Source organism: Streptomyces sp. NPDC001157 (assembly GCF_053598255.1).
In genome coordinates, this window is sequence record NZ_JBSFJW010000032.1 from 1 (window position 1) to 57,010 (window position 57,010).

48 protein-coding genes and 2 pseudogenes (1 of these 50 cut by a window edge) are annotated in these 57,010 nt (G+C 70.7%); 29 read left to right on the forward strand and 21 right to left on the reverse strand.

The genetic code is table 11. The annotated features are described in order from the left end of the window. Positions 1-292 precede the first annotated feature (292 nt). The gene (locus ACWDAG_RS37100) at positions 293-658 is read left to right on the forward strand and encodes a signal peptidase I (RefSeq protein ID WP_450699960.1); all 366 of its coding nucleotides are present in this window, start codon (positions 293-295) and stop codon (positions 656-658) included. 8 nt (positions 659-666) lie between these two features. Here the strand turns inward: ACWDAG_RS37100 and ACWDAG_RS37105 are convergent, their stop codons facing one another. From ACWDAG_RS37105 to ACWDAG_RS37120, 4 genes are all read right to left on the reverse strand, one after another. Next, complete coding sequence (locus ACWDAG_RS37105) at positions 667-1,629, reverse strand: hypothetical protein (RefSeq protein ID WP_450699961.1); 963 nt, start codon at positions 1,627-1,629, stop codon at positions 667-669. A gap of 32 nt (positions 1,630-1,661) precedes the next feature. Continuing rightward, positions 1,662-3,320, reverse strand: coding sequence for a DNA/RNA non-specific endonuclease (locus tag ACWDAG_RS37110; RefSeq protein WP_450699962.1), 1,659 nt, complete (start codon positions 3,318-3,320; stop codon positions 1,662-1,664). Positions 3,321-3,730: 410 nt separating this feature from the next. Beyond that, positions 3,731-5,944, reverse strand: a complete 2,214-nt coding sequence (locus tag ACWDAG_RS37115) for a trypsin-like serine protease (protein WP_450699963.1) — start codon at positions 5,942-5,944, stop codon at positions 3,731-3,733. A gap of 56 nt (positions 5,945-6,000) precedes the next feature. Beyond that, complete coding sequence (locus ACWDAG_RS37120) at positions 6,001-6,543, reverse strand: hypothetical protein (protein WP_450699964.1); 543 nt, start codon at positions 6,541-6,543, stop codon at positions 6,001-6,003. Positions 6,544-6,935: 392 nt separating this feature from the next. Between ACWDAG_RS37120 and ACWDAG_RS37125 the strand changes: the two genes are divergently transcribed. Then, positions 6,936-10,307 (forward strand): hypothetical protein, encoded by a 3,372-nt coding sequence (locus ACWDAG_RS37125; protein ID WP_450699965.1) that lies wholly within the window; start codon positions 6,936-6,938, stop codon positions 10,305-10,307. Positions 10,308-10,423: 116 nt separating this feature from the next. Here the strand turns inward: ACWDAG_RS37125 and ACWDAG_RS37130 are convergent, their stop codons facing one another. Genes ACWDAG_RS37130 through ACWDAG_RS37140 form a run of 3 tightly spaced genes read right to left on the reverse strand, consistent with a single transcriptional unit; the run spans position 10,424 to position 11,992 of the window. Next, the gene (locus ACWDAG_RS37130) at positions 10,424-11,143 is read right to left on the reverse strand and encodes a hypothetical protein (protein ID WP_450699966.1); all 720 of its coding nucleotides are present in this window, start codon (positions 11,141-11,143) and stop codon (positions 10,424-10,426) included. A gap of 7 nt (positions 11,144-11,150) precedes the next feature. Then, on the reverse strand, positions 11,151-11,798 hold the full coding sequence (locus ACWDAG_RS37135) for a sigma-70 family RNA polymerase sigma factor (RefSeq protein WP_450699967.1): 648 nt from the start codon (positions 11,796-11,798) through the stop codon (positions 11,151-11,153). After that, positions 11,795-11,992 carry a hypothetical protein gene (locus ACWDAG_RS37140; RefSeq protein ID WP_450699968.1) on the reverse strand — a complete coding sequence of 66 codons (198 nt, stop codon included), beginning with the start codon at positions 11,990-11,992 and terminating at the stop codon, positions 11,795-11,797. The genes ACWDAG_RS37135 and ACWDAG_RS37140 overlap by 4 nt, the downstream gene beginning before the upstream one ends. A 381-nt stretch (positions 11,993-12,373) precedes the next feature. Between ACWDAG_RS37140 and ACWDAG_RS37145 the strand changes: the two genes are divergently transcribed. Continuing rightward, complete coding sequence (locus ACWDAG_RS37145) at positions 12,374-12,838, forward strand: hypothetical protein (RefSeq protein ID WP_450699969.1); 465 nt, start codon at positions 12,374-12,376, stop codon at positions 12,836-12,838. On the opposite strand, the gene ACWDAG_RS37150 is transcribed toward ACWDAG_RS37145, so the two are convergent. Then, positions 12,839-13,753, reverse strand: coding sequence for an NAD-dependent epimerase/dehydratase family protein (locus tag ACWDAG_RS37150; RefSeq protein ID WP_450699970.1), 915 nt, complete (start codon positions 13,751-13,753; stop codon positions 12,839-12,841). 164 nt (positions 13,754-13,917) lie between these two features. Here ACWDAG_RS37150 and ACWDAG_RS37155 point away from each other — a divergent pair, with 164 nt between their 5' ends. From ACWDAG_RS37155 to ACWDAG_RS37170, 4 genes are read left to right on the forward strand one after another with little or no spacing between them, the layout of a single operon-like run. Beyond that, entirely contained in the window at positions 13,918-14,535 is a 618-nt protein-coding gene (locus ACWDAG_RS37155; protein ID WP_450699971.1) for a TetR/AcrR family transcriptional regulator, read from the forward strand. Then, the gene (locus ACWDAG_RS37160; RefSeq protein ID WP_450699972.1) at positions 14,528-15,352 is read left to right on the forward strand and encodes an alpha/beta fold hydrolase; all 825 of its coding nucleotides are present in this window, start codon (positions 14,528-14,530) and stop codon (positions 15,350-15,352) included. The genes ACWDAG_RS37155 and ACWDAG_RS37160 overlap by 8 nt, the downstream gene beginning before the upstream one ends. 29 nt (positions 15,353-15,381) lie before the next feature. Beyond that, a complete protein-coding gene (locus ACWDAG_RS37165) occupies positions 15,382-16,773 on the forward strand; it encodes a hypothetical protein (RefSeq protein WP_450699973.1) in 1,392 nt (463 codons plus the stop codon). A gap of 46 nt (positions 16,774-16,819) precedes the next feature. After that, entirely contained in the window at positions 16,820-17,551 is a 732-nt protein-coding gene (locus ACWDAG_RS37170; protein ID WP_450699974.1) for a hypothetical protein, read from the forward strand. A gap of 10 nt (positions 17,552-17,561) precedes the next feature. On the opposite strand, the gene ACWDAG_RS37175 is transcribed toward ACWDAG_RS37170, so the two are convergent. After that, the gene (locus tag ACWDAG_RS37175; RefSeq protein WP_450700055.1) at positions 17,562-17,981 is read right to left on the reverse strand and encodes an NUDIX hydrolase; all 420 of its coding nucleotides are present in this window, start codon (positions 17,979-17,981) and stop codon (positions 17,562-17,564) included. 79 nt (positions 17,982-18,060) lie between these two features. Further along, a complete protein-coding gene (locus tag ACWDAG_RS37180) occupies positions 18,061-18,234 on the reverse strand; it encodes a hypothetical protein (RefSeq protein ID WP_450699975.1) in 174 nt (57 codons plus the stop codon). A 253-nt stretch (positions 18,235-18,487) separates the two neighbouring features. Between ACWDAG_RS37180 and ACWDAG_RS37185 the strand changes: the two genes are divergently transcribed. Further along, the gene (locus ACWDAG_RS37185; protein ID WP_450699976.1) at positions 18,488-19,492 is read left to right on the forward strand and encodes an esterase/lipase family protein; all 1,005 of its coding nucleotides are present in this window, start codon (positions 18,488-18,490) and stop codon (positions 19,490-19,492) included. Between the two features lie 340 nt (positions 19,493-19,832). Here the strand turns inward: ACWDAG_RS37185 and ACWDAG_RS37190 are convergent, their stop codons facing one another. Both ACWDAG_RS37190 and ACWDAG_RS37195 read right to left on the reverse strand, forming a co-directional pair. Then, complete coding sequence (locus ACWDAG_RS37190) at positions 19,833-21,539, reverse strand: DUF2264 domain-containing protein (RefSeq protein WP_450699977.1); 1,707 nt, start codon at positions 21,537-21,539, stop codon at positions 19,833-19,835. Between the two features lie 85 nt (positions 21,540-21,624). Beyond that, complete coding sequence (locus ACWDAG_RS37195; protein WP_450699978.1) at positions 21,625-22,674, reverse strand: rhamnogalacturonan acetylesterase; 1,050 nt, start codon at positions 22,672-22,674, stop codon at positions 21,625-21,627. A 207-nt stretch (positions 22,675-22,881) separates the two neighbouring features. On the opposite strand from ACWDAG_RS37195, the gene ACWDAG_RS37200 reads away from it, so the two are divergent. Then, positions 22,882-24,558 (forward strand): rhamnogalacturonan lyase B N-terminal domain-containing protein, encoded by a 1,677-nt coding sequence (locus ACWDAG_RS37200; RefSeq protein WP_450699979.1) that lies wholly within the window; start codon positions 22,882-22,884, stop codon positions 24,556-24,558. A 93-nt stretch (positions 24,559-24,651) separates the two neighbouring features. On the opposite strand, the gene ACWDAG_RS37205 is transcribed toward ACWDAG_RS37200, so the two are convergent. After that, positions 24,652-25,767, reverse strand: coding sequence for a glycoside hydrolase family 43 protein (locus ACWDAG_RS37205; RefSeq protein ID WP_450699980.1), 1,116 nt, complete (start codon positions 25,765-25,767; stop codon positions 24,652-24,654). 172 nt (positions 25,768-25,939) lie between these two features. On the opposite strand from ACWDAG_RS37205, the gene ACWDAG_RS37210 reads away from it, so the two are divergent. After that, positions 25,940-28,051, forward strand: coding sequence for an autotransporter (locus tag ACWDAG_RS37210; RefSeq protein ID WP_450699981.1), 2,112 nt, complete (start codon positions 25,940-25,942; stop codon positions 28,049-28,051). Positions 28,052-28,067: 16 nt separating this feature from the next. Here the strand turns inward: ACWDAG_RS37210 and ACWDAG_RS37215 are convergent, their stop codons facing one another. Next, complete coding sequence (locus tag ACWDAG_RS37215) at positions 28,068-29,456, reverse strand: amino acid permease (RefSeq protein WP_450699982.1); 1,389 nt, start codon at positions 29,454-29,456, stop codon at positions 28,068-28,070. Between the two features lie 124 nt (positions 29,457-29,580). Between ACWDAG_RS37215 and mmuM the strand changes: the two genes are divergently transcribed. Beyond that, a complete protein-coding gene (gene mmuM / locus ACWDAG_RS37220; protein WP_450699983.1) occupies positions 29,581-30,504 on the forward strand; it encodes a homocysteine S-methyltransferase in 924 nt (307 codons plus the stop codon). A 202-nt stretch (positions 30,505-30,706) separates the two neighbouring features. Then, positions 30,707-30,829, forward strand: coding sequence for a hypothetical protein (locus tag ACWDAG_RS37225; protein ID WP_450699984.1), 123 nt, complete (start codon positions 30,707-30,709; stop codon positions 30,827-30,829). 13 nt (positions 30,830-30,842) lie between these two features. Here ACWDAG_RS37225 and ACWDAG_RS37230 read toward each other — a convergent pair whose 3' ends face one another. The 3 genes from ACWDAG_RS37230 to ACWDAG_RS37240 form a co-directional block, all read right to left on the reverse strand. Continuing rightward, positions 30,843-32,429 carry a carboxylesterase/lipase family protein gene (locus ACWDAG_RS37230; RefSeq protein ID WP_450699985.1) on the reverse strand — a complete coding sequence of 529 codons (1,587 nt, stop codon included), beginning with the start codon at positions 32,427-32,429 and terminating at the stop codon, positions 30,843-30,845. A 93-nt stretch (positions 32,430-32,522) separates the two neighbouring features. After that, positions 32,523-33,782 (reverse strand): alginate lyase family protein, encoded by a 1,260-nt coding sequence (locus ACWDAG_RS37235; RefSeq protein WP_450699986.1) that lies wholly within the window; start codon positions 33,780-33,782, stop codon positions 32,523-32,525. A 45-nt stretch (positions 33,783-33,827) separates the two neighbouring features. After that, complete coding sequence (locus tag ACWDAG_RS37240; protein ID WP_450699987.1) at positions 33,828-34,406, reverse strand: putative Ig domain-containing protein; 579 nt, start codon at positions 34,404-34,406, stop codon at positions 33,828-33,830. Between the two features lie 220 nt (positions 34,407-34,626). On the opposite strand from ACWDAG_RS37240, the gene ACWDAG_RS37245 reads away from it, so the two are divergent. From ACWDAG_RS37245 to ACWDAG_RS37255, 3 genes are all read left to right on the forward strand, one after another. Next, on the forward strand, positions 34,627-35,667 hold the full coding sequence (locus tag ACWDAG_RS37245; protein ID WP_450699988.1) for a LacI family DNA-binding transcriptional regulator: 1,041 nt from the start codon (positions 34,627-34,629) through the stop codon (positions 35,665-35,667). A 147-nt stretch (positions 35,668-35,814) separates the two neighbouring features. Continuing rightward, complete coding sequence (locus ACWDAG_RS37250; protein WP_450699989.1) at positions 35,815-36,447, forward strand: VOC family protein; 633 nt, start codon at positions 35,815-35,817, stop codon at positions 36,445-36,447. 53 nt (positions 36,448-36,500) lie between these two features. Next, positions 36,501-36,902, forward strand: coding sequence for a VOC family protein (locus tag ACWDAG_RS37255; protein WP_450699990.1), 402 nt, complete (start codon positions 36,501-36,503; stop codon positions 36,900-36,902). Here the strand turns inward: ACWDAG_RS37255 and ACWDAG_RS37260 are convergent. The 3 genes and pseudogenes from ACWDAG_RS37260 to ACWDAG_RS37270 all read right to left on the reverse strand — a co-directional run. Next, positions 36,885-37,571: a DUF6597 domain-containing transcriptional factor gene (locus tag ACWDAG_RS37260; RefSeq protein WP_450699991.1), complete on the reverse strand. Its 687-nt coding sequence runs from the start codon at positions 37,569-37,571 to the stop codon at positions 36,885-36,887. The two genes, ACWDAG_RS37255 and ACWDAG_RS37260, sit on opposite strands and share 18 nt — an antisense overlap. A 10-nt stretch (positions 37,572-37,581) precedes the next feature. Next, positions 37,582-37,692 (reverse strand): annotated as a pseudogene (locus ACWDAG_RS37265) (AraC family transcriptional regulator); the annotation flags it as partial. 97 nt (positions 37,693-37,789) lie between these two features. Next, positions 37,790-38,230 (reverse strand): annotated as a pseudogene (locus ACWDAG_RS37270) (helix-turn-helix domain-containing protein); the annotation flags it as partial. Between ACWDAG_RS37270 and ACWDAG_RS37275 the strand changes: the two are divergent. Next, the gene (locus ACWDAG_RS37275) at positions 38,175-38,315 is read left to right on the forward strand and encodes a hypothetical protein (RefSeq protein WP_450699992.1); all 141 of its coding nucleotides are present in this window, start codon (positions 38,175-38,177) and stop codon (positions 38,313-38,315) included. The pseudogene ACWDAG_RS37270 and the gene ACWDAG_RS37275 sit on opposite strands and share 56 nt — an antisense overlap. 625 nt (positions 38,316-38,940) lie before the next feature. On the opposite strand, the gene ACWDAG_RS37280 is transcribed toward ACWDAG_RS37275, so the two are convergent. Further along, the gene (locus ACWDAG_RS37280) at positions 38,941-40,077 is read right to left on the reverse strand and encodes a YihY/virulence factor BrkB family protein (protein WP_450699993.1); all 1,137 of its coding nucleotides are present in this window, start codon (positions 40,075-40,077) and stop codon (positions 38,941-38,943) included. Between the two features lie 684 nt (positions 40,078-40,761). Between ACWDAG_RS37280 and ACWDAG_RS37285 the strand changes: the two genes are divergently transcribed. The 13 genes from ACWDAG_RS37285 to ACWDAG_RS37345 all read left to right on the forward strand — a co-directional run. After that, positions 40,762-43,203 carry a Pls/PosA family non-ribosomal peptide synthetase gene (locus ACWDAG_RS37285; RefSeq protein WP_450699994.1) on the forward strand — a complete coding sequence of 814 codons (2,442 nt, stop codon included), beginning with the start codon at positions 40,762-40,764 and terminating at the stop codon, positions 43,201-43,203. A 24-nt stretch (positions 43,204-43,227) separates the two neighbouring features. After that, positions 43,228-45,309 carry a non-ribosomal peptide synthetase gene (locus ACWDAG_RS37290; RefSeq protein ID WP_450699995.1) on the forward strand — a complete coding sequence of 694 codons (2,082 nt, stop codon included), beginning with the start codon at positions 43,228-43,230 and terminating at the stop codon, positions 45,307-45,309. Positions 45,310-45,323: 14 nt separating this feature from the next. After that, a complete protein-coding gene (locus tag ACWDAG_RS37295; protein ID WP_450699996.1) occupies positions 45,324-46,331 on the forward strand; it encodes a TauD/TfdA family dioxygenase in 1,008 nt (335 codons plus the stop codon). Further along, positions 46,328-47,380 (forward strand): 2,3-diaminopropionate biosynthesis protein SbnB, encoded by a 1,053-nt coding sequence (gene sbnB, locus ACWDAG_RS37300; protein WP_450699997.1) that lies wholly within the window; start codon positions 46,328-46,330, stop codon positions 47,378-47,380. The genes ACWDAG_RS37295 and sbnB overlap by 4 nt, the downstream gene beginning before the upstream one ends. Before the next feature lie 36 nt (positions 47,381-47,416). Then, positions 47,417-48,388, forward strand: a complete 972-nt coding sequence (sbnA, locus tag ACWDAG_RS37305; protein ID WP_450699998.1) for a 2,3-diaminopropionate biosynthesis protein SbnA — start codon at positions 47,417-47,419, stop codon at positions 48,386-48,388. 334 nt (positions 48,389-48,722) lie between these two features. Beyond that, positions 48,723-50,357, forward strand: coding sequence for an acyl-CoA dehydrogenase family protein (locus tag ACWDAG_RS37310; protein ID WP_450699999.1), 1,635 nt, complete (start codon positions 48,723-48,725; stop codon positions 50,355-50,357). A gap of 295 nt (positions 50,358-50,652) precedes the next feature. After that, complete coding sequence (locus ACWDAG_RS37315; protein WP_450700000.1) at positions 50,653-51,942, forward strand: GAF domain-containing protein; 1,290 nt, start codon at positions 50,653-50,655, stop codon at positions 51,940-51,942. A 174-nt stretch (positions 51,943-52,116) separates the two neighbouring features. Next, entirely contained in the window at positions 52,117-53,391 is a 1,275-nt protein-coding gene (locus ACWDAG_RS37320; protein ID WP_450700001.1) for a hypothetical protein, read from the forward strand. 141 nt (positions 53,392-53,532) lie between these two features. Then, entirely contained in the window at positions 53,533-54,105 is a 573-nt protein-coding gene (locus ACWDAG_RS37325; protein ID WP_450700002.1) for a GNAT family N-acetyltransferase, read from the forward strand. Positions 54,106-54,232: 127 nt separating this feature from the next. Beyond that, positions 54,233-54,316 (forward strand): putative leader peptide, encoded by an 84-nt coding sequence (locus ACWDAG_RS37330; protein WP_309486338.1) that lies wholly within the window; start codon positions 54,233-54,235, stop codon positions 54,314-54,316. Between the two features lie 149 nt (positions 54,317-54,465). Then, positions 54,466-56,163, forward strand: coding sequence for a nitrite/sulfite reductase (locus ACWDAG_RS37335; protein WP_450700003.1), 1,698 nt, complete (start codon positions 54,466-54,468; stop codon positions 56,161-56,163). A gap of 31 nt (positions 56,164-56,194) precedes the next feature. Then, positions 56,195-56,374 carry a hypothetical protein gene (locus ACWDAG_RS37340; protein ID WP_450700004.1) on the forward strand — a complete coding sequence of 60 codons (180 nt, stop codon included), beginning with the start codon at positions 56,195-56,197 and terminating at the stop codon, positions 56,372-56,374. Next, positions 56,371-57,010, forward strand: partial view of a phosphoadenylyl-sulfate reductase gene (locus tag ACWDAG_RS37345; protein ID WP_450700005.1) — the 5' portion only. 71 nt of this gene lie beyond the right edge of the window; only the first 640 of its 711 coding nucleotides appear in the window; its start codon is at positions 56,371-56,373; its stop codon lies off the right edge, out of view. The genes ACWDAG_RS37340 and ACWDAG_RS37345 overlap by 4 nt, the downstream gene beginning before the upstream one ends.

Sequence of the window (57,010 nt, forward strand, 5' to 3'; positions counted from 1 at the left end):
CACCCACAGCGCGGTCACAAGACAGGAGCGGAACCTAACCGGCAGCAAACATCCAGGGAAAGATCAACGAAACGGGCAAAGAACGCCAGAACTCACCAACCCCAGCAGACCCACCACGTGACATGCACCACACTTCACGCCAGAATGGAACCAACAAGAAACCCGGGCTGGCGTCACCGGATCCTCGGTGTGAAACACCCGGCTCCTCGGCATCAGCGATGCAGACCATCTACGTCTGGCCAAACCCGTGTTGTTGTCTTACGACGGTTGAAGCGCACTAAAGTCCAGCCACGTGAACGACAGCGTGTACGTGGGCAACGCGGGCAAGGATGCGGCACTGGACCGGGGGTGGCTTCTGGGCCACTTCAAGGACGTGGGCGATCCGCGCCACAGCGAGGCTGTGGAGATCAAATGGGGTGTCCATCCCCGCGGCGATGAGCGACCGCAGTGGGTCAAGGGCGAGGAACGCACCGCTCTGCTGGTCCTCATCAGCGGTCGCTTCCGCGTCGAACTTCCCGGCCGCAGTGTGCTTCTCGAGCAGCAGGGCGATTACGTCGTGTGGGGGCGCGGGGTCGACCACTCATGGTTCGCGGAGGAAGAGTCGGTCGTGCTGACGGTTCGGTGGCCGTCCGTACCCGGCTACGCAGTAGCCGGGTGAGCCCTCGTTCACTGGACCAGCTCGATGTGCGGGTGGTCCGGAGATGCCGGGCAGGCGTGGAGCTGGAGGTTGTAGCCGCTGGCGATGTCGATCATCGTGAAGTTCGCCGTCGGGTAGCCCGGAGGGAGAGGCGTGGGGTCGGTGTGCTCCTCCTGTGGGGCCCAGCTCTCGCTGCCGCCGTCCCATTCGGTGCTGGCGATCGTCAGGAGTGGGAGCGCCTCCGTGCCGCATGCGGGGCAGGGGCGGGGCATGGGGTCGGTGAGACCCCAGGGGGACCAGCCGCCGGTCTTCCAGCCGGGGGCGTGGGCGAGTTCGTTCCGGTAGAGCTCGTGGGGTGCGACCGCGTATGCGGGGTTCCAGGCCGGGCCGGCCGTCTCCCAGCGGCTCACGTCGTTCAGTTGCCGCTGGAGGTCCTCGCTCAGCTCCATGGGGTTGGGGTATTCCGTGACCTGCTCCGGCGCGAGCACGCACGGCTCCGGCAGATAGGTGACGAGCTGGACCGCGGACGGCTCGGGCGGGGCGGCGAGGACGTCGGTGACCTCGGCGGCTGAGCGCCAGAAGAGCGCGGTACGCGGGTGCGTCGGGTGGTCGAAGGGGCACCACAGGACCTGGAGGAGATCGGCCCCGGGCGGGGTCGGGAGCGGAACGTCGCGGGCGTACAGCTGGGTCACGGGAAGCATGGGGATCGGGCCCTCGGGCTGCGGGCGGCCCTCACCGGCCGCCGCCCCGCGGCGCTGTCGCCGGATGTCGTCCGGCGAGAGCGCCGGGGTCCACTTGTCCCAGATGTGCTCCCCGTCGCAGTGCGGCCACGGCTCGTCGGCGGGCCACAGGAGCGGCCCGCCGACGGAGCTGTCACGCACGGTCGGCGACCCCGGCCGCGGATGCAGCCGGGTCGCCGTCCGCGCCAGCGGAGCCAGTTGAGGGAAGAGCGCGGTCACGTCGAATGGCCGCGGCGGGGTGGTGAAACTCATGCCGGCTCCTGCTGGTACGAACTGGGGGGTGATCAGTTACCGAGGTTCAACAACCCGGTGTTCCCCTTGGTGTTGGGGACGTAGACGTTGGGGAACAGCTCCTCGGTCGTCCCATTCGCCCGTTCGATGTTAGCGGTCATCGTGACGCCCACCGGGATCGTGCTCGTCGCCTCCGTGTAGACGGGCGTCACCTGGTAGAAGATCGCGTCGTCCGGTCCGAAGGTGCCGTCCTTGAGCATGTTCTGCGCCATCGACTCGTAGGTCCGCATGCTGGGCGTGCCGGTGTTCATGCCGGTCTGCCAGCAGGGGACGAGGTTGTTCTGGCCGCCGTCCAGGATCTGGCCCTTGCCGCCGAGGATGTTCGCGATCAGGTGGCACCGGGCCTGCGAGGACGTCGGCGGGTTCGCCTGGTTGAACAGCTGCGCGTCCTGCCAGCCCGTGATGTCGCCGGAGGCGCCACTGCCCTTGACAGGCCCCTTGCCGAGGCAGGCCTGCGCCCGGGTCGGCCGTGTACCGGCCGGGCCGAGCGGGTCGGTCGTCTTGTTGACGTGGGCGACCGCTTCGGTGGTGTTCAGGATCCAGCCGTCGCCGTTGGGCAGCGAACCGGCCGGCGTGGTGTCCAGGCAGCGGCCGTGCGGGCCGGTGTCCGGCGTCGTGAACGTCACCTTGAACTGATCGGCGTCGATCACCCGCTGGTCCACGAAGCCCTCGGCGAGCTGCGCGTCGGCGAACTGCTTGTCGGCGGCCGGGACATGGGCGCGGACACAGGGCCGGGTCCTGTCCAGCTCCCGGCTGTCACCGAGGACGTACGAGTCCCATTCGCCGTTGCCGAGGTTGGCGATCACCTCGACGCACTGGTCGCCGGAGGTGCCGCCTTCCTTCGCCTCGGCGAAGGGGAACTCGCCGCAGGTGTCGGTGCCGACGAGGTCCGTCAGCGCCGTGAAGCCCCCGCAGGTGCGGGCCGAGCGGTCGGCCACCCCGCTCGTCGACCGGGTCAGCGGCTTGCCGTCGCCCCAGCCGTCGTTGAGGTTCTTCTGCGCCCACTCGTACGCGGCCACGGCGCCGCCCGGGTCGGACGACGTCGCGCGCATCGGCACAACCGGCATGACCGAGGGGACAACGCAGCCGGCGGACGAACTCCCTCCGACCGCGTTGTCACAGCGGAGCTTGCGCGGGTTCGCCCAGGAGGCGTTCGGGTCGACGGCCGTGGCGCCCGGTGAGGTCACGTACATCTTGTACGAGGTGTCGAACTCCGCTACGGCGCCCGCGGCGGGGGCCGAGGAGTAGGTGACGTTTCCGGTGAGGGTCTGGCCGACGGTCAGGTCACCGCCGTACCAGGGGGCGGTCTTCGTCGCCGTGCAGCCGGTTCCGCAGGCGGCACGGAACTTGGCGTTCAGGGCGGTGACTTCACCGCTGGCGCTGGTCATCTTCACGGTGACCTGCTCGTTCCAGGACGTGCCCGCCTTCGGGAGCGTCGCGCTGGTCGAGACCTCCAGGGTGCCGCGTCCGAGTTCCTTGCCGTTGCTGTCCCGCAGGACGTAGACGACGTTCACTCCGGTCACGCAGTACTCGAAGCGCTTGTAGGAGTAGGTGCCGGGGCTGGTGATGCCGCAGCTGCCCGCGGCCGCAACGGCGGCGAGGGTCCGCTGTTGTGTCGCCGTGGACTTGGCCGGGGCGGGGCTCGTGCTCACACATGCCTCGGCGGCGCCGGCCCGGCGTTCCTTCGACCGTGTCTTCGTGGGCTCGCACCGCTCCCCGGATTCCGCCCGGAAAGCGCTGGTTCCGGAGAGGGCTGCGGTCGCCGGCGAATCCGCCGAATCGATCCTGCCCACTTGTCGCAGCTTCCCTTCGGGCCGCTGCTGCTGTGCATGGCTCACGCCGGTCGTGGTGAGCCCCAGGGTGACCAAGCTCAGCAGGGCCAGTACGGCCGATCTGGAACGTATTCGCCCAGGTCGTCCAGGTCTTTTCGCATGCGTGATCGTCATGCCTCTCCTCTTGGCGGGGGGCTTCGGACAACTGCCGATGTCTCAGGGGAACTTGACCGGCTACGACGGCGGCACCACCCCGACGTGAAGCGCCGGGGTGGTGCCGCCGGAGTTGGTTACCGCGCCGCGTAGCCGAAGCGGTCGCCCGCTGCCGGGAGGCCGCCCGCGCCGGGCTGGTACGTGGTGACGGGGGCCACCGTGCCGCCCGCGGTGACGTTGGACAGCGGCAGGGCGTACAGCGTGCCGTAGGTGCTCGGGCCGAGGGGCAGGCCGACGTACAGCTTGGTGCCGGTGTAGTGGATGCTCGTGCCGAGCTGCTGGTCGGCACCGGGAGCGGTGGGAATGCCGTCGCCGTCGCCCGCCTCCAGCCAGCGGTCGTTCGCGCCGGGGGCGCCCAGCAGGGAGAAGGTGTGGACCGCGCCCGCGTTGGCCGCCGTGTCGATGGCCTCGTTGGGGACGCCCACGGCGAGCTTCATCGTGGCGGTGGTGCTCAGGGCCCGCGGGGCGGTGTTGATCGCGGTCAGGGCGGCGCCCATGCGGTCCCCGGCCTCCGCGGCGCCGGTCACGTCGTCGTCGCCGGTGCCCTGGGAGATGGTGTTGAGCTGGGTGAAGGTGCCGACGGCGGTGATGCGGAAGGTCGATACGTTGCCGGCGTCGGCCTTGGCGGCGCCGTCGATGTCGAGGTCCTCACCGGGGGCGCCGACCGCGAGGATCGAGTCGGTGGCGCTGGTCGAGCCCGACGGACGGTACGGCGCCAGGGCCAGGGCGTAGCCGAACTGGTCGCCGGCCTCGGCGCCGCCGGAGACGGTGTCGAGGTCCTGGTCGAGGCCGAACTTCGGGGTGGGCAGGCCCGCGGAGGTCAGGGTGTGGCTGAAGACCGCCACAGTGCCCGCGTTGGCGTCGGTGCCGATGGCTTCGCCGGGCGCGCCGACGGCGAAGAAGTTGGCGTCGGCCGTGACCGAGCCGCCGAAGCCGTCGTTCGCCTCGGCGGCACCGGGCACGTCGGTGCTGTCCTGGTGGAAGATGATGTTGGTGCCGCCGTGGATGTAGAAGGCCGCACCGGCCTTCGCCAGACCGTTGACGGTCTCCCCCGGCGTGCCGACGACCACGAACGGCTCACCGGCGGCGGTGACGCCGGCCGCGATGGAGTCGCCGAAGCGGTCGCCGGCCTGGGGGACCGCGGTGGCCAGGGAGCCGGTGCCGTAGCCCTCCTCGAAGTGGGTGTTCTTGACCGTGCCGGTGCCGAGGCCGCCGGGGGCGCCGTGCAGGATGTCGACCATGCCGGCGGCGTCGGTGCTGCCGAGGTCTTCGGCCGGGGTGCCCACGACGAGGTCGGTGCAGCCGTCCTCGTCGTAGTCGACGGTGTCCATGGACTCGCCGAACCAGTCGCCGGCCTCGGCGGCGCCGGGAACCCAGTCGAGGTTCTGGTTGATCTCGGCGGTGCCCTTGCCGCCGCCGTAGACGATCCGGATCAGGCCGGCCGAGCCGACGCCTCCGACGGTCGCCCTGGGGTCGGAGATGGCGATGTCCTCGACGCCGTCGCAGTTGAAGTCGGTGATGCGGACCGCGCCGGTGGTCGCGCTCACCCAGGAGGCGAGGTCGTCCACGCGGGTGACGACACCGCCGGTGCTGGTCACGCCGGCGTCGATGCCGTAGCAGCCGCCCTGGTACGACTGGCTTGCGAGGGCGGCCAGTTGGGCGGTGCCGCTGCCGGTGCGGACCAGAGGCCCGCCGGTGTCGCCCATGCAGGCGGCCGTGCCGCTGGTGCCGGTGACCGAGGCGGTCGTGGTGGCGGCGGAGTCCACGGTGAACGCGCCGGTGTGCAGGCTCAGCGGCGCCCACTCGCTCTTGGTGCGGCCGTAGCCGGCGAGGGTGAGGCTCTCGCCTGCGGTGGGCGCGGCGGTGGCGAGGGAGATCGGGGTGACGCCCGTGACCGGGCGGTTGAGGCGGGCCAGGACCGCGTCGCGGTCGGTGCGCGGGACCAGTTGGACGATCTCGCGGGCCGCGCCGGCGGTGCCGGTCAGGTCGGAGCGGCCGACGACGGCGGTGGTCTTCACGGCCGGCTTGCCCGCGGGCACGATCAGGCTGGTGGCCGGGTCGGCGGCGAAGCAACTGGCCGCGGTCAGCAGCCACTCGCGGTCGACCAGGACGCCGGAGCAGCCGCGGTCGTGATCGCCGACGGTGATCTGCGCGGTGTAGGCGTAGGTGGTGTCGGCGGCGGCGACCGCGGGGCCGGTGACGGCGGCGGCGGGGGCGGCCGCGAGCAGGGCGGCGCCGAGAGTCAGGGTGGCGGCCAGTGCGGCGAGGCGCACAGGTCTGGCGTAGGTCATGAAGTCGGTTCCCTGGTGGGTGGTGACGGATTCGGGCAGAAGGGCTCGCGGGGGCTCTACTTGGAGGTCCGAAGCTCCAGGAGCGTCCACTCACGGGCCTGGTCGTCCGCGCTCTCGCCCACCGGGGTCCAGGCGTTCTTGGCGATGTCGTACGACTGCTGCTCGGTGCCGACCGTCATGTCCGCCTGGGTCGAGTAGTCGTTGCCGCGGATGAGGTAGACCGACGGCAGCTCCAGGGTCAGCCAGCCGGAGTCGCCCTTGACGTCGAAGCAGACCTTGCTCTTGTCCCGCGCCTGGACCTCCAACTGGCCGGTGCCGCTCGCGCAGTCGGCCAGCGTGATGTGGCCGTCGCCCCGCTTGAGCAGGATGTTCTTCTCGGCGAGGATCTTGTCCCGCTGCGGGTAGTCGAAGTTCTCGACGGCGTAACCGGGGGCGCTGCCCGCGACCGTCGTGGCGGTGCCGGCCTCGGCATGGGACCCGCTGGGGATGCCGACCGCCAGGGCGGCCCACGCCAGGGCGCCGACCGCCGCCGTACCCAGGGTGCGGGTGAGGAATCTCTTGTACCGCGGCTGTGCCGCAAATCTGATACGCGACTTCATTAATTTCCCAAAATCGTTTGCTTGCGAATCTATGACCTTGACTTGATTCAAGGCAGACGTGAAGGAAATCGACAAAGCCGCGAGTGCTTCCACATCGCATTCCCCCCGCCTCGATGCCATCTCGCTTTCCTGAGTTTGTCCACTCCTCCAACACCCATAAAACGGACGGGACTTGGAGGTTTCATGTGAGGCTCACCACAAGTCCTGCAAGGTTGTACGGGGTGCAGTAAAGGAACAGTAAAGAGCATCTGGCGTGCAGGCTTCGGTGCGGATTTTGAACCGCATTGTCAATTTGATTGCCAAAAGGCGATGCATTGGTATGGTCACGTCATTACTCAGGCGACGCACACGCCTCACCGGGTCACACAGAAACCACGGGGACACAAAAACCTATGCAGACGATCTTCTGGAGCCGCAGACGAGTCCTCGGCTCGCTCGCCGCTGTGACGGCCGCCGCCTCCGCGCCCCTGACGTGGGCGCCCGTGGCCCGCGCGGCCGACGCGCCAGCGACGACGACCGATCCGCTCGCGCTGCCGACCACCGACCGGGCCAAGGTGGTCAAGGCCTGGATGACGGGAGGCAAGGCCACCAAGGCGGCAGCGGCCGCCGCTCTTTCCGGCACCGACGCCGACATCAGCACCTTCCTCACCCAGACGTTGCCGACGGTGACGACCGAGGACAACCGCGTCGCGATCGCCAGCTATCTCGCCCGCTCCGGCAAGGGCCTGCGCCGAGAGGCCGTCGCCGCTCTCGACAACGGCGACAGCGCCATCACCGCCTTCCTCACGGGCGGTTACGAGCCGGCGCTCCTGGAAGACCTTCGGGTGGCGACCGCCATCCTGTCGGCCACCGGCGGAAAGGCGGTCCAGCGCAAGGCGTCCGCCGCCCTGGACACGGGCACGCGGGCGGCACTGGAAGCCTTCCTGACGGAGGGTCAGTACAGCGCCCGGCTGGAGGACTCGCAGGTCCAGGTCGCCGCCATGCTCGTGCACGCCGGGCCCGAGGTGCAGAAGTACGCCAACCGCGCCCTGAACGGCTCCGCGACGGACATCCAGTGGTTCCTCGACACCGGCCAGCACATCGCGCGCGCCCGTGACCAGGAGTCGGCGACCATCGAGGAACTCGTCGCGGTCGTCGACCGGGAGGGCAAGCGTGCCCAGGCCGAGACCGACCTGGCCGTCGAGGCGTCGGAGCGGGCCATGGCCGCCGCCGCCGAGGCGAAGAAGGCGGCGGAGAAGGCCGCGGCCGAGGCCGATGCCGCCAAGGAGGACGTACAGAAGTCCGCCGCGGCGGCCCGCAAGGCGGCCAGCGCGGCCACGGGCGCGGCGAACGCGGCCCGCATCGCCATCAACGCCTCCAACGCCGCTGTGAACGCCTCTCGCCGCGCCTCCTGGGCGGCCACCGCCGCTTCCCACGCCGCGTCCGTCGCCGGAGGCGCCGCCTCCCGTGCCTACAACGCGGCCATCGCCGCCTCCAAGGACGCCAACAAGACCCAGGCGGCCAAGGACGCGGCGGTCGCGGCCCGCAACTCCGCCGCCAAGGCCCGTTCCGCGGCCAAGGCCGCCGACTACGCGCGGGCCGCCTGCGCGCAGTCCGTCACCGCCAGTGCCTCGGCCGCCTCCGCGGCCCGTAACTCCGCGGCCGCCGCTGCCGCTTCCGCGCAGGCCGCGGCCGCATCCGGAGTCGCCCAGTCGCAGGCTGCCGAGGCCAGGCGCCAGGCCGCCATCGCCAGCGCCGCCGCCAACCGCGCCACCAACGCCGCCTCCACCGCTCAGGCCCTCGCCAACACGGCGGCCTCCGCCGCCGCCACCGCGCGGGATGCCGCCAACTCCGCCGCCGCGCATGCCGAGAAGGCGGCCGACGCCGTCGACGAGGCCGTGGCGAACGCGGGCAAGGCCATCGACTTCGCGAACAAGTCCACCGCCCACGCCGCCGAGGCGAAGAAGGCTGCCGACACCGCCACCAAGGCCGTGGACGACGCGATGGCCGTCGCCAAGGCGGCCCGGGACGCGGAGCTGGCGCGCCTGGAGCAGGAGCGGCTGCAGGGCGTGGACGAGGCCCGGCTGCTGGCCGAGATCGAGGTGGCGGAGCAGGCCGAGTACGCGAACAAGCGGGCTCAGCAGGCGCAGACCGATCAGGCGACCAAGGACCTGATCAGCGCGGCCGAGAAGGCCCTGTTCACCGACGGCGACCTGTCGCTCGCCGCCACCCTGGGCCGCAGGGCCGCCACCGCGCTGCTCGACTCCAAGGGCGCCTGGACGCGGGAGGCCGCCCAGTTCGCGCTGTCCGGCAGCGACGACGACGTGTTCTCCTGGATCGACCTCGACCGGGGCGTCGCCCAGCACCAGGACGACCGGGAGACGGTCCTCTACATCGCGCAGATATCCAACCCCGCCATCGCCGCGGCGGCGCACGCGGCTCTGGCGAGCACCAGCTCCACGGCGGTGGGCGACTTCCTCACCTCCGGTGTGATCAAGGCCTCGCAGGACGACAACCGGGTGCAGATCGGCCGCATCCTCGACCAGAAGCCCGGCAAGGCCGTCACCGAGGCGGCCAACGACGCCCTGGACAAGAACACCCCGGAGGCGTTGCAGGACTTCTTCGACCGCACCTACCCCGCCGCGGTGCGGGAGGACGACGCGGTCGAGACCGCGACCTCGGTGGCGAACGGCGGCGACTACACCAAGGCCTACGGGGACGTCGCCCTGGAGGGGCCGACGTGGATGCGCCGGAACTTCGTCCAGGTCGTGCAGCACTCGGCGGCCCAGCTCGACCACGACTCCGCCACCCATGTCGCAGCGATCCAGGGGGCGATCGCCGCCGCGGCCAAGACCGCCTACGCGGCGCAGCAGACCGCGGCACTGGCGTCGCAGGTGGCAGCGGACGCCCGCGCGGACGCCATCAAGGCGAAGCAGTGGTCCGACGCGGCCGTGGCGGCGGGGGCGGAGGCCGGCAAGTACTCCGATCAGGCCCGGCAGAACGCCGACGCGGCCGACAAGTCGGCCGCGGCCGCGCAGGCCTCGGCGAACAAGGCCTCGGCCGCCGCGACGACGGCACGTACCGCCTCCCGCTCGGCGAACTACTCCGCGAACAAGGCGATCGACGCGGCCCGTTCAGCCCTGGCCTCCGCCTACAGCGCCCAGCAGTCCGCGGCCAGCGCCCGCCAGTCCGAACTCCAAGCGGGCCGGGACGCGGCCACGGCGGCCGCCGCGGCGAACCAGGCACGCACCATCGTCATCCAGAAGCGCCAGGCGGAGGCCCGCGAGGCCGCGCGTGAGGCCGCGGAGAAGGCGCAGGAGAACCGGAACAACGGCAGCAACCCCGCCGACAACGACGCCAACGACGACGTCAACCAGAACGGCAGCAACGGCGACAACGACGAGTGGTACACGGACGCCGGCTGGTGGGCCGACGCCTTCAACTACGTCAGCATCGGAGCGGGGCTCATCTCCGCCGGCCTCGGGCTTGCCAGCCTCGTCTTTCCCCCGTTCGCCGTCGTCGGTGTCCCGGCCGCGGCGATCTTCGGCGGCATCGCGATGGGAGCCGGCGCGCTGAGCACCCTGTTCACCGGCATCGAACACGGCTTCACCAGCAGCGAGTTCCTGTGGTCCGCGGCGGGGACCGCGCTGAGCCTGGTCACCTACGGCCAGTCCAAGTGGGTCACCCCGGTCGCCAAGAGGGTGGCTCCCGTGGTGAAGCAGGTCGCTGAGGAGGGCAAGGAGCTCGTCTCCTCGATCACCAGCGGACTGTCGTCGATGTTCTGACCGCCGTCCCGCGAAGCCGTCTCGGCGTCCCGTCGGGTGAGTGGCCCGGTGTTCGACCTGGCCATTCACCCGACCCGCCGGATGCGGCGGTCCACAGGGCCGGGCTCGGCCGCCGTTCAGGCCGTGACCAGGTCGTCCCAGTGGTCGGCGAGCGCGGGAATGGGCTGCGGGACGGGGCCGAGGCTGCCGTCGTACGGAGCCTCGAGTTCGTCGACCGCGTCCTTGACCGCCCGTTCGGAGACGGCCGGCGGCACGTGGGGCAGCGTGTAGCGGACGCCCGGGCCGTCGCAGGGGTGGGGGGTGGTGTCGGCATGGTGCGGTACGGGTGTGTAGCTGGTCCAGTCGAGGCTGTTGAGACGGTGGATCTGGTCGGCCCAGTGCTGGGCGTCACGCATGTCACCGCGGCGCAGATGGAGCAGGTACAGGCACAGGGCGGCCGTGACACTGCCGGCGCCTGCGGTGTAGCGCCACCAGAACTGGGCGCCCTCCTCCTGGTCGGCGAGGTACAGCAGACAGGCGAAGGTGAGGGCGCCGTCGGGGTCGCGGTCGGTGTCGAAGGCGGTGATGCGGCGGGCGGCACCGTGGTGGTGGACGGTGCCGCGGCACAGCAGGCGCAGGTCGTGCGCCGCCTGTTCGTGCAGGGCGGCCGGGAGCGGGTTGGCCCCGGGGGTGTGGCCGCAGTGCGCGGCGGTGTTGAGGAACCGCATCCAGCGCAGCTCGTGCAGGTCACGTGCGAGGTCGTGCCGGGCGGCTTCCAGGTCGGCGTAGCTGTACTCGCCCCGGAAGACGCGGGAACGGCGCAGGGCCTCCTCGATGCTGCGCGGGGTGCGGTTCACGGGTGGGTCACTCCTTGTCGTCGTCGGCGGTGTCCGCAGCGGAGCCGGGCGTGTTCTCGGTCCGGTACCCCATGGCGGTCGCGAGCCGGTGGATCGCGGTGCGCCGGGTGGACCGTACGGTGGCCTCACGGATGCCCATGATCAGCGCCGTGTCCTTGGTGTCGAACTCGAGCACGTCACGCAGCAGGATCACGTCGAACTGCCGCTCGCTCAGCCGTGACATCTGCCGGAACAGGCCCAGCCCTTCCTCGAGTTCGGTGATCTCCTCTCCGTACTCGGCCTGGAAGGCGCTGCGGAAGGCGCCGAGCAGGGGCGCGCTGGCCGCGCGGATGGCCCGGGCGAAGGCAAGGGTCTCGGTCGTGGCCGGACTGCGGCCCTGGGCGGTGAGTTCGCCGTGGACGCGCTGCTTGAACAGCGCCCAGGCGTAGGCGCCGGGATTCTCCATGGCCTCCAGGCGGGGCCAGATGGTGGCCAGGTACAGGAAGGTGCGGTTGACGAGCCGACGGGCCGCGAGGGCATTGCCGCCGAGGTGGATGCGGCTGTACTCGAAGCACGCGCGGTCGTAGCGGGCGTGGAAGTCCCAGAACTCGGGCGGCATGACGAAGTCGGAACTGCCCCTCGTACGTCCTGCCGGGTCGGGTTGCGGGCCGGTCATCGGTGGCCTCCTTCGGTCCAGGAGGCCGGGGCGGGGGGTGTCGGAGCAGGGGGAAGCTGCTGTTCGCTCAGGGCGAGGGCCCCGACGCGGACTCCGGCGCCGAGCAGACGCCGCACTAAGAACCACACGTCGGGCGCGTACGAGCGCGCCACGGCGGCGAAGGCCAGCACGAGGCTGACTACGTCGTAGTTCACAGTGACTGTTTTCCTTCTCTTTCAGTCAGTGCCGTTACCGCCCGGTCCCCCGCACTGGACGGGCCTGGCACCTAGAGCCTCGTTGCTCTGGGAAACAGGTAAGCGGACGCGACCCGGGAAACGTGCAGTCCTTCGAACAGATCTTTCTAACGGAGGGTAGCTTTCCGCTGACTGTTGGCCAGCGGCGAATTCACAGGCGCGCACCGGCATGGCACGCCGACCCTCGCACCTCATGCGCCACCCCCGCCGAACTGCGCATCCACCGAAAGCGAAGGACTTCGAACGCCGTTTGCGCGAACGTGACTTGGTGTGCCCCTTCAGCGGTGTGCCGTGGGTCACATTCGTACGTGCGGGGTGCTGCCCGCCACGGAGGATGGGGCCATGTACGCCCCCTTCCGCGAGCCCACGCCCCGTCAGGTCCAGCCCGGTGAGTACCCCGTACTCGACGAGGCCCTGGCCGTGGTCAACCAGGACGTTGCCGCGACCCTGCCGGAGCAGGGGCCGCTACGGCTGATGGCCCTGCCGCACTGGGAGGAGGGCGAGCCGGAGAACGTGTACGTCACCCTGCCCAACGGGGAGTGGTGGGGCAACGCGCTCTGGGAGCACTCCCCCGGCTCACCCCGCGAGGAGCCTCTCGCCGCCCTGGCCGCCGTCGCCGAGGCGGCGCAGGACACCGTCACCGAGTGCCTGTGGCAGGCCTGGCCGGTCTGCACCGTGCACGGCCTCGGGATGCATCTGGGCGAGAAGGACGGGCGGCCCGTGTGGCGGTGCGTCGGCGCCGGGCAGGACCCGGAGCACGTACGGGCGGCGGTCGGGGAGCTCGATGCCGTCCACCGGGGGCGGTGATCACACCAGCTCTTCGCGGAACCCCTGGCGCCACGACGGGTACCGCGGCTCCCAGCCCAGCTCCCGCCTCGCCTTGGCGTTGGAGAAGCCGCGGCCCTCGGTCATCATCCCGACGACCATCTCGCCGGCCAGCAGCCGGGCCAGCCACGCCGGGAGCCGCCGCGGCGGCCTGGCACCGGCACACCGCGCGAGATACGGCAGCCACTCACGGACCGGCGCCGGCTCGTCGTCGACGATGTTGAAGACACCCCTGGCCTTCTGCTCCACGGCCAGGACGGTCGCGCTCGCCGCGTCGTCGAGATGCACCCATGAGGTGTAGCCGGCGCCGCCCCCGACGAGCGGGAACATCCGCTTGCGCACCATCTCGACCTGGTCGTCGTTGGCGCCCGGCCCGTAGAACGCGCCGTAGCGCAGGGCCGCGCCGCCGGACCGGACAACCGCGTCCTCGAGGTGGGCGATCGCCTTGGTCCCCTCCACCACCTGCAGCGGGTCCTCCTCGGTCTTGACCCATCCGCCCTCGCGGAGCCCGTTGAAGCTGGCGTGGCTCTGCGCGACGACATGGGAGACACCGGTCGCCTCGGCAGCAGCCAGCAGGTGGTCGATCCCCTCGGTGCGGAGCCGGTTGGTGGTGGCGAAGAAGCGGTCGGCCTTGCGCATATCGGGCTTGCCGGCGTGCGCCTCGGAAAGGCCGGTCATCTGATTCACGATCGTGTCCGGCCGGGCCTCGGCCACCGCCTGACCGACCGCCACCGCATCCAGCCCGTCCATCACGACCGCTTCGGCGCCCAGCTGCCTCAGCAGATCCAGCTTGGCCGGACTCGTCGTCGTGGCCGTCACCTGATGCCCCCGGGCCACCAACTGCCCCACCAGCCGACGCCCCAGGACCCCGCTCCCGCCTGCCACGAACACCCGCATGACCATCACCTTCCTGATCCCGAAGTCCGTCTTCGAGACCTGGGACGAGACAGCCCGGCCGCCTGTGACTCGGGGGGTGTAATTCGGTCGCCGAGAACTGGCTTGCCATACTAGGTTTCTTCCTAGGAACCCTAGGAAGCACCGGAACACAGGAGATCCCATCCATGGTCAGAGCCGGCCTCAGCCCCGCCCGTATCGTCGCGGCGGCAGCCGAGCTCGCCGACGAGGTCGGCTTCGAGAACGTCACCCTGTCCGCCCTGGCCCGCCACTTCGGCGTGAAGGACGCGAGCCTCTACTCGCACATCAGGAACCTCGACGACCTCCGCACCCGCCTCGCGCTGTTCGCGGGCGCCGAGCTGATCGACCGCATCGCCGTCGCCGTCGCCGGACGTGCCGGCAAGGACGCACTGGCTGCCTTCGCCGGTGCCTACCGGGAGTACGCGCTGGAGCGCCCCGGGCGGTACGCAGCCACCCAGATCCGTATGGACCAGGCCCTGATCGCCGCCTCCCCCGACTTCCGCCGCACCGCCGAGATCACCTACGGCATGCTCCGCGCCTACGGCCTGGAGGAGCCCGATCTCACCGATGCCGTACGCCTGTTGCGCAGCACCTTCCACGGCTACTGCGCCCTGGAGGCCACCGGCGGCTTCGGCGCCGCACGCGATGTGCAGAAGTCCTGGGACAAGGCCGTCGACGCCCTGCACGTGACGCTCACGAACTGGCCCCGGGAGCAGAACCGCGAGAAGCACAACGAGAACAGCGAGGAGCAGAGCAATGGCTGAGGACCTGCACTACGACGTACGCGGCAAGGGGCCCGTCCTCCTGATCGTCCCCGGCGGTGCCGGGCACCCCATGGGATTCGCCCCGCTGACGGACGTGCTCGCCGACCGCTTCACCGTCGTGACGTACGACCCGCTCGGGCTCGCCCACGGACGGCTCGGCGAACCCGCCGGCGACCAGCGAGTGGAGGAGTGGAGCGACGGGGCACGCCGCGTCCTCGACGAGGTTCTCGCCGAGGGCGAGTCCGCGTACGTCTTCGGGACCAGTTCCGGCGGTATCGCGGTCCTCGACCTGCTCGCCCGGCACCCCGGGCGGCTGAGCCACGTGGTCGCGCACGAGCCGCCGTGCGTGGGGGTGCTCCCGGACGGGCCACGACAGCAGGCCATGTTCCAGGACGTGTACGACACTTACCGCGCCGCCGGGCTGCAAGCGGCCGGGGCCAGGCTGGGCGCCGTGCTGACGGGGCAGGAGCCGGAGGTGAACCCGTCGGGTCAACCCCTGTCACGTGAAGAGGAGTTGGGCATCCCGATGGCCCTCTTCCTTGCCCATGTCCTGCGGCAGTTCACCTCGTACGCCCCCGACCTCCCCGCGCTCGCCGCCTCCTCCGGCCGCCTCACCCTCGCCGCAGGCTCCGACTCCCGCGGTCAACTCCTGTACCGCACCGCCCGGTTCCTCGCCGAGCGCAGCGGCAACGCAGGCCGCTTCGTCGAGTTCCCCGGCGGGCATGTCGGTGTGGCCGAGCATCCCGTCGCGTTCGCCGAGTTGCTCGCCCAGACGCTGCTCGGAGGCGGCGGCACACCTGTCCCGCTGACCACTTAGACTGGAAGCTTCGGGGGAGGGAGCGTGCCTTGTCTCAACAGCAGCTGGGACGCGGTCCCTTGAGATCGGACGGCACCGCACCGGAACCCGGCGGGCCGAGCGAGGCCGCACGGTTCGTCGGCTGGCTGGGCAGCCTCGGCTGCGCTGCCGCCGGGTATGCCGTGTTCCAGTTCCTGTTCGGGGTGCTGCCCGGCTCCCTCGGCGGAGAGGCCGCCAAATACCTGATCTCAGGGGTCAGCGGGATCGGGACCGGCGTGGCCGCCTGGCTCGCGGCGGCACTGCTCCGCGCCCGGGCCGCAGCCGGACCCTACCGGCCCGCCACCACCGCCCCCGTCGCCGCGGAGCCCCCCGCGCCGGGCCCGCTCCCCCAGATCTTCGCCGCCGCGTACGGCACGCTCGTCGACAAAGCGTGCGTGGTCGACGACCCGGCCCGCGGGCGGCTCACCGGCTGGCCGCACTCCCTCGGCGAGAGCAGCCCACCCCGCCCCACCTCCGTCGGCACCGCGTACGGGCTGCACATCATGCTCGACTTCGGCGTACCCGACGGACGGCTGCGCACCGGGGATCTCGTGGACACGCTGTGGCGGCTGCGGCTGCCGCACGGGGGCTGGTCCGCACGGTCGCAGGGCGCGGAGGCACGGCCCGAGGTCACCGCGCTGGTACTGGGTGCGCTGGCCCGGGCGGGGGCGTCCGGCGAGCGGCTGACGGAGGAGGTGGGCCGCTGCACGGCCGGCTTCACGCGTGAACTCGACCGTGCCGGGCGGGAGTCGACCCATGTGGTGACGACCGTGCTGCGCGGGCTGCTGCGCGCCGCGCCGGACTCCGCCGTACTGCCCGTGCTGCGTGAGGCCCTGGCCGACGGCGCGATCAGTGACCCGCGCCGTGAGCACCTGCGCTGCTGGAGCTACCGTCTCGACCCGCCGTACGGCATGGCCTCCGCACTGCACACCGCGCAGGCGGTGGTGGCCCTCGACCGGGCGGCGCGCGTGCTGGACGAACCCGAGGGCGCGGGCGCCCGCTCCGCCCGCGAGGACGGCGTCCGCTGGCTGCTGGCCTGCACGAGCGCGGCCCACACCCGCTGCCCGGACCTGCGCAACCTCCGCGAGGAGGTGCGCCGCCCCCGCACCGACGACCCCGAGCGCCACGAGGTGCTGAACGTACGGCACTTCACCGCCTCCTGGGTGCTGCGCGCCCTGATGACCCCGGGCGCCCGCGAGGTCGCTGCGCAGGACGGACTGGAAGAGGCGTGGCGGGAGCGGCTGGACGGCGCGGCGGCCGCCGTGTGGGCCGGGCAGACGGACGGCATCTGGTCCTGGGGCCGGACCGACAGCAGTGAGCTGCGGCATCCCATGTGGATGACCTACCAAGGTCTTTCGGCGCTGCGGGCACATGCCGTATGGATGTATCGACCGGAAGAATGAACCGGAAGCGGTAGGCCGGGAGCAGTGAACGCGGAGGTATGTGTGCATGGGCGGTCGGCAGGTTCTGGCGGCGCGACGACTGCTGGCCGGGACACTGGACGGTGAGCTGCCCGAACCCGAACGGGTCGCCGCCGCCCGCTCCGTCGTCGCCGAACTCGGTTCATCCGAGCGGCTGTTGGAGCTGATCGCCGAACTGGCCTCCGGCGAGGGCGATCCTGAAGGGTGCGCCCGGCTCTCGTACCGGCACGTCCTCGGCTTCGACAAGCTGCTGCTGATCGACGGCGGGCCGCGGCACATGCTGCGCGCCCATCTGTGGCACCCGGGCGCCGGCGCGATCGGCAAGGAGGACATCCACAACCACCGTTCCCCGCTCGCCTCTTACGTCGTGCGCGGTCGGCTCGCCATGGAGTTGTACGACGTCGAGGGCGGCGGCAGGGACGGGATCCCGGCCGCCCGGTACGAGGAGTCACTGAAGGAGGGTTCTGCGGACTGGCTGCTGGAGCCGGCCGGCCCGGCGCGGCTGCGGCTGACGCATGTGGGGCAGTACGCGGCGGGCAGCGCATACGCCCTGCCGGCGCACACCCTGCACCGCGCCTGGTGCGACACGGAGGTACCCACGGTGACGCTGTTCCTGGAGACGGGGAGCGGACGGCGGCAGCACACCGACGTGTTCACCGCGGCGGGCCCGCATCCGGGTGCCGTACCGAAGGTGCCACTGGAGACGGACGACTACCTGGCAGCGCTGGGCGGACTGGCCGAACTGCTCAGGAGTTCATGAGTTCAGGGGTTCAGGAGTTCGTGAAGGCCTGGTCCACGATGTCGAGGTTGTACTCGTCGATCTCGACCGTGGTCAGCTCGGAGCGTGCGAGCCAGGCGTAGGACTGGTCGGCACGAGGCAGGGTGATCTGCTCGCTCAACGGCCTGACCAGGAAGTTCTCCTGCCAGTTCTTGATCTCGTGCCCTCGGTACTCGCTGACGAAGGACGACTCGCCGACCTTGCGGACGACCTCCCCGAGGAGCCCCGTCTCCTCCTTCAGCTCCCGCAGCGCACCGTCCCGGGCGCTCTCCTCCGGATCGAGCTTGCCGCAGGGGACGCCCCACACTCGGGGCAGGAACTTCTCCGTCTCACTGCGGCGGACCAGGAGCACCCGGCCCTCGTCGTCCATGACGACGGCAGCCGCCAGTCGCTTGTCGCCGGGGATGTCCATGTCCATGGTTCCTCGGTCCCTCGCCGGAGATGAGTCCAAAGGGTCTGATACCCACGAAAGCCCCTACTCTACCAAGGGCTCACCGCCCAGCGCTGTGAGCCGGGTCATGAGAGTCACCGGGCAAGTGGTCGAGCTGGTCGTCGACGTGGGCGGGTTTACCGGCACAGTTCGTCCAGGTGGCGGCCAGTTCGAGGACGTGGTCGACCATGCCGGTGACGGCCCGGGCGGGTGATTCCTGGGGAGTCTCGCTCATACCGGCAGGCTAGGAGTGCATCGCTTCGGTGACGCCCGAACTGTTCGCGCCCAAACCGTTCGTCTCACGCCCCATCCGTTCGGGTCGCGCCCGGCCCCTTCGTCCGCGCCGAGTTGCGGGAGGACACGGTCCGGACGGGTGAAATCGCTGCTCCATGAGAGGCGTTGCGCGCGGCCGTCACGCACCGCGCACACACCGCTCCTCGATCATCTCCGCGTCGGCGCTCGGCCGGCCTGAGACAAGGAGCGGCGCGATGACTGATCGAAATGTTCCCTGGAAGCGGTCGGTTCGGCTGCGCGCCAGGTGGGCCGCGGTCTGTGCGGGGCTCGCCCTGACACTGGCCGTGGGGCAGCAGGGCGCGGCGGTCGCGGCCGACAGTCCCGCGCCTCCTCCGCCACCGCGAAACCTCCTGGCCCTCCCGGCGGCGGGAGTCGGCGGGCTCCTCGACCCGGAGGGGTCACCGGCCGGGGCCAACGACTGGAACTGCAAGCCCACGCGTGAGCATCCGCGCCCGGTCGTCCTGCTGCACGGCACCTTCGCGAACGCCAAGCTCAACTGGGGCGTGATGTCCCCGTATCTGAAGGAGCTGGGCTACTGCGTCTTCGCCGTCAACTACGGCGGGACGCCCGGCAACCCGATCAAGGCCACCGCGCACGTCCCGGACTCCGCCCGGCAGATCGCCACCTACGTCGACCGTGTGCTGAAGGCCACCGGGGCCAAACAGGTCGACCTCGTGGGGCACTCCCAGGGCGGTGGTCTGACGCCCCGCTGGTATCTGCGGTTCGCGGGCGGCACGGACGCCGCGCACCCGAAGAAGAACAAGGTGCACAGCCTCATCGGACTGGCGCCCTCCAACCACGGCACGACCGCCTCGGGCCTCGGCACACTGACCACCAAGCTGGGTCTCAACCCGACCGTGTCCCTCCTCGTCGGCCAGGCGTACGCGGACCAGATGGTCGGCTCCGCGGTGAACACCACGCTGGACCGGGACGGGGACACCCAGCCAGGTGTCTCCTACACCGTCATCGCCAGCAAGTTCGACGAGGTCGTCACCCCTTACACGCACCAGTTCCTGACCGCGGGACCGGGCGCGACCGTCAAGAACATCACGATCCAGGACATCTGCCGCCAGGACCTCTCCGAACACGTTTCGATCGCCTACGACTCCAACGCCGCCCAACTCGTCCGCAACGCCCTCGATCCCGCCCACGCCCAGCCCGTCCAGTGCGGCCTCACCCTGCCCGTGCTCGGCGGCTGAAACCCGCCACGGCGTGACGTCCGCCGCCCCGGGAAACCGGGGCGGCGACCTTTTGATCGTCCGACGGCGACAGGGGGCATGACTTCAGCACGACCTACGACCACTCACCGCCGGGTAAGCCCCCCCCCGTAAGCCCGTCGTCGCCGGACTCGCCGCCGGAGTGGTCCAGGCAGGTGAGGTTGCCCGGCCACCACTGCCTACGTGCAGTGGCCCACCGGCCGGCCGTCGTCGCAGGAATTGGCGAGGACGGGGCAGGACACGGCCTCGTCTTTGGCCAGGCACCGCACGACGCGCGCCGCCACCACTCAGTGAGCCCGTCCGCTCCCCTCGCGGTGAGGCATCACCCTGCGGGACGGGACTCCTCGACGACGATCTCGTCCCGGCATTCACCGAGCCGCACCCGGACCTCGGGCCCCTCCCTCCAGCGCACGGTCAACTCCCCGGCCCCATCCGCCCGTACGCTCACCGTCTCCGCCAAGGGAACCGGATCCTTCTCCCCGGTCAGCCGGGCCAGCGCGACGAAGAGGGTCTCCCCCTTGCCGGTGACCCCGGTGAGCTCGTCGGAGAGCCCGACGGCCGGCAGCAGTTCGGCCCGCAGACCCTCTTCCGCCGCCCACCCGGTCACCCGCACCGCCGTCCCCGGCTCGGCACCCGCGACCAGATGAGCCCGGACCTCCACGGCCCCGCGAGCCAGCACCACGCTGGTCACCCGTGCTCCCCCGCCCGCCGTGTGCCGGGAGGCAACCCACCCCTCCCCCACACCCAGCGGCTCGATCTCCGTCCGGCTCGGATCGCCCCCGAGGATCACGCTGTTGTCGTACGACGGCGAAGGCTCCGTCACCGTCGAGTACGCGAGCCGCGTGTAGTACGGGTCGTAGCGGACGTCCTCACTGCCGTGGTTGTGGAGGCGGACGACGCCGTCCGAACTCGTGGACTGCAGAAGCCAGTTGGGGGGCGCGATCGGGACGAGTGCGTCGGAGCGCTCCGCCGGGCCGGGCTCCTCCGTTGCCGTCCACACCGGGTGGTCGGCCGGCAGGAGCAGGCCGAGGAAGCCCTTGCTCGCCCAGTACGGGGAGGCGGGGCCCGAATAGCCTTGCAGGACGGCCGGGTCGGGGCCGTGCCAACCGAGGGTGAGCAGGCCGCGGGAGTCCACCGCGCCTCGCTCCAGGAAGTACTTCAGGGCCCCCGACGCCAGCCGCCGCGCCTGTCCCGGTGGCAGCGGCGTGTGCCCCGTCAGCGCACCCAGCCACAGCGGGACCGTCGTAGCGAAGCGGTAGGTGAGCGAGCGGCCCTGGTGCATCGGGGAGCCGTCGCCGCCGAACAGGCGGGCGTAGTCCTCCAGATGGCGGGAGAGTCTGCCACCGTACAGGTCGAGCAGTGCGGTGTCCTGCGCCAGCCAGGCGTGCAACACCGGGTACAGGTGCATCGCCCAGCCGTTGTAGTAGTCGAACTTGCGGCCGCCGCCGTCGGTGTACCAGCCGTCGCCGACGTACCACGTCTCGATGCGCTCCAGGCCACGGTCGATCGCCTTGCGGGCCGCCTCAGTTTCGTAGCCGATGTCGGCGAGGAATCCGCCCACCGTCACCGGGAACAACTCCCAGTTGCAGGGCCAGGCTTCGGCGGTCAGCGCGTCCCCGAGCCAGGCGGCCGCCCGCTGTCGTACGCCGTCGTCCAGCCGGTCCCACAGCAGCGGGCGGGTCAGCCGCAGCGCGAGGGCGATCGACGCCGCCTCGACCAGGGGCTGGCTGCGGTCCTCGATCCGCGGCCAGACGCCCGCGGCGCCGGCCGCGAGCCCGTCGGCGTACCGCTGCAACACGGTCTCGTCGCGCCGGAAGGCCGCGGCGAGCAGCGTACGGGCGTAGCCCTCCAGGCCGTCGGAGAGCCGGCCGGACCAGCTCGTGCGGTCGCCGGGGAGGTGGTAGAGCGCGCCGCCCTCCGCGGCGTACGGCTCGACCGCGGCGAGCAGGGCGTCCGCGGCCGCCTCCCAGTGGGCACGGGTGTAGCCGGTGTGCGGACTGACGGTGCGGTCCTCGGCAGGCAGGGGCATCGGTTCTCTTTCAGGAGCGAGCTGCGGCCACGGACGAAGGGTGGGACCTGGGGCGCCCCGGTTCCGGTCGAGACGCCCCAGGAGTTCATCCCACCCGCACCAGACCCTCCGGCACCAGATGCTGGGCGACAAGTGCGTCGCGGACAAGTCCTGCGTACACCGTGGCGCCGTGCACGGAGGTGTGGGTGTTGTCCTTCTTCTCGTTGTACAGATAGATCGCCTTGGAGCCCTCGACACCCAGGGACTCCACCAGCGCCTTCGTCCTGGCCGTCAGGTCGACGAGCGGTACGTGCTGCGCCGCGGCAACCGAGCGGATGACAGCAGGATGGTCCACTCCGAGGCTGTTGACCAGCAGTGCGGTGTCGTTGTTCAGAGTGCCGTCCGCATTGAACCAGCGCCGCACGACGGGGGTCACGAGCACCGGTTCGCCGCCCTTCTCCCGTACACCTGCCACCAGTGTCTCCAAGTTGGCCCGGTACGTCGCCTCGTCGGTGGTCTTGTCGTTGTGGGCGAGCTGGATCAGGACCAGGTCTCCGGGGCGGATCAGCGGCTGGACGGTGGCCCAGAGCCGCGGGTTCTGCAGATACGTCACCGTACTTTCGCCGGAGTCCGCGTAGTTGGCGACGGACAGACCCCTGCGGAGGTACTGCGGCAGCTGCTGGCCCCAGCCGGAGTACGGGTCGGCGGGCTGGTCGCAGACCGTGGAGTCGCCGACCAGGAGGATCTGGCGGGCACGCCGGGCGGGTGTGACCCTGATGCCGGCGAGCGCCGGGGCCGAGCCGCCGACCGCCAGATCCAGACCGGGAGTTCCGTCCGGTCCCGTAGGCTCGCCCTCCGGCGTGCGGACATTCACGGTGAAGCTGCGGGCCACACGCTCCCCGGCCGCGGCTGGTGTCTCGGGCAGCAGGGAGCGTCGTGTCTCGCCGCTGATGCTCGTGCTGGACGCGGCCTCGCCGCCGAGCAGGACCTTCACGTCGTACGTGCCGGGCGGGACGTCGAAGTGGCAGGCGCCGGCGGTGCAGTTCTCGATGCCGAGGGGCCGGTGACCCTCGTGGGCCTGGGCCGGTGCGGCCGTGAGGCCGGCGCTCAGCGTCAGCGCCGCCAGCAGGGCGAGGGCGGGGTTGAAACGTCTCATTCGCGCATCCCTCCGAGGAGACGACCGGACGACAAGGCCTGGCGGCAGGGACCGTACCGCTCTCCACAAGCGCTTTCTAGTCATTGGATCGATTTCACAAGATTGCCAACCTGGTGCGCGCGAAAGCCCTTTCGCGAAATCGATTCAACTGTCACCCTCACAAGCACTCGCACCACCCCCACACGACTTCCGGAGGAGGCACCCCCCATGTCCGAAACCGCGAACAGACCGGTCGGCCGCCGCACCTTCGTCCTCGGTTCCGCCGCTGCCGCCGGCACGGCCGCCCTCGCCGGGCCGCTCGCCGCCCCCGCGTCGGCCGCGAGCTTCGGCTACTCCGACGACGGGTCGAACTACGTCGTCGACACCGGCGCGAACCTGGTCTTCAAGGTCAGCAAGACCAACGGCGACCTGACCTCGCTGGTCTACAAGGGCACCGAGTACCAGGGCTACGGCGGCAAGAACTCGCACATCGAGTCCGGCCTCGGCACCTCCACGGTCACCGTCAAACAGTCCGGTTCGACGATCCTGATCTCCGTCGCGTACGGCACGCTCAAGCACTACTACGCGGCCCGGAGCGGCGAGAACAACGTCTACCTGTGGACCAACAAGGCGGACGACTCGGTCAGCGCGACCCGCTACATCGTGCGCGTCAAGGCGGGCCGGTTCCTCAACGACGAGCCCGACTCGTACACCTACGCGTCGACCACCGTCGAGGCCTCGGACGTCTTCGAGAAGCCCGACGGCCAGACCCGCTCCAAGCACTACTCGAAGCTGCGGGTCATCGACTACGACTACATCGGCTGGTCGACGGGGAGCGTCGGCCTGTACGTGGTCCGCTCCAACCACGAGAAGGCCTCCGGCGGTCCCTTCTACCGCTCCCTCCTGCGCCACCAGAGCGCCGACGGCGGCGGCCTGTACGAGATCCTCTACTACGGTGAGAACCAGACGGAGGCCCAGCGCTTCGGCCTCCAGGGCCCGTACGTCATCGCCTTCACGGACGGCGGCGCGCCCTCCTCCGCGCTGTACCACGCGAACCTCACCACCCCCTGGGCGGACTCGCTCGGCATCTCGGGTCACGTCGCGGCGAGCGGGCGCGGCAAGGTCGCCGGCGTGGGGATCACCGGGCGGAACACGGCGTTCCCGTACACCGTCGGGCTCGCCAACTCGGCCGCGCAGTACTGGGGTCCGGCCCGCTCCTCGGACGGCTACTTCTCCATCCCGGGGGTGCTGCCGGGGACATACGCCCTGACCGTCTTCAAGGGTGAACTGGCCGTCCACACCGGCTCGGTGACGGTCACCGCGGGCGGTACGACGACCCTGAACACCATCGCGATCCCTTCGTCGAACGACCCGGGCAACGCGAGCGCCATCTGGCGCATCGGGGACTGGAACGGCTCGCCGAGCGGGTTCAAGAACGCGGACCTGATGACGTACGCGCATCCGTCCGACAGCCGGGCCGCGTCCTGGACCGGCAACGTCGTCATCGGCAGCGGGACGGAGACCTCGGCCTTCCCCTGCTACCTCTGGAAGGACGTCAACAGCGGCATTGTCGTCTACTTCAAGCTGACGGCCGCGCAGGCCGCCGCCGCGCACACCCTGCGCATCGGCGTGACGACGGCCTATGCCAACGGCCGGCCGCAGATCAGCGTCAACGACTGGACGTCGTCGATCCCCTCGCCGCCCGGCCAGCCGAGCACCAGGTCGCTGACCGTGGGCTCGTACCGGGGCAACAACCACACGTTCACCTACAGTGTTCCGGCGAGTGCCTGGCTCACGGACACCAGCCAGTACAACGTGCTGAAGATCAACGTGGTCAGCGGCTCGGGGACGACGTCCTTCCTCAGTGCGGGCACGTCGATCGACGCCATCGACCTACTGGCCTGACGTCAGGTCCCGTGCGTCCCCTGCTGGTTGGTGCCGCCGTTGCAGGTGTACGTGATACAGAGCGCGGGCGGTACCGCGTACGCACGTCTCATGTCACGCCCTTTCCTTCACGGAGCCGGCTGCCGAGCCGGCGACCGTGTCGGCCACGGGGATGCCGAAGTCAGGGGTGCCGTCCGGGTTCCAGCCCAGTTTCTGGATGCGGGTGTGGCGGTTGGGGTCGTTCAGGGGGTCGCCGGTGATCTCCTTGTACTGGCGGGCGTGGTAGACGAGGACGTCGCTGCGGCCGTCCTCGGCGACCGTGAAGCAGTTGTGGCCGGGGCCGTACTGCTTGGTGGTGTCGTTGCTGGTGAAGACGGGGACCTGCGACTTGGACCAGTTGGCGGGGTTCATCAGGTCGGCGTTCGCGTCGACGGTCAGCAGGCCCATGCAGTAGTGGTAGTCGGTGGCGCTGGCCGAGTAGGAGAGGAAGAGGCGGCCGTTGCGGGCGAGGACCGCGGGGCCCTCGTTGACCTTGTAGCCGATGGTCTCCCAGTCGTACTCCGGGGTGGAGAGCCGTACCTGAGGGCCCGTCAGGGTCCACGGGTTCGCCATCTTCGACAGCCACAGCGCGGTGTTGTTGTCCATGCCGGGCTCGTGCTGGGCCCAGACGAGATAGCGGGTGCCGCGGTGGCTGAAGGTGGTGGCGTCCAGGGAGAAGGTCTCCCAGGCGGTCTTCACCTGCCCCTTCTCCACCCAGGCCCCCTTGAAGGGGTCGGGGCCGGCGTTCTCCAGGACCCAGATGCGGATGTCCCAGACGCTCTCGGCGGGCGCGGAGGCGAAGTAGATGTACCACTTGCCGCCGATGCGGTGGATCTCCGGAGCCCAGATGTGCGCACCCATGACACCCGTGGCGTGCTTGGTCCAGATGACGGACTCGGCTGCGGTCGCAAGGCCGTTCAGGGTGCGGGAGCGGCGCAGGATGATGCGGTCGTACTCGGGGACGGTGGCCGTGAAGTAGTAGTGGCCGTCGGAGTGGCGGTGGATGTAGGGGTCGGCACGCTGACGGACGAGGGGGTTCACGAACGGGGCCGCCTTCGCTGTCGGCGCGGCGGTCGCCACGGCGGGGGTGGCCGCCAGGGCGCCCGCGGCGAGGGCGGCTCCCTTCAGCATCAGGCGACGGCTGGGGACTTGGGGCAGGTCGTTGTTGCGGCTCACGCGGCTGCCTCTCATGGGGGGACGTTCGAAATAGCGAACACCATCTGTCATTACGAACGCCGAAAAGGTAAGGGCGTGGAACGGGTAGGTCAACGGGTCTGACGCGACTGGCAGATAGCGCTTTCCCGATTTCGGCCGTGCGGAGGTTTTTCTGTTATCGGCCGCCTCCCGGCCCGTCTCCTCTGACGTGCGCAGCCATACCCCCCACCAGACAGCAGCCGTCGCCGGAGCCCTCGCGGCGGTCGCCGCCCTGCTCTGCACCGCTCCCCCCGCGGTGGCCGCCGGCACCCGTGACGTCACCGCCGACGTACTCGCCGACCGGGACGTGACACTGACCGGCGACGCCGTGGTCACCGTGCCGTCCGGGACGACGACGTATGACGGGGTGTTCCGCGGCGAGGGCACACTCACGGTGCGCGGCGGCGGGACGCTGGTCCTCACCAAGGACAGCGACTTCACGCTCCCCCGGTCCCGGCAGCGGCAGGTCGTGCGGACGCAGGGCGGCAACCACCCGTACGTCACCACGGCCGACGCCGACCCGCCCGCGATCACCGTCGAGCGGGGCGCGACCCTGCAGTACGGCGACGGCGGGACGACCGGGCTGATCGGGCACTTCCCGTACAACACCCCGGCGTTCCGGCTCAACCAGGACAACATCCGGGTCGACGGCACGCTGCGGCTGTCGCTGACGAGCGCCTACAACCTGGGCACGATCAGCGGATCGGGCCTGATCACGCAGCCCCGCTTCCTCTGGGGCAGCTGGGCCCTGTCGGGCACCCACTCCTTCTCGGGGGTGATCGACAACGGCACGCAACTCAGCGCCGGCGCGCCGGAGTTCGCCACATCGCTGCCGAACGTGCGCAAGGTCCTGAACCAGGGCACCTGGACCGTGGACACGCCTCTCGGTCAGACCGTCACCATGGGCATGGACTTCTACCAGCGCGAGTACGGCAGTGACATCAACGTCCAGTCCCGGCCCGGCAGCAAGGTGATCCTGACCGGCCAGTACAGCTGGTCGAACCAGGGCGGCGACACCGACCCCTCACTCAGCGACCCGTCCCTGAACTGGACGCCCGCGCACAAGAACGTCAACAAGCGCGGCACCAACATCAAGGGCGCGAACGTCCAGTGGGGCGACGGCACGACCCACAAGATCTTCATGCCGGGCACGGCAGAGACCGTTTACATCAACTTGCTCGCGGCGCGCTTCCGTTCGCTGCTCACGTTCGACTACGACGGGCCGGTGACGCTGGGCGCTCCCATCGGCGGCGGCAGGTTCCACGACACGCTGGCCGCGCCCGGCGCCGGGGACATCGTCATCAAGGGAACGAAGGGCAACGACGTGACCTTCGCCGCCGTCCAGTACTACAACGGCTCGACGACGGTCGAGAAGGGCGCGGTACTGCGACTGGGCAGCGGCAAGCCGGGCGGGGACGGCGGGCTCTACACCAAGGGTGGCCTCTACAAGGTGGTCGACAACGGCTCGCTGGTGCTGAACAACACGGGCAAGGACCTGGCCCTGTCCCGGATCAGCGGCAGCGGATCACTGACACAGACCGGGGCCGCCACGGCGACCCTGACGGGAAGCGGGGTGACGTACACCGGAACCACGACGGTCAAGAAGGGCACCCTGGCGCTGCGCTCCGGCGCGACCCTCGTCCACAGCAAGGCGATCAGACTCGGCTCGACGGGCTCGCGGCTCGACCCCGGACCGGCCGGACTGCGCGTGGCCACCACGCTGACCGGCAAAGGCACCGTGACGGGGGCGGTGACCAACGATGGTGTGGTGGCGGGCGGGGTCACGGTCTCCGGGAGCTACACGCAGAGCGCGAGGGGTGAACTCGTCCTGGGCGCCGAGCCGTTGAAGGTGACGGGATCGTCGGTCCGGCTGGCCGGAGACCTCGACCTGTCGGCCGCCGGGACGAGGCCCACGCGTGAGATCACCGTCCTGGAGCACGGCGGCAGGTCGAAGACGACCGGCACGTTCCGGGGACTGAAGGAGGGTGCACGCCTGAAGCTCGCCGACACGGTCTACCGGATCAGCTACAAGGGCGGCGACGGCAACGACGTGACCCTGACCGCGACCGGCACCGGCCACTCCGCCGCCGCCCACCCGGACACCGCATCGTCCGGTACGGCGGGTGCCGCCGCCACCCGCACCGCCAACACCTCCGGCAGTGGCCTCGGCTGGTGGCCGTACGTACTGGCGGCGGGGCTGCTCGTCGGGCTCGTGGTGCCGGCGGTCCAGCGCGGGCGCAGCGGCCGGCCGAGGGGCGGACGGCATGCGGCGCACGGTTAGCCGCCGCTGCACCGCCTCACACGGACAGCGTGGACGACTCCCCCGCCGGTTCCCGCTTCCGCCCCTGTAGCCACACGTAGACCGGGATCCCCGCGAACAGGAACAGCACGCCCTGGTAGACGGCCGCGTAACCGGCGCCCGCGATCAGCCAGAACGAGAACGCGAAGGACAGGGCGGCGACGGTCAGATCGCGGGCGAGTCCGGCCGGGTGGACGCGCTCGCGGGTGCCCTGGGCCAGCCAGTACAGCTGCGCGGCGGCCGACAGGAGGTAGGGCACACAGCCGGTGAACGTCGTGATCAGGACGAGGACGCGGAAGGTGGTGTCGGGGCCCGCCGTGTAGTTCAGGGCGATCAGGAGCGTGCCGAGGACGGCCACGGCCCAGACCCCGAAGCCGGGCACCCCGCCCTTGCCGACCTTCGCGAACGGTGCCGGGAAGAGGCCGTCGCGGGCGGCGGCGTACGGCATCTGTGCGGCCATCAGGATCCAGCCGTTGAGGCAGCCGGTGATCGAGACGACGGCGACCAGGGCGATGGCCGTGCCGCCCCAGGAGCCGCCGGTGATCGCGTTCACGGCGTCGGCGAAGGGGGCGCCGGACTTCACCAGCTTGTCGTGCGGGACGAGACCGAAGACGGCGACCGTGCCGAGGAGGTAGACGAGGGCGGAGCCCAGGGTGCCGAGGACGCTCGCGCGGCCCACGGTGCGCTCCGGGTTCTCGACCTCGCCCGCGCTGACCGCGGCCGACTCGACGCCGAGGAAGCTGTAGAGGAGCAGGGCGGCCGCAGCGGCGAGCGCGCCGGGCGCGCTGTCGCCGGAGGCGTTGAACGGGCCGAAGTTGTCCGCGTCGACGAAGAAGAGCCCGATCGTGGAGACGAGCAGCAGCGGCACGAACTTCAGGACCGTCGACACCACTTGGACCGCACCGACCCAGCGCGTCCCGGCGAAGTTCGCGACCGCCGGCAGCCACAGCGCGGCGAGCGCGACGACAGCTTCGAGAGCGTGGTTACCGTGCAGGGGGACGAGGACGTCGACGTAGCCGACGACCGCGACGGCGAGCGCGGCGATGCTGACCCAGCACATCGTCCAGTACGACCAGGCCGACAGGAACCCGGCGAACGGGCCGAACGCGTCGCGCGGGTACACATACAGACCGCCGGTGACCGGGCTGCGCCGGGCCAGCCCGCCGAAGAGCAGGGCGAGCAGCACCGCGGCGATCGACAGCACGACGAACGCGAGCAGACTCACCGTGCCGTACGGGGCGACGGCGGCCGGCAAAGCGAAGATGCCGCCGCCGATGATGTTGCCCATGACCAGCGCGGTGGCGGCGGCGAGGCCGAAGGTGCGGCGGGGAGCGGGGGTGGCGGCCGGCTCTGGTGCGGTGGCCTCGGTGGGGCTGGGGGCAGTCATGGTGCTTTCCGTGCAGAGGACGACGGGGGTGCGTGATCGTAACCCGGCGTCCCACATGCTGGGCGATCTGTTCACGTGATGGACATGAACGGTCGGCGTCCAGCCCTTCGGCTAGCGTCTTCTCATGACCAGCGACACCCCTTCCTCCCTCGCCGAGGCCCTCGCCGCCGGAACCGTCGTGCTCGACGGCGGCATGTCCAACCAGCTCGAAGCCGCCGGGCACGACCTGAGCGACGAGCTGTGGTCGGCGCGGCTGCTCGCCGAGCGGCCCGAGGCGATCACCGAGGCGCACCTCGCGTACTACGAGGCGGGGGCGGACGTGGCGATCACGTCCAGCTACCAGGCCACGTTCGAGGGGTTCGCGGGGCGCGGGATCGGGCGCGAGAAGGCGGCCGAACTGCTCTCCTTGAGCGTGGAGTTGGCGCGCGAGGCGGCGCGGCAGGCGCAGGCGAAGGGGGTCGCGCGGCCGCTGTGGGTGGCCGCGTCCGTCGGCCCGTACGGGGCGATGCTCGCGGACGGCTCCGAGTACCGGGGGCGGTACGGGCTGAGCGTCGACGAGCTGGAGCGCTTCCACCGGCCCCGGCTGGAGGTGCTGGCCGCCGCACGTCCCGACGTGCTCGCGCTGGAGACGGTGCCGGATTCCGACGAGGCGGCGGCGCTGCTGCGGGGGGTGCGGGGACTTGGCGTCCCCGCCTGGCTTTCGTACACCGTGGACGGTGATCGCACCCGTGCGGGGCAGTCGCTGGAGGAGGCCTTCGGTCTTGCCGCCGACGTGGACGAAGTGATCGCTGTCGGCGTCAACTGCTGTGCGCCGGAGGATGTCGACGGTGCAGTACGGACTGCCGTCCGGGTCACTGGTAAACCGGTCGTCGTTTACCCCAACAGTGGGGAGGCCTGGGATGCGCAGGCGCGTGCCTGGGCTGGGCGTTCCTCCTTCACCTCCGAGCAGGTGTCGGGGTGGCGGGAGTCCGGGGCGCGGCTGATCGGTGGGTGCTGCCGAGTGGGGCCGGAGGCCATCGCGGGGATTGCCAGGACCGTGGGTCGCTGAGCCGTTCGCCCTTTCGCCGTAGGGGTTCTGTTGCCTCGCGACTTCGGATTGTCCGTGGTTGCTCGCGCCGTTCCCCGCGCCCCTTGGGGGCGCTGGCCTCAGCCCATGGGAACCGGTTGCCGATGACGAGGAAGAGCGCGGACGTCGGCCGGAGCACGATCAGGGTCCGTTCGCCCGCGGCCTGCACCCGGCCCTGACCACGGTGCACGTCCCCTACGAGGAGCTGGGCCGTCTCGCCGTCCGTACCGCGGAGACCCCTGACGAGCATCTGCTGCTGGGGACGCATGTGGTGGTACGGGACTCGGTGGCGGCAGTCCGGGAGTAGCCGCTCCCGGCGGTCACTGCCGGCGGACCGAGCCGGGCAGCCGCAGCCGCCGTACGACGGACCGCAGTTCGGTGCTGCGGGTGGGCGAGCCGTCCACCGGGACCGATGCGGGCATGGACGGCGGAGTCCTGAGGGCGTCTGCGGTCCACAGGGCGATCTCGGCGTCCCGCGGCCCGTGGGCCGTGCGGGGCTCGCCCGCGTCGAAGATCCGCACCGGATGCGTGGCGTCCCAGGGCTCCCAGCCGGGGTTCCCGTCGGCCGCGAACCGCACCCACGCCGCGTGCATGGTGTCGGCCAGCTCCTGAGGCGCACCCTCACCTGCCAGTTTGCGCGATTCGGGGAGGTCGCCGGTGTCGAAGACGAAGCCGAGCTCCAGGGCGTGGCAGGCGCCGAGGTCGGGGAGGCTGGAGGGCCAGCCGAACTCGTACACGTACGAGGTGCCGGGGCGGGCGTCGGCCAGGCGGTGCAGCGGGAGGCGCAGCAGGTGATCGGTGACCATCTGGCCGACGATCTCGGCGGTGCCGGCCTCGGGGTGCAGGGTGCGGTAGCCGCGGGGCACCTCGGTGTTGCAGTGGCAGCGGGCCATGGCGCCGGCGAGGGCGACCGCGCCGAGCCTGTCGACGCGTTCCACCAGGCCGCCGGGGACGAGCCAGAGCCGGTACTCGTCGCTGGTCCAGCCCATCATCAGGTCGACGCCCCGCGCCGCGTCGCCGTCGATGAGCGCCTCCAGCGGATCGCACGGCACCAGGTCGCCGTCGACGACGATCCCGAAGGAGGGGCCACCGAGCACCGGGCTACTGAGTTTGCCCACGTCGGCCTGGGTGCGCAGGAGCAGTTCGCGGTCGACCTCGGCGAAGGCCGCGGCGGTGGCGGGGATCTTCAGGCGGGTCGCCATGCGGCGCACCATGCGCCGTACCTTGTCCCGTTCGAACGCCTCGGGCGGCCCGCTCTGCAGGACCGCCCGCCGTACCAGCCCCTGTGCCTGCGGGGCGGCCAGCAGGGCGCCGATGCTGATCGCCCCCGCGGACTGCCCGGCGAGCGTGATCCGGTCGGGGTCGCCGCCGAAGGCCGCGATCGACTCGTGCACCCACTGCAGGGCGGCGAGCTGGTCGCGCAGGCCGGGGTTGGCGGGGGCGTCCGGGAACAGTCCGTAGCCCTCGACTCCCAGCCGGTAGTTGACCGAGACGAGGACGACGCCGTCCCGGGCGAAGTTCCGTCCGTCGTACACGGGCACTGCGGAGGAACCCCTGGTCAGGGCGCCGCCGTGCAGCCACACGAGAACGGGGAGCCGGGCCCCGGGGCCCGGCTCCGGCGTCCACACGTTCAGATTCAGGCAGTCGTCACCGGAGACGACGGGGTCGGACAGGTACTTCTCGAAGGCCTCGGAGTACGGCGGCTTCGGCGGTGTCGGCCCGAACGCACCCGCGTCGCGCACACCGTCCCAGGGTTCTGGCGGCACGGGCGGCCGGAACCGGCGGGGGCCGAAGGGGGGTGCGGCGTACGGGATGCCGCGGAACACCGCGATGCCGTGCTCGTACCGGCCTCGTACGGCCCCGTACGGCGTGCTCACCACCGGATCTGCCTGGACTGCTGCCGTCATACGACCATCAGCCTCCTCACCGCGCCACTGCACCGGTAACAACAGAGCACCACAGATCGCCCCGGTATTCCGGTGCAGAGCGCGATTCGGCGGCTACTTGGCGTACATCAGGGTGCCGAAGCCGAGCTGGTCGTAGCCGCCGCTGGTGGAGCCGTAGTCACCTCCTCCACCCTCGGGGGCGACGAGGTCGTAGTACATGGCCGAGATGTACTTGTCGTCGAGGTGCAGACGCCGGTTGTAGTGGAAGTGGAGCATGGCCCACACCGGGCGGACCTGGCCGCGGCTGCCGGTGCTGATCACGGTCTGCGACTGCCGCCTGCAGTTCGTGCCGCTGCCCCAGGTGTAGGCGGTGTAGGGCACGGCCTGGCCGATGTTGTACTTGGCGACGTACTGCGCGGCCTTCATGAAGCGGCGGCTGTCGTACGAGTACAGGTCGTCGCCCTGGTTCCAGGCCATCTCGCAGAGCGCGCCCATCTGCCCCATGCCCATCATGGTGTGGCCCTGGTCGCGCCCGGACTCCTGCCACTGGCCGAGGTCGTAGCCGTCGACGTCGGAGTACAGGAACGGCACCGCGTGCCGGATGGAACCGTTTCCCGCGCCGGTCTTGAAGTAGTTCACGGCCTGGTCGTACTTGGCGGCGTTGTCGGTGAGGATCCCGATGGCCATGATCGAGGCCATGTTGCACAGGTCCCAGTTCGCCCAGTAGTTGGTGACGCAGGCGCCGTTGTGCCGGGTGAGGAACTGGTTGTTGAGCGAGTAGAAGACGTTGACCATCATCTTCTGGAACCTCGCCAGGTCGAAGCCCGCGTAGCCGCGCATGAGCTCGGCCGCCTGGCAGAACTCCCAGCCGTAGATGCCGGCCGCGAGGAACCGGTCGGCGTTGCCGGTGAGGGTGGTCAGCTTGGACGACCAGGCGTTGAGGATCTTGACGGCCGTGTCACCGTTGGCGGCCGTGCCGCCGACCGCCCAGCGCAGGGCGTTCTGATAGGCGGCGGCGATGTCGTTGTAGAGGATGCCGTAGTTCTCGCCCTTACCGCCGCGGATGATCGTGGCCTGCGGGTCGGGCCTCCAGGAGGACTGCGAGTGGGAGTTGGCGATCAGCCTGTTCCAGCCGGACAGCCAGGGATCGTTCTTCGCCGCGACCCTGACCTTGGCACGGTTGATGTCCCCGGCGTTGTGCAGCATGCCGGGGTGGGTGAAGGTCGCCGGTGCCGCGGTGGCGGTGGGGCCCGCCAGCGCGGCCGCTGAGCCCCCGAGGGCGAGTGCGGCGGTGAGCCCGCCCGCGGTCCTCAGCAGACCGCGGCGGCTCAACTCGCCCTGTGCGGGGCCCTGGTGGGGGGATATGCGGCTCATTGTGTGCGACTCCAATCCGTGGGGGGGATCAGTCGGGGGTGATGCTCACCTCTTCGAACCACCGGTACGGGAGACCAGCCGGGCGGTGACCGTGCAGTCGCCGGTGACGGACTGTCGTGCGAACTGCCCTGTCATCCCTTGGTTGTTGACGGTCAGGTCGACGCCCGCGCCGCGGACGGTGAAGGTCCCGTCGTCGTACGACGTGCTGCCCACGGTGGTGGTGATGGTGAACTCACCGGTCTCGTTGGGGGTTCCGCAGATCAGGCCGGTGCGTCGGTCGACGCGCAGGCCGTCGGGGAGCCCGGACGCGGTGAAGCGTATGGGCTCGTGCGAGGCACGCAGGAGGTACTGGACCTGACCTGGGCGGGGCCCGAGGGCGAAGGGCAGCGCGGGCAGCACGCGGACGGTGGCCGTGGTGGACGTCGACACGGACGCTCCGGTGACGCTGGGCGTGACGACCGACGAGGCCGAGACGCGGTTCTGGTGTGTGCGGGGCGGGGTGCGTGTGCCCGTCGGCGAGCCGTTGGATTTCGGCAGGCTCTCCGACGACCACGGATCCAGGCTCCGTTTCACCGGGTCGATGGCCGCCATCCCTGCCGTGGACCTGGTGGACGCGGAGTTCACGGCCGGCTTCACCGGCTTTCGGCTGGTCTTCTGTCAGCTGCCCCTGGTTGGCGTGACCACACTCGGGTTCGAAGTTTCGAAAGTCCGAAACCGCGAAGATCCTGAGAAGTCCGGCCTCTTTCCGACGTGTTCGGGTGAACCTAGTGTAGGAAGCGCTTACCGTTTCCGCGCTGGTCGAAACTTTTCATGGCCCTCGGGCGGGCCGGAGAGGTGGTTCCCGATGGTCCGCACGGGGAGTGCGAGCGTCACGGCGGGGCCGACGCTGGCGGTCGTGGCCCGCGAGGCGGGGGTGTCCGTACCGACCGCCTCCAAGGTGGTCAACGGCCGGGAGGACGTGGCGCCGGAGACGCGCCGCCGTGTCACCGAGGCCCTGGACCGGCTCGGCTATGTCCGCAGACCCCGGTTCGACGCCGCGAAGGTGCCGGGGCTGGTCGACCTGGTCGTGCACTCACTGGAGAGTTCCTGGTCGGGGGCGGTGCTGCAGGGTGTGGAGACGGCGGCGCACGCCGTGGGTCTTGAGGTGGTCGTCTCGGCGGGACTCACCCGCACCCGTGGCGGGCGCCCGGAGCGCGGCTGGCTGGACAAGCTGATCGCGCGCGGTTCTTCCGGTGTGCTGTTCAATCTGGCCGAGCTGACGCCGTCGCAGTACGCCTGGCTGGACACGCACCGCATCCCGTACGTCCTGATCGACCCGGTCCTCGAACCCCCGCCGGGCGTGGTGTCGGTGGGCGCGGCGAACTGGCAGGGCGGTGTCACCGCGACCGAGCACCTGCTCTCCCTGGGCCACGAACGCATCGCCGTCATCGCCGGTCACCAGCGCAAGATGTGCAGCAGCGCCCGGGTCGCCGGGTACCGCTCGGCACTCGCGTCGGCGGGGGTCCGCCATCGCCCGGAGTACGTCAAGCACGCCGGCTTCGACGAGAGCGTCGCGCACCGCCGCATGCTGGACCTCCTGGACCTGCCCGAACCGCCGACGGCGGTCTTCGTCTGCTCCGACCACATGGCGTTGGGCGTGTACAAAGCCTTGGCCGCAAGGGGGCTGCGGGTCCCGGACGACATCAGCGTGGTGGGCTTCGACGACCTGCCCGAGTCACGCTGGGTCGCTCCCGCTCTGACCACGATCCGGCAGCCGCTGTCGGAGATGGCGGCGGGGGCGTTGCACTTGCTTGTGCGGATGATGGCGGGGGATCGCCTGGAGGGGACGCGTACGGAGTTGTCGACTCGGCTGGTGGAGCGGGCCAGTACGGCACGCCGACGCTGAGTCGTGGGTCGTCTGCGGCGACGTCGTGCCTGGTCGCGCAGTTACCCGCGCCCCTTCAGGGCGCTGCCGACACCCTCGGCCACGACGAATGACCCGCTGCCGCACGGGTGTTCCATTGTGGTGGCTGTCTGCGTAGCCTCGGCTGCGATGAACGCCATTCCCCTGCACCTGGACCATCTCGTCCTTGCGACCCCCGAACTCGCCGCAACGGTCGCCGAGTTCGCCCGGCGTACCGGTGTGACACCTGCGCCCGGCGGTGCGCATGTGGGGTTCGGGACGCGCAACTACCTGGTTTCGCTGGGCAGTTCCAGTTATCTGGAGATCATCGGGCCCGATCCGGAACAGGCCGGGCCCGAGGGCCCGCGCCCGTTCGACGTGGACCAGTTGGTCTCCGCGCGGACGGTGACCTGGGCGATCAGTCCGCCGGACCTGGACGCGGCGGTTGCGTCGGCGCGGGCGCGGGGGTACGACCCCGGTCCGGTACGGCCGATGAGTCGCCGCCGGCCGGACGGCACACTGCTGGAGTGGCGGCTGACCGACGGCGACACCGCGCACCCGTCCGGTCTCGTCCCCTTCCTCATCGACTGGGGATCCTCGGCGCACCCCACGGCGACGGGACTGCCTGTCACTCCCCTGCTCCGGCTGTCGGCCACCGCTCCGGAGCCCGACGAGATACGCCCTCTGCTGTCCGCCGTCGGAGCCGAGCTCGTCGTGACCGAGGGGCCGGTGGGTCTCTCGTTCACGGTGGACACACCTCGTGGGCCGGTGACCTTCGGCTGAGCGTGTCCGATTCCTTCAAGACCGGCCGCCCGGGCGCTGCCTACGGTGCCGGTATGACTCCACGATTCGCCGTGGTCGGCCTGGTCGTCTCCGACATGGCCGCCTCGCTCGCCTTCTACCGTCGTCTCGGGCTCGTCTTCCCCGAGGGCTCCGAGGACCAGCCGCACGTCGAGGCCGAACTGCCCGGCGGGCTTACCCTCGCCCTGGATCCCGAGGAGACCGTCCGTTCCTTCCACCCGGCCTATCAGCCACCGGCCACCGGCGGCCGGATCTCGCTCGCCTTCAGGTGCGGGTCGCCCGCCGAGGTCGACTCCGTCTACGAGGACCTGGTGGGCGCCGGGTACCACGGCGAGCTCAAGCCGTGGGACGCCTTCTGGGGGATGCGGTACGCCGTCGTGCACGACCCGGACGGCAACGGCGTCGACCTGTTCGCGCAGCTAACCGCGGCCGAGTAGCTGCCCGAGCCGCAGCCCCGCGAGCTCCCTCACGTCCCGGGCCAGATGGGCCTGGTCGGCGAACCCGGCACGGGCCGCCGTCTCCGCGAACGGCACCCCTTCCCGGGCCAGGCCCAGCGCCCGCTGCAACCGCAGCACACGGGCCAGCATCTTGGGCCCGTAGCCGAAGGCGGCCAGGGAGCGGCGGTGCAACTGGCGGGCGCCGAGGCCGAGTTCGTCGGCGGTGGCCGCGACCGGGCGGCCCTCGCCGAGGGCGGTCACGAGGTGCCGTAGCAGCGGGTCGGGGGGTTCGGCGTCGGCGGCCAGGCGCAGCGCCAACTCCTCAAGGCCGCCTGCCGGTTCGGCGGCGGCGTTCACGCGAGCGGTGAGCCGGCGGACCTCCGCGGCCGGACGCAGTTCGGTGAGCGCGACGCGCCGGTCGCGCAGCTCGTTTGCGGGAACGCCGAGGAGGGCGGGCGCGGTGCCGGGGTAGAAGCGGACGCCCACCCACACTCCGCGCTCGCCCGCGGTGACGTACGCGTGCGTGTCGGGCCCCGCGACCAGCAGCCGGCCCTGGTGCCACAGCAGGTCCATGCAGCCGTCGGGCAGCACACGCCCGGCTCCGGCCGCGGACGGCGTGTTCGTCCACACGACGGCCCCGGTCAGCCGGGACGCCCTCTCCGCGTACACGTACCGAAGGCTACGCCGACCCCGCCCGATGCACCTGCGGACTCACGCCATACACCCGCTTGAAAGCACCGGACAGAGCCAACGCACTGCCATAACCGACCTGGCCGGCGATCGCCTCCAAGGCGCACACACCCAGCTCCCGCCCCGGACAGGAAGTACGTCCACACGACGCGGCCCCGATCAGCCGCGACACCCACTCCACGTACACGCACGGAACGCTACGCCGACCCCACCCGATGCACCTGCGGACTCACGCCATACACCCGCTTGAAAGCACCGGACAGAGCCAACGCACTGCCATAACCGACCTGGCCGGCGATCGCCTCCAGGGTGTCGTCGGTGTCGCGCAGGCGGTCGGCGGCCAGGGCCAGGCGTCGGCCGGCCAGGTAGGTCATCGGGGGCTCGCCCACCAGGCCGGTGAAGCGGCGGGCGAGGGCTGCCCGGGAGACTCCCGCCTTGGCCGCGAGCGAGGCGACCGTCCAGGGGTGGGCGGGGTCGTCGTGGAGCAGCCGGACGACCCTGCCGACGACGGGGTCCGCCAGCGCCTGGTACCAGGCCGGTGCCGCCGCCTCGGGGCGGGCGAACCAGGCCCTGAGCGCTGCGATGACCAACAGGTCGAGGAGGCGGTCCAGGACGACCTCCTGGCCCGGCTCGTCCCGCGCGCGGCTGGTGCTGCTGTCGGCGCGCGGGGAGGAGCAGGCGCCGGCGACCGAGGAGGCGCTGAAGGCGTCGGGTGCGGACTAGACGGTGGTACGGGCCGCGTGGTTCGCGCAGAACTTCAGCGAGGGGCCGCTGGTGGAGGAGTTGAGCAGGGGGGAGCTGGAGTTTTCCGGCCGGTGAGGTGCGGGAGCCGTTCGTCGATGTGCGGGACATCGGCGACGTGGTCGCGGCCGTGCTGACCTCGGGGGAACTGCACGTCGGGCGGACGGTGGAGATCACCGGGCCGCGGCTGCTGTCGCTCCGCGAAGCGGTCGGGGAGATCTCTGCGGCGACCGGTACGACGGTTTCTTATACGCCGGTGCCTGCGCGGGCTTATGGCGAGGCCCTGACCGGGTTCGGCGTGCCGCCCGAGGAGGCGGAGTTTCTGGTGGGGGTGTTCGAGGGGCTGCTCGACGGGCGGAATGCGCATCTCACGGACGGGGGCCGGCAGGTGTTGGGACGTGCGCCCCGTGACTTCGGGGACTTTGTGAGGGAGGCGGCCGCCTCGGGCACGTGGAAGGTTTGGCGGGAAGTGCAGTCGGGGTTGCGGAATGTCCGCGGAGTGCGGCTTGTGTGTGGCTGGTCGCTCCCCACTCTCGGCTTCGCTCGAGCGGGGGCCCCCATCGGGGCGGAGCCGCAGATCGACACCCCCGCGCCCCTTCGGGGCGCTTCAGGAATCCTCCGGTTTGTGGTGCGGATGGGTGCTCTTCACATGCGTTCGCAGGCGGGACGTCACGTCCTCCGGCGGCAGGAAGCGGGACCAGCGTTCGGGGAACTCGGAGGGCATGTCCGGGTCGGCCGGGTCGGTCTCGTGGCCGGCGGCCGCGCGGGCCACGTGCTCGGCCAGCTGCACCTCGCGCAGCCGCTCGTTCGCGGCGCGGGCCGCGGCGGTCGCGGCGGCCGGCCAGACCCGGTCGATTGCGGCGTTGACCGCGGCCCCGACGAGCACGGCGAACGCGGACACGCCGATCCACAGCAGTACGGCGACGGGCGCGGCCAGTGAGCCGTAGATGGTGGGGCCCTCGACCGTGCTGGTCAGGTAGATGCGCAGCAGGTAGCTGCCGAGCACCCACATGGCGAGGGCCACCAGGGCCCCGGGCACGTCCTCGATCCACGGGGAGCGCACGGGGACGGACACGTGGTACAGGGTCGTCAGGAAGACGATCGACAGGACGATGACGACGGGCCAGTACAGGACCTGTACCACCGTCTCCGACCACGGCACCACGTTCACCACGGCATCAGGACCGGCCACCATCAGCGGCAGCGCGACCGAGCCGATCAGCAGGGCCGCGATGAACAGCGCGAAGGACACCAGCCGGGTCTTGACGATGCCGCGCACGCCGTCGAGGCCGTACATCACGGTGATGGTGTCGATGAAGACGTTCACGGCGCGGGAGCCCGACCACAGGGCGAACAGGAAGCCGATGGAGATGACATCGGGTCTGCCGCCCTTCATCACGTCGTGCAGGATCGGCTGGGCGATCTCGTGGACGCCCTTGTCGGACAGGACGGTGCGGGACGCCTCCAGGATGTTGTTCTCCAGGCTCGCGATGGAGTGGGCGCCGGTCCAGTCGTCGACGTAGCCGAGCAGGCCGATCAGGCTCAGCAGCAGGGGCGGCACGGACAGCAGCGTGAAGAACGCGGCCTCGGCCGCGAGGCCGAGGATGCGGTACTCCATGCACGAGTTCACGGTGTCCTTGAGCAGCAGCCAGGCAGTCCTGCGCTTCGAGACGTTCCGATAGAGGGCACGTGCCCGGTGGAGACGCCCGGAGGGGCTCTGCGGCGATTCACTTGCTGACTGCACGACCTAACGGTATCCGCCGTGGTCGGGTGCACTCATCCCCCGCCCGGCAGCGGCCGGAGGAAGCCGACCCATTTTTCTGTCATGTCCGCGTTGGCCTGATTGGCCGGTTTTCATCCGGCCACCCATGTAAACGGCACACGTCGTCAGCCTGATCGGAAATTCCACAAGGTCGCGAAATCGCCATTGGGCGAAATGTCCTTGAACCGTTCATGAAGTTTCCGAAAGAATTCGCGTTGCATTCGTTGTGCACGCTGAGGACGACTCAGACGCACACGGCACGGGGGACTTCAGGGCCTGCCGACCCGGCATGCCATCCAGCCGCGTTACCCGTGATCCACATGGGATCCATGTGGGTCGCGCCGTGCTGCCCTGCGTCGTTTTCATACGGCCACCTCACACACTTCCGCAACATTCCGAACTCGAATTCCAGGGCTTCCCAGTGTCATTGAATTCCGTCCGGCCGCGGACAGCGGGCGGAGTTCCACCGTACTGATCTCGGGGGAATTCTCATGCCTACTCCGCACCCATTGACGCGTACACCACCAAAGGCTCACCGAGGCGGCGCGGGCCGGCCCTGACCGCCGGACAGCGGAATGTCCGCCCCCGGCAACAGCCTGGTCAGCGCCGGAACCGGGCGAGTGGCAAAAGTCGTAAAGCCTGTAAAACCTGTAAGGAGCGCCCGTGGTGGGAAAAATCGACACCGGCACCGAAAATGTCCTGGCCGAGGTTCTGTCGGGTGTCGTCAGCAAGGAACACATACCTCTCGACAGTCACTTCTTCGACGATCTCGGCGCCAATTCCCTGACCATGGCCCACTTCTGCGCCCGCGTCAGGAAGCACCCGGATCTTCCGTCGGTGTCGATGAAGGACGTGTACGGCCATCCGACGATTCGAAGGCTGGCGGCGGCCCTCGACACCGCACCGGCTGCCGCCCCGGCGCCGGCCGAGATCGAGACGCCCGCCCCGCTGCCCGGCAGCACCCCGCGCTATTTCCTCTGCGGCGCACTGCAGTTTCTGGTCTTCGCCGCCTACTGCGCGCTCGCCGGAATCGTCATGGGCCGGGGCTACGAGTGGATCTCCGCCGTGGACGGGGTCGTCGACGTCTATCTGCGCTCGCTGGCCTTCGGCGCCGCGGTCTTCCTGGGCGCCTGTGTGGTCCCGATCGCCGCCAAGTGGCTGCTGGTCGGCCAGTGGAAGGAGACCGAGTTCCCGGTCTGGAGCCTCGCCTATGTCCGCTTCTGGACCGTCAAGGCGCTGCTGCACGCCAACCCGCTGATCCTGTTCACCGGCAGCCCGCTGTACGTGCTGTACCTGCGGGCGCTGGGCGCGAGGATCGGCAAGGGCGTCACGATCCTGACCCACACCGTGCCGGTCTGCACCGACCTGCTGACGGTCGGCGCCGGTTCGGTGATCCGCAAGGACTCCTTCGTGCTGTGCTACCAGGCGCACGCGGGCCGCATCCGCACCGGCCGGGTGACTCTCGGCCGGGACGTGTACATCGGTGAGAAGTCCGTCCTCGACATCGGTACGACGATGGGTGACGGCGCTCAGCTCGGCCATGCCTCCGCCCTGTACGGCGGCGCGTCCGTCCCGGCGGGCGAGCGGTGGCACGGCTCCCCCGCCCAGCGCACGGACGTCGACCACGTCCGCGTGCCCCCGGCCCGCGTCTCCACCCTGCGCCGTGCCGTGTACGGCCTCGGCGGGCTGCTGCAGATGCTCGTCGTCTACGTCCCCGTCACGGTCGGCGGGACCTATCTGCTGCTCACGGTGGTCCCCGCCCTCCACACGCTGCTCGACCCGGCCGCCGAGGACCTGGGCTCGGCCACGTTCTACGGCGAGGCGCTGGGCTTCTCGCTGGCCGCCTACGCGGGCTTCCTGATCCTCGGCCTCGTCACCGTGTCCCTGCTGCCGCGCCTGCTGGGCACGCTGCTGCGCCCGGACCGGGTCTACCCGCTCTACGGCTTCCACTACTCGGTGCAGCGCGCGATCGCCCGCATCAGCAACGTCAAGTTCTTCAAGTGGCTGTGCGGCGACAGCTCGTACATCGTCCACTACCTCAGGTCCATCGGCTACGACCTCTCGCACGTCGAGCAGACCGGCTCGAACTTCGGTACGGAGGTCCAGCACGAGACACCGCACCTGGTGACCGTGGGCAGCGGCACGATGGTCGCCGACGGGCTGTCGATCGTGAACGCCGACTTCTCGGGGACGTCCTTCCGGGTCTCGCGCGCGACGATCGGAGCGCACAACTTCCTCGGCAACAACATCGCCTACCCGAGCGGCGGCCGTACCGGCGAGAACGTCCTGCTGGCGACGAAGGTGATGGTCCCGCTGGACGGTCACCTCCGCGAGGGCGTGGGCCTGCTGGGCTCGCCCGCCTTCGAGATCCCGCGCTCGGTGGAGCGCGACAGCCGCTTCGACCATCTGCGCGAGGGCACGGAACTGCACCGCCGGCTGGCCGCGAAGAACCGTTACAACCTGCGCTCGATGGGCCTGTTCCTGTTCGTGCGCTGGCTGCACTGGTTCGCCCTCGGCGTGATCGGCTTCGCCGCCTTCGACCTGTACGGCAAGGGCGGCACCGTCGGCGGTCTGCTGATCGGCGCGTCCCTGATCGTGGGTCTGGCGTTCAGCACCGGCTACTACGTGCTGGTGGAGCGGCTGATCACCCGCTTCCGGCCGCTCCGGCCGCGGCTGGTGTCGATCTACGACCCGCACTTCTGGTGGGTGGAGCGCCTGTGGAAGGTGCCCGACAACCACCTCGTGGTGTTCAACGGGACACCGTTCAAGAGCTTCGTCTGGCGGCTGCTGGGCGTGCGGATCGGGCGCCGGGTCTTCGACGACGGCTGCTACCTCACCGACCGCACGCTCACCGCGATCGGCGACGACTGCACGCTCGCCGCGCACACCAAGGTGCAGGCCCACTCGCAGGAGGACGGCACCTTCAAGTCCGACCGCATCAGCATCGGCGCCGGCTGCACGCTCGGCACCGGAGCGCTCGTGCACTACGGCGTCTCGATGGGCGACGGCGCCGTCCTGGCACCCGACTCCTTCCTGATGAAGGGCGAGGAGATGCCGCCCGGGGCGCACTGGGGCGGGAACCCGGCGGTCGCGCCGCGGCACGCATGACAGCAACAGGGGGGAACCGAACTCATGGAAACGATCCCGCGATGGACGCTCGACCCGGTCCCCGGCGTCGCGGAACACCGGGTACCGCTGCCGGAAGGCACCTCGGTGCAGCCGCCCTACCTGGCGGCCGCGCATGCCAGGGTGCTGGCCGCGCTGACCGGCGAACAGACCGACTACGACCCCACGCTGCAGGTATGCGTCACGGACGGCGTCCTGTGCCTGCGCTACCGCACCGACGTCCTCGACGCCGAGGCCGCCGCCCGTATCGCCGGCTACCACCTCACCGCGCTCACCGAACCGGACCGCCCCACCCTGCTCTCCGATGACGAACTCCGCTTCCAGCTCGACGAGTTGGCGGGTCCGGACAGGGAGCTGCCGGACCGGCGGGTGCATGAGCTGTTCGAGCAGCGGGTGGCGTTGCACCCGGACGCGGTGGCCGTCGTGCAGAACGGACGGCAGTGGACCTACCGGGAGCTCAACTCCCGTGCCAACCGTGTCGCCCGGGCGCTGCTCGCACGAGGGCTGCGGCCCGAGGGCGTGGTCGCGGTGGTGATGGAACGGAACCTGGACTGGCCGGCCGCGGTGCTCGGTGTGCTGAAGGCGGGCGGCGTGTATCTGCCGGTCGAGCCGCACTTCCCCGCCGACCGCATCGCGCGGACCCTCGCCCGGGCCGACTGCGACCTGGTCCTCACCGAACGCGGCAGCGACGGCAACGTCGACCGGGCGGCCCGGAAGCTGTACGCCGACACCGCGTACGCCGAGGGCCACGCCGACGACGACCTGGGCGTGCCCGTCGCCGCGGGCCGGCTCGCGTACATCTACTTCACCTCCGGCTCCACCGGCGAGCCCAAGGGCGCCATGTGCGAGCACGCCGGCTTCGTCAACCACGTCCTCGCCAAGATCGACGACCTGGGGATCGGTGCCGGACGGACGGTCGCGCAGACCGCGCCGCAGTGCTTCGACATCTCCCTGTGGCAGCTGCTCTCCGCGCTGCTCGTCGGCGGGCGGACGCTGCTGGTCGGGCAGGAGACGATCCTGGACGTGCCGCGGTTCGTGGACACGGTCGTACGGGGCCGGGTGAACGTCCTGCAGATCGTGCCCTCGTACCTGGAAGCCGTACTGGCCGAGCTGGAACAGCGGCCGCGCGAACTGCCCGACCTGCGCTGTGTGTCGGTCACCGGGGAGGCGGTCAAGAAGGAGCTGGTGCAGCGCTGGTTCGACGCGATGCCCGGGATCCGGCTCGTCAACGCCTATGGCCTGACGGAGACTTCGGACGACACCAACCACGAGGTCATGGACCGGGTCCCGGACCAGGAGCGGGTGCCGCTGGGGCGGCCGATAGCGAACGTACGGGTGTATGTCGTCGACGAGGACCTGGTGCCCGTACCGCTGGGCGCACCCGGCGAGATCGTCTTCTCCGGGGTGTGCGTGGGGCGGGGATACGTCAACGACGCCGAGCGCACGAAGGCCGCCTTCACCGAGGACCCGTACCGGCCCGGCGAGCGGCTGTACCGCAGCGGCGACCACGGGCGCTGGCTGCCCGACGGGAAGCTGGAGTTCCTCGGCCGCCGGGACAGCCAGGTCAAGATCCGCGGCTTCCGCATCGAGATCGGCGAGATCGAGAACCAGCTGCTGCGGGTGCCCGGCGTACGCGACGGCGCCGTGGTCGTCGTACGAGGTACGCAGCTGGTGGCGTTCTGCACCGGCACGGAGCCGGTGGGCGCCGACGAGGTGCGGAACAAACTGGCCGCCTCGCTGCCGCCGTACATGGTCCCGGCGGTCGTCCACTGGCGGGAGCGGCTGCCGCTGACGGCCAACGGCAAGACGGACCGCAGGACGCTGACCGCGCTCGCCGAGGAACTCGACGCCGACGACTCCGGCGCGCCGGTCACGCCCGCCGAGCGACGGCTGGCCGCCGCCTGGGCCGAGGTGCTCGGCATTCCCGCGGACCGGATCGGCCGTCTGGACCACTTCTTCGACCGCGGCGGCACCTCGCTGTCCGCCGTGAAGCTGGCGGTCGCCCTTGACCGGGCGATCTCCCTCAAGGACGTGACCCGCTGTCCGGTCCTCGCCGACCTGGCGGCTCAGCTCGACCAGCACCACTGAAAGGAACCTGTGCAATGACGCACTCGTCACCCGCCCTGCTGCCGGACATCGAACAGGCGCCCGACCGTCCACCACTACTCCACGCCAAGTCCACTGAAGACCCCGCGAGTTGGGCCGCCGAGCACCGCGACGCGCTGCGTGCCGCGGTCGCCGAGCACGGCAGCCTGGTGGTCCGCGGACTGGGCCTGACCGGACCCGCGGACACGGAGGAGGTGTTCCGGCACCTCGCCGGCGGCCGTCTGATGGCCGACCGGGAGCCCTTCGCGCCCCGCCGCTCCTACGCCGACGGTGTGTACTCCTCCTCCAAGTGGCCGCCCAACCAGCAGATGTGCATGCACCACGAGCTCAGCTACGCCCTTGAGTTCCCCGGTCTGCTGCTCTTCGCCTGTCTGGTGGCACCGGAGACGGGCGGCGCGACCGCGGTCGCCGACAGCCCGACCGTGCTCCAGGCGCTCCCCGCCGGCCTGGTCGAACGGTTCGAGCGGGAGGGCTGGCTGCTGACCCGGACGTACAACGACGAGATCGGGGCGTCCGTCGCCGAGGTGTTCGGCACCGACGACCGGGCCGCCGTCGAGCGCTACTGCCGTACGAACGCCATCGAGTTCGCCTGGCAGGACGACGGCTCGCTGCACACCCGGCAGCACCGCAGCGCCGTCGTACGCCACCCGGTGAGCGGCCGGCGCTGCTGGTTCAACCAGATCGCCTTCCTCAACGAGTGGACCATGGACCCCGAGGTGCGCGAGTACCTGGTGGACGTCTACGGCCCCGAGGGCCTGCCCTTCAACACCCGGTTCGGGAACGGCGATCCGCTCGACGAGGACATCGTCCGGACCGTCAACGAGGCCTACGAGGCCCACACCCTGCGCGAGCCGTGGCACTCCGGTGACCTGCTGCTCGTCGACAACATCCGCACCGCGCACAGCAGGGAGCCCTTCGACGGGCCGCGCGAGGTGCTGGCCGCGCTGGGCGACTGCCTGCGGCTGACCGACTGCGCGCCGACCATCGAGGTGAGGACCGCATGACCACCACGGATACCGCTCAAAACGCCCCGGGTGCACCGCCGTTCGCGGTGATCTCCGGCGAGCAGGTGCAATCGGTGCTGCACGGCCGGGAGCCGGAGATCGCCGAGCTGGTCGAGGCCGTGTACCGGCTGCACGGGGCGGGCGACGCGGTGAACCCGCCGTCGTTCTTCCTGCGCTTCCCTGACCGCCCGACGTCCCGGATCATCGCGCTGCCCGCCTCGCTCGGTGGACCGCTGCGGGTGGACGGCCTGAAATGGATCTCCAGCTTCCCGCAGAACACGAAGTCCGGCCTGCCGCGCGCCTCCGCCGTACTGATCCTCAACGACCCGGACACCGGCTACCCCTTCGCCTGCCTGGAGAGCTCGGTGATCAGCGCGACACGCACGGCGTCCTCGGCGGCGCTGGCCGCCGACCGGCTGAGCCGGACCCGCTCCCGTCCCACCCGGGTCGGCTTCATCGGCACGGGCCTCATCGCCCGGTACATCCACACCCATCTCACCGCCACCGGCTGGGAGTTCGAGGAGACGGGCGTCCACGACCTGTCGCCCGACAGCGCGGCGGGATTCCGCGACTACCTGGAACGCTCGGGCACAAAGGGCCACGTCACCCTCCACGACACCCCGGACCCCCTGATCCGCTCCTCCGACCTGCTGGTGTTCGCCACGGTCGCCTCCGCACCGCACATCCACGACCCGTCGTGGTTCTCCCACCACCCGCTGGTGCTGCATGTGTCGCTGCGCGACCTGGACCCCGCGATCCTGCTGGCCTCGGCCAACTACGTCGACGACGTCGAGCACTGCCTCAAGGCGGAGACCTCGCCGCACCTGGTCGAACAGCTGACGGGGAGCCGGGGGTTCCTGGACGGCACGCTGAACGACGTACTGACCGGACGGGCGACCGTCCCGAAGGACCGGACGGTGGTGTTCTCCCCGTTCGGACTGGGGGTGCTCGACCTCGCGGTCGGCAAGTTCGTCCACGACGAAGTGGCCCGCAGGGGCGGACTGCACGTCGTGGACGGGTTCTTCCACGAGCTGCGCCGGCACGGCTGACCTGCCGGTCGTCGTGGCGCATGAGGAGGGGGCATCATGCCCGTCATTTCTGATCCCGTTCAGTTCAACGAGGAGGAGCTCTACGTCGACCTCCGGGCCGCGCTGGGGCTGCCGCTGTACCTGAAGTGCGAAGGCTTCAACTTCGCCGGCTCGATCAAACTCAAGGCGGCCACCGAGATGGTCGACGCCGCCGAACGCGACGGTCTGCTGCGGCCCGGCTCGGTCCTGGTCGAGTCGTCGTCCGGGAACCTGGGCGTGGCGCTGAGCGTGATCGCGGCGAGCCGGGGCTACCGGTTCCTGTGCGTGACCGACGCACGCTGCAACCAGCCGACGATCCGGCTGATGGAGTCCCTCGGCAGCCAGGTGCACGTCATCGAGGAACCCGACGCCCGGGGTGGCTTCCTGGGCGCGCGGTTGGCGTACGTCAACGCGCTGTGCGCGTCCGACGACCGGTACATCTGGCTCAACCAGTACACGAACCAGGGCAACTGGAAGGCGCACTACCGCACCACGGCCCCGGCCATCGCCCGCCGCTTCCCGCACCTGGACGTCCTGTTCGTCGGGGCCGGCACGACCGGGACCCTGATGGGCTGCGCCCGCTGGTTCTGGCAGTGGCGGCGCCGGGTGCGCATCGTGGCCGTCGACAGTGTCGGCTCGGTGAGCTTCGGCGGGGCGCCGGGGCGTCGGATGATCCCTGGGCTCGGGACGAGCGTGCCGCCGGCACTCCTCGACGAGTCGTACGTGGACCACCTGGTCCGCGTCGAGGAGTCCGACGCCGTCCTCGCCTGCCGGCGCCTGGCCGCCCGCGGCTTCATGTTCGGCGGCTCCACGGGGACCGTGATCAGCGGTGCCGGCCAGTGGCTCGCCGAACACGGCCACCAGGGCCTCACCTCGGTGGCGATCGCCCCGGACCTCGGCGAGCGCTATCTGGACACGGTGTACCGGGAGGGCTGGCCGGTAGACGCGCTGGATCCGGCACCGGCGGCGGCGATGGCCCGGCTGGCCTGAATCCCCAGCGCCCCCGCCGCCCCTACCCGTCCCGTCCCGTCCCAGGGGCTCCGCCCCCTGCACCCCCGATCGGCCTGAACGGCCTCGTCCTCAAACGCCGGACGGGCTGAAAGAGACGCCCCGCCCGGCGAAAATCAGCCCCTCCGGCGTTTGAGGAGCGGGGGTACGGGGGCTGGCCCCCGTAAGCGGGGTGCAGGGGACGCAGTCCCCGTCGGGGTCGAAGGGGCGGAGCCCCTGGGGATGGGACGGGTAGGGGCGGCGGGGGCGAGAAGCGACCGCCCCGCGGTCGAGGACCGTGCGTGACCCCCGCCCCGCCCCGGGGTACTTTCGCCGCATGGCAGGCACCACGCACACCGTGACCAACCAGCCCCCGCCCCTGGACGGCTACGACGTCTTCACCTCCGACCGCGCCCTGACCGCGGCCGTCGAACGGCACCTGGCCCCCGAGCTGCTCGACGAGGCCCACGGCGACCTGACCGCGCTCGGCCGCGCCTCCGGTTCGGCACAGCTGCAGGAGTGGGCGGTCCAGGCCAACGAGAACCCGCCCCGGCTGCGCACCCACGACCGCCACGGCCACCGTATCGACGAGGTCGACTTCCATCCCGCCTGGCACCGCCTGCTCGGCAAGGGCGTCGCGGCGGGCCTGACCGCGGCCTGGGTCCGGCCCGGCGGCCACGTCCGCAGAGCCGCCGCGTTCATGGTGTGGACACAGGTCGAGGCCGGCAACCTCTGCCCCCTGTCGATGACCCATGCGGCCGTCCCCGCCCTGCGCACCGACCCGGCCCTCGCCGCCGAGTGGGAGCCGCGGCTCACCTCCATGGTCTACGACCGAGAGCTGCGGCCCGCCCGTCTCAAGGCCGGGGCCCTGTTCGGGATGGGCATGACGGAGAAGCAGGGCGGCAGCGACGTACGCGCCAACACGACGGCCGCCCGCCCTCTGGCCGAGGAGGGAACGTACGAGCTCACCGGCCACAAGTGGTTCTGCTCCGCTCCGATGTCCGACGGGTTCCTGGTGCTCGCCCAGGCTCCGGACGGGCTCACCTGCTTCCTCGTGCCGCGCGTCCTGGAGGACGGCACCCGCAACGTCTTCCTCATCCAGCGCCTCAAGGACAAGCTCGGCAACCGCTCCAACGCCTCCGCCGAGGTCGAGTTCGACGGCACCTGGGCCCGCCGGGTCGGCGAGGAGGGGCGCGGGGTGCGGACCATCATCGACATGGTGGCGGCGACCCGACTGGACTGCGTGCTGGGCTCGGCGGGCCTGATGCGGCAGGCGGTCGCGCAGGCCGTGCACCACTGCACGTACCGGGAGGCGTTCGGCGCGAAGCTGGTCGACCAGCCGCTGATGCGCAACGTCCTGGCCGACCTGGCGCTGGAGTCCGAGGCGGCGACCACGCTCGCCATGCGTCTCGCCGCCGCCTACGACGACGGCGGCGAGCAGGAGCGGGCGCTGCTGCGGATCGCCGTACCGGCCGCCAAGTACTGGGTGACCAAGCGCTGTGCGCCGGTCGCGGTCGAGGCCGCCGAGTGTCTGGGCGGCAACGGGTACGTCGAGGAGTCGGGGCTGCCCCGGCTGGTGCGCGAGTCGCCGCTCAACTCGATCTGGGAGGGCGCGGGCAATGTCCAGGCGCTGGACGTGCTGCGCGCGTTGCGGCGCGAGCCCCAGGCCCTCAATGCCTACCTCCAGGAGGTCGGCAGGGCCCGCGGCGCCGACCACCGCCTGGACGGCGCGATCAAGGACCTGCTGACCGAGCTGGCCGACCTGGACGGGATCGAGGGTCGGGCCCGGCGGCTGACGGAGCGGCTCGCGCTGGTGCTCCAGGGTTCGCTGCTCGTCCGGTTCGCCCCGCCGGAGGTCGCCGACGCCTTCTGCGCCTCGCGACTGGGCGGCGACTCGGGCGCGGCCTTCGGGACGCTGCCCCACACCCTGGACCTGGCGTCGGTGGTGGAGCGGGCCCGGCCGGTGTCCTGAACTGCGCTTATGTCGTACGGGGGTGGTGCTGCGCCGACACGGCACCACCCCCGCCCAACCAGGCCCGTTCGAGGCCACGAACGCCGCTCGGGACGGCGTTGCTCAATATTCAATCAAGCAGGAGCCGGTCCACCAGGGTTGCAAGGGGTTGCAACTTGCTGCTGTCTGCGACTGGACTGGGCCCGTCCGCCGGGAACGAACGGCACTATGAGACGGACAGTAAGGACGACTCCGGCTTCGTGGCCGAAACGCGACGAGAAACCGGTTGTCCCGAGCCCATCTTCCGGGAGGCCCCGTGGTGCACCCGCCGACGGACGTGACGCAGCTCGCCGTGGTCGACACGGCGCGCGCGGCGCGGGTACTCAGCGAGGTCCGCGCCGCCAGGCTCGCCGGGCAGCGCGCCCCCGTCGCGCCGCGCCCGGTGATCGAGCAGTCCTGGGGACGCATGCTGCGCAGCGGCATCGACCCCGAGCGCGACCAGCGCTCCGGGCTGCTGCCCTCCGAGGAGGTGCGGCGGCGCCGGGAGAGCACGACGCTGCGGCACGTCCTGCCGGTGCTGCGAGAGGGGCTGCTGTCGGTCGCGGACGTCGCCCACCACATCATGGTGGTCGCCGACGCGGACGGCCGGGTGCTGTGGCGCGAGGGCAGCGCGGCCGTGCTGCGCAAGGCGGACGGGCTCGGCTTCGAACTCGGCGCCGACTGGCGGGAGGACGTCGTCGGGACGAACGGCATCGGCACCCCGGCGGTGGTGCGCCGGCCCGTGCAGGTCTTCGCCTCCGAGCACTTCGTGCGCTCGCAGACCTCCTGGACCTGTACCGGCGCGCCGATCACGGACCCGCGCGACGGGAGGCTGATCGGTGTCGTGGACATCAGCGGACCACTGGAGACGATGCATCCGGCCACGCTCGCCTGGGTGGACTCGGTGGCCAAGCTCGCCGAGGCCCGGCTGCGCGAGCTCCATCTGAACTCGCTGGAGCGGCTGCGCGCGGTGGCCGCACCGGCGCTGGCCCGGGTGGGCGGCCGGGCCCTGGCGGTGGACCGGGACGGCTGGACCGCGGCGGTGACCGGGATGCCGTACACCAGCCGGGTCGCCCTGCCCAAGTCGCTGACGGCGGGCCGACGGTGGCTGCCGCCGCTCGGCCTGTGCTCGGTGGAGCCGCTGGCCGAGGGCTGGCTGATCCGGGCCACGGACGAGCCGGTGCCGCAGGGCGCCACGCGCATCGTGCTGGACCTGACGCAGTCGCGCCGCTGGTCGGTGACGGTGTCCGGGTCCGCGGGCTCCTGGAGCCATGAACTGAGCCCCCGGCACGCCGAGTTGCTGTATCTGCTCGCCCTGCACCGCGGCGGCCGCAGCGCGGCGGGCCTCGCCGAGGAGGTGTTCGGCGACCCGGCCCGTACGGTGACGGTGCGCGCCGAGATGTCCCGAGTACGGCGCTATCTCGGCGGGTTGCTGGAGCACCGGCCGTACCGCTTCGCGGAGGACACGGAGGTGGAGCTGCTCCTGCCGGCCGACCCGCGCGATCTGCTGCCGCAGTCGACGGCACCGGCGGTGATCAACGTACGGCAGCCGGCCGATCTGCCGTGAGCGTGTCCGACACATGCCCCTGAGTGACCACACGGCCGTATCTTCCGCATATTTGCACGGTCTTCATGCCCTACCGCGCCGGACTGCCGTAGCATCCCTCTACGGGCCACCCCACCTGCTCCTTTGGTCAACACACGGACCAATGGCCGCAGTTGGCCCGCCTCGGGAGGACGTATGAAGCAACGTGGCCGACACCGCAGGCAGAAGCGGGGCCGTGCGCTGCGCGCCTTCCTCGCCGGTACCGCCCTCGCACTCACCGCCGCAGCCACCATGATCAGCGCCTCGCAGGCCACGGTCGGTGACCGGCCGGGGGCCCTGAAGGCACTCGCCGCGTCCGAGCGGACGGCCGGGCTGCGGCTCCAGGAGCGTCTGGTGTCGCGGAGCACCCTCGACCGGCTCGCCGCCGCCATGGGCAGGCCCGTCGGCGTGAGCACCGTCCTCGACGACGCCGACCACTCCCTGCTGGGCGCGGCCGACTGCACGACCACCGAGCGCACGGCGCTGCCCGTGGCGCCCGCGGCCACGCGCGCGTACTGCTGGGACGCCGCGGACACCCGCGGCTGGCGGGCCGGCGCGGTCACCACCTCCGGGGACGCGGACGACGACGGCCACTGGGGCGAGCGCCGTGTGATCCTCTCGGGCTGGACCCACCGCACCGGCAGTTCGGCGAGGCCCGGCCCGGCCCGGGTCGCCTTCGTCGACGCGAGCGACCCCGACCGTCTCACCTACGCCTGGGTGGCCCTCGCCGTCCCGGTCGACGGCGGCCGCGACTACCGCGGGCTCACCTCCCCCGTCTCCGGCATGGTCTGGTACCAGGGCAAGCTCCTGGTCACCGCCGCCGACGGCCTGTACGTGTACGACATGCACCGCATCCAGCGGGCCACCGTCGACAGTGGCGCGATCGGCAAGGTGCGCGGCGGCTGGGCGGCGTACGGCGCGCGGTACGTCCTGCCTGCCGTCGGCTCGTACCGGCTCACCGGGGGAAGCGCACGTCCGACGGCGATCTCCCTCGACCGCAGTACCGCGCCCGACAGCCTGGTGGCGAGCGAGTGGGTCCCCGCGGACAGCGGACGGCACACCCGGCTGTGGCGCTACGCGTTCAGCAGCGACCCGGCCCGCGCCGGTCTGCTGGCCACCGACCCCGCGGGACGCGCGACCGCGACCGAGGCGTACGAGACGAAGACGGCCGCCGTCGGCGGCGTGCTGTCGCACGGCTCGCAGTGGTACCTGGCCCGCCCGGCGGACACCGCGGACGGCCACGGCACCCTGTGGCGGCAGAACGCGCGCGACGCGAAGGCCACGCGGTGTGGGTCGGACGGGACGAACCGCTGCTGGGCCGGGCCCTCCGGGTCCCTCTCTTATTGGGAGGAGACCGGTGAGGTCTGGTCGCAGTCCGGGCGGATGTTGTATGCGGTGCCGCTGGGGTCGATCGACGGGGCTCTTGGCTAGTCGCTGCGCGGGCTGTGCCGCTATGGGCCGTCGTTCGTCTGCGGCGTCGTCGTGGCTGGTCGCGCAGTTCCCCGCGCCCCTATGGGGCGCGGGCTGGACAGCGATCGACACATCCACCCGGCGGATGATTCCCTGACGGGCATGACCAACATTCCCGTGACCACCTGGTCCCTGGAGCAGACCGCCCCGACCGATCTGCTTCCGGCCGTCGCGCCGGAGGGGGACGTGCGGATCGTTCGTTCCGAGGTGCCCTCGCCCGAGTTCAGCCGGTTCCTGTATGCGTCCGTCGGCGGTGACATCCGCTGGATCGACCGGCTGGGCTGGACGTATGCGCGGTGGCAGGAGCACCTGGAGCGGCCGGGTGTGGAGACATGGGTTGCATACGACCGGGGAACGCCCGCGGGATATGTGGAGCTGGACCCTCAGGACGACGGGGTCGTGGAGATCGTCTACTTCGGTCTGCTGCCCGCCTTCCGGGGCCGGCGGATCGGCGGACACCTGCTGTCGTACGGCGCCGCGCGCGCCTGGGACCTCGCGGACCGGTGGCCCGGCCTGGCCCACACGAAGCGGGTCTGGCTGCATACGTGCAGCCTGGACGGGGAGCATGCCATGGACAACTATCTGCGCCGGGGCTTCAAGCTCTTCGACACCAAGGTCGAGGAGGCGGCGGAGGCGGCGGCGCCGGGTCCGTGGCCCGGGGCGTACCGCGCCTGACCTGCGCGGACAAGACCCGCGGCAGCCGATGTGATCGACGACACCCTTGTCCCACATTTCGGGACAAGGGTGTCCGCATCTTGGACGAAGCTGGACTGTGTCCAGATTGCCATGACACGCTTCCGTCATGTCTGGAACTGGAATTGCCTTGGTGAGTCGGCGGCACGTCGACCTCGGCCGCATGTCCAGCGCCATCTGTCCGGCGAGCTGACGTAGCCCATCAGCGGCCTCCGGCCGCGGGCGCAGCACAGCCGATACCCCTTCCTCAGTCCCATCGCGCAACGACGCGCACGTATGCCCATGCGCCCGAACGCGCAGGTCAGAGCCGCTTTCCCGCCTGTCCCGAAGGACGTAACAACCATGGCCGCCACCCCGCAGAAGCCTGCCGCCGCGACTCCCCGCCGCAAGGTGAGCCGTCACCGCGGTGAAGGTCAGTGGGCCGCGGGGCACCACACCCCGCTCAACGGCAACGAGCAGTTCAAGAAGGACGACGACGGTCTCAATGTGCGGACACGCATTGAGACGATCTACTCCAAGCGGGGCTTCGACTCGATCGACCCCAACGACCTGCGCGGACGTATGCGCTGGTGGGGTCTGTACACCCAGCGCAAGCCCGGGATCGACGGCGGCAAGACCGCGATCCTGGAGCCGGAGGAGCTGGACGACAAGTACTTCATGCTGCGGGTGCGGATCGACGGCGGACGCCTCACCACCCAGCAGCTGCGGGTGATCGGCGAGATCTCGGAGGAGTTCGCGCGCGGCAGCGCGGACATCACCGACCGGCAGAACATCCAGCTGCACTGGATCCGCATCGAGGACGTCCCGGAGATCTGGAACCGCCTGGAGGCCGTCGGGCTGTCCACGACCGAGGCCTGCGGCGACGTACCGCGCGTCATCATCGGCTCGCCGGTCGCGGGCATCGCCGAGGACGAGATCATCGACGGCACGTCCGCCATCGACGAGATCCACGAGCGCTACATCGGCAGCAAGGAGTTCTCCAACCTGCCGCGCAAGTTCAAGACGGCGATCTCGGGTTCGCCGCTCCTTGACGTGGTCCACGAGATCAACGACATCGCGTTCGTCGGCGTGGAGCACCCCGAGCACGGCCCCGGCTTCGACCTGTGGGTCGGCGGCGGTCTGTCCACCAACCCGAAGCTCGGCGTCCGGCTCGGCGCCTGGGTTCCGCTGGGGGAGGTCCCGGAGGTGTGGGCCGGCGTGGTCGGCATCTTCCGCGACTGGGGCTACCGGCGCCTGCGCACCCGCGCCCGTCTGAAGTTCCTCGTCGCCGACTGGGGCGCGGAGAAGTTCCGCCAGGTCCTGGAGGACGACTACCTCAAGCGCAAGCTCGTCGACGGTCCCGCGCCCGCCGAGCCCTCGGGCCGCTGGCGCGACCACGTCGGTGTGCACCGGCAGAAGGACGGCCGGTTCTACGTCGGTTTCGCCCCGCGCGTCGGCCGCGTCGACGGTGCCACGCTCACGAAGATCGCCGAGGTCGCCGAGGCGCACGGCTCGGGCCGGCTGCGAACCACCGTCGAGCAGAAGATGATCGTCCTCGATGTCGAGGAGGCGCAGGTCGAGCCGCTGGTCGAGGCCCTGGAGGCGCTGGACCTGACCGCGAAGCCGTCCCCCTTCCGGCGCGGCACCATGGCCTGCACCGGCATCGAGTACTGCAAGCTCGCCATCGTCGAGACCAAGCAGCGCGGTTCGTCCCTGATCGACGAACTGGAGCGCCGCATCCCGGAGTTCGACGAGCCCATCACCATCAACATCAACGGCTGCCCGAACGCCTGCGCCCGTATCCAGGTGGCGGACATCGGTCTCAAGGGTCAGCTCGTCCTCAACGACAAGGGCGAGCAGGTCGAGGGCTACCAGGTGCACCTCGGCGGTGCGCTGGGCCTGGAGGCCGGGTTCGGCCGCAAGGTCCGCGGCCTGAAGGTCACTTCGGAGGAGCTGCCCGACTACGTCGAGCGCGTCCTCAAGCGGTTCCAGGCCGAGCGCGAGGACGGCGAGCGGTTCGCCGCCTGGGCCTCCCGCGCGTCCGAGGAGGCACTGTCGTGAGCGTCAGCGAACGACAGCGAAAGGAGGGGCCATGAGCGAGCGGGCCGCCCCCTTCTACTGCCCCTACTGCGGCGACGAGGACCTCCGTCCGTCCGAGCAGGGCCACGGCGCGTGGGAATGCGCGGCGTGCAACCGGGCCTTCCAGCTGAAGTTCCTCGGGCTGCTCGCCCGGGGCCTTCAGCAGTCCGAAGCAGGGGGAGACGACATATGACCGCGGTTCAGGAAGAGCGGACGACGGAGGATCTCAAGGCGCTCGCCGAGCAGGCGGGACGCGACCTGGAGGACGCCTCCGCGCTGGAGATCCTCCAGTGGGCGGCCGACACCTTCGGCAAGCGTTTCTGCGTGACCTCGTCCATGGAGGACGCGGTGGTCGCCCACCTCGCCTCGCGCGCCATGCCCGGCGTGGACGTGGTGTTCCTCGACACCGGCTACCACTTCCCGGAGACCATCGGCACCCGTGACGCGGTCGAGGCCGTGATGGACGTCAACGTCATCACGCTGACCCCGCGTCAGACGGTCGCCGAGCAGGACGCGGAGTACGGCCCGAAGCTGCACGACCGCGACCCCGACCTGTGCTGCAAGCTGCGCAAGGTCCAGCCGCTGGAGCAGGGCCTGAAGAACTACGTGGCCTGGGCGACCGGTCTGCGCCGCGACGAGTCCCCGACCCGGGCGAACACCCCGGTCGTCGGCTGGGACGAGAAGCGCCGGAAGGTCAAGATCTCCCCGATCGCCCGCTGGACCCAGGACGACGTGGACGCCTATGTCGCCGAACACGGCGTACTGACCAATCCGCTGCTGATGGACGGCTACGCGTCCGTCGGCTGCGCCCCCTGCACCCGCCGCGTCC

Bases quoted from the DNA above. Each gene is read 5' to 3' on its own strand.
- ACWDAG_RS37275 (WP_450699992.1), top strand. From the start codon at position 38,175: ATGACCAACAGGTCGAGGAGGCGGTCCAGGACGACCTCCTGGCCCGGC.
- ACWDAG_RS37185 (WP_450699976.1), top strand. From the start codon at position 18,488: ATGACTGATCGAAATGTTCCCTGGAAGCGGTCGGTTCGGCTGCGCGCC.
- ACWDAG_RS37105 (WP_450699961.1), bottom strand. From the start codon at position 1,629: ATGAGTTTCACCACCCCGCCGCGGCCATTCGACGTGACCGCGCTCTTC.
- ACWDAG_RS37115 (WP_450699963.1), bottom strand. From the start codon at position 5,944: ATGACCTACGCCAGACCTGTGCGCCTCGCCGCACTGGCCGCCACCCTG.
- ACWDAG_RS37120 (WP_450699964.1), bottom strand. From the start codon at position 6,543: ATGAAGTCGCGTATCAGATTTGCGGCACAGCCGCGGTACAAGAGATTC.
- ACWDAG_RS37170 (WP_450699974.1), top strand. From the start codon at position 16,820: ATGGGCGGTCGGCAGGTTCTGGCGGCGCGACGACTGCTGGCCGGGACA.
- sbnB (WP_450699997.1), top strand. From the start codon at position 46,328: ATGACCACCACGGATACCGCTCAAAACGCCCCGGGTGCACCGCCGTTC.
- ACWDAG_RS37180 (WP_450699975.1), bottom strand. From the start codon at position 18,234: ATGAGCGAGACTCCCCAGGAATCACCCGCCCGGGCCGTCACCGGCATG.
- ACWDAG_RS37150 (WP_450699970.1), bottom strand. From the start codon at position 13,753: ATGCGGGTGTTCGTGGCAGGCGGGAGCGGGGTCCTGGGGCGTCGGCTG.
- ACWDAG_RS37250 (WP_450699989.1), top strand. From the start codon at position 35,815: ATGAACGCCATTCCCCTGCACCTGGACCATCTCGTCCTTGCGACCCCC.
- ACWDAG_RS37155 (WP_450699971.1), top strand. From the start codon at position 13,918: ATGGTCAGAGCCGGCCTCAGCCCCGCCCGTATCGTCGCGGCGGCAGCC.
- mmuM (WP_450699983.1), top strand. From the start codon at position 29,581: ATGACCAGCGACACCCCTTCCTCCCTCGCCGAGGCCCTCGCCGCCGGA.
- ACWDAG_RS37310 (WP_450699999.1), top strand. From the start codon at position 48,723: ATGGCAGGCACCACGCACACCGTGACCAACCAGCCCCCGCCCCTGGAC.
- ACWDAG_RS37135 (WP_450699967.1), bottom strand. From the start codon at position 11,798: ATGACCGGCCCGCAACCCGACCCGGCAGGACGTACGAGGGGCAGTTCC.
- ACWDAG_RS37215 (WP_450699982.1), bottom strand. From the start codon at position 29,456: ATGACTGCCCCCAGCCCCACCGAGGCCACCGCACCAGAGCCGGCCGCC.
- ACWDAG_RS37320 (WP_450700001.1), top strand. From the start codon at position 52,117: ATGAAGCAACGTGGCCGACACCGCAGGCAGAAGCGGGGCCGTGCGCTG.
- sbnA (WP_450699998.1), top strand. From the start codon at position 47,417: ATGCCCGTCATTTCTGATCCCGTTCAGTTCAACGAGGAGGAGCTCTAC.
- ACWDAG_RS37335 (WP_450700003.1), top strand. From the start codon at position 54,466: ATGGCCGCCACCCCGCAGAAGCCTGCCGCCGCGACTCCCCGCCGCAAG.
- ACWDAG_RS37295 (WP_450699996.1), top strand. From the start codon at position 45,324: ATGACGCACTCGTCACCCGCCCTGCTGCCGGACATCGAACAGGCGCCC.
- ACWDAG_RS37160 (WP_450699972.1), top strand. From the start codon at position 14,528: ATGGCTGAGGACCTGCACTACGACGTACGCGGCAAGGGGCCCGTCCTC.
- ACWDAG_RS37245 (WP_450699988.1), top strand. From the start codon at position 34,627: ATGGTCCGCACGGGGAGTGCGAGCGTCACGGCGGGGCCGACGCTGGCG.
- ACWDAG_RS37200 (WP_450699979.1), top strand. From the start codon at position 22,882: ATGTCCGAAACCGCGAACAGACCGGTCGGCCGCCGCACCTTCGTCCTC.
- ACWDAG_RS37340 (WP_450700004.1), top strand. From the start codon at position 56,195: ATGAGCGAGCGGGCCGCCCCCTTCTACTGCCCCTACTGCGGCGACGAG.
- ACWDAG_RS37190 (WP_450699977.1), bottom strand. From the start codon at position 21,539: ATGCCCCTGCCTGCCGAGGACCGCACCGTCAGTCCGCACACCGGCTAC.
- ACWDAG_RS37230 (WP_450699985.1), bottom strand. From the start codon at position 32,429: ATGACGGCAGCAGTCCAGGCAGATCCGGTGGTGAGCACGCCGTACGGG.
- ACWDAG_RS37125 (WP_450699965.1), top strand. From the start codon at position 6,936: ATGCAGACGATCTTCTGGAGCCGCAGACGAGTCCTCGGCTCGCTCGCC.
- ACWDAG_RS37290 (WP_450699995.1), top strand. From the start codon at position 43,228: ATGGAAACGATCCCGCGATGGACGCTCGACCCGGTCCCCGGCGTCGCG.
- ACWDAG_RS37175 (WP_450700055.1), bottom strand. From the start codon at position 17,981: ATGGACATCCCCGGCGACAAGCGACTGGCGGCTGCCGTCGTCATGGAC.
- ACWDAG_RS37205 (WP_450699980.1), bottom strand. From the start codon at position 25,767: ATGAGAGGCAGCCGCGTGAGCCGCAACAACGACCTGCCCCAAGTCCCC.
- ACWDAG_RS37255 (WP_450699990.1), top strand. From the start codon at position 36,501: ATGACTCCACGATTCGCCGTGGTCGGCCTGGTCGTCTCCGACATGGCC.
- ACWDAG_RS37330 (WP_309486338.1), top strand. From the start codon at position 54,233: ATGTCTGGAACTGGAATTGCCTTGGTGAGTCGGCGGCACGTCGACCTC.
- ACWDAG_RS37195 (WP_450699978.1), bottom strand. From the start codon at position 22,674: ATGAGACGTTTCAACCCCGCCCTCGCCCTGCTGGCGGCGCTGACGCTG.
- ACWDAG_RS37325 (WP_450700002.1), top strand. From the start codon at position 53,533: ATGACCAACATTCCCGTGACCACCTGGTCCCTGGAGCAGACCGCCCCG.
- ACWDAG_RS37235 (WP_450699986.1), bottom strand. From the start codon at position 33,782: ATGAGCCGCATATCCCCCCACCAGGGCCCCGCACAGGGCGAGTTGAGC.
- ACWDAG_RS37145 (WP_450699969.1), top strand. From the start codon at position 12,374: ATGTACGCCCCCTTCCGCGAGCCCACGCCCCGTCAGGTCCAGCCCGGT.